This window comes from Mesobacillus maritimus (assembly GCF_044803185.1).
GTDB classification, from domain to species: domain Bacteria; phylum Bacillota; class Bacilli; order Bacillales; family Cytobacillaceae; genus Mesobacillus_B; species Mesobacillus_B maritimus_B.
Map to the genome: position 1 here is coordinate 57,672 of NZ_CP085225.1, position 57,671 is coordinate 115,342.

Here is a 57,671-nt window from a genome sequence, read left to right on the forward strand (position 1 = left end):
AACAATCGTTGTATGTGGAGACACGCCCCTAATTAAAGGAGAAACGATGGAAGCATTGTTTCGCCATCATGAAGAGACAAGTGCAAAGGCAACCATCTTAACAGCACGTGCAGCCGATCCAACAGGCTATGGGAGAATCATTCGTAATGACCAAGCTCTCGTTGAAAGGATTGTTGAACATAAGGATGCTACTGAAGAAGAACGAAATATTAATGAAATCAATACTGGAACCTATTGTTTCGATAATAAAGCTCTTTTCGAGGCACTTAATAATGTCGGCAATGATAATGTGCAAGGTGAGTATTACCTGCCGGACGTGATAGAAATATTAAAAGCGCAAGGTGAAACTGTTTCTGCCTACGTAACCAGCAGTTTTGAAGAGACTTTGGGTGTAAATGATCGAGTAGCATTAGCGGAAGCGGAAAGAATTATGAGAAAGCGAATCAATGAAGGACATATGCGCAATGGTGTCACATTGATTGACCCAGCAAATACTTATATAGGACCAGATGTAAAAATCGGTTCCGATACGATTGTTTATCCTGGCACAATCATTTCTGGTGAAACGGTTATTGGCACAGAATGTGTCATTGGACCTAATAGTGAAATCAGTTATTGTGAAATTGGCAATGAGACAGTAGTTCGTCAGTCCTCAGCCTTCAATAGCAAGATTGGTTCAGAGGTAAATATCGGTCCATATGCTCATATCAGACCACAATCAGAAATTGATGATCAAGTAAAAATCGGGAACTTTGTTGAAATTAAGAAAGCTGTCTTTGGAAAAGGAAGCAAGGCCTCCCATCTTAGTTATATTGGTGATGCGGAAGTTGGTAGTGATGTAAATATAGGCTGTGGCACCATTACGGTAAACTATGATGGTAAGAATAAGTTCCTAACTAAAATTGAAGACGGAGCTTTCATCGGCTGTAACTCGAATCTAGTAGCGCCAGTAACAGTTGGGAAAGGCGCTTATGTAGCTGCAGGATCAACCATAACAGATGATGTTCCTGGAGAGGGTCTGGCTATTGCGAGAGCTCGTCAAGTGAATAAGGAAGACTATACAGGGAAATTAAATTCAAAGAAATAACTGGGAGGTTCCATAATGACGAATCAGTATTTAGACCCAAACTTAAAAGTATTCACCCTTAATTCAAATAAAACACTCGCTCAAGAAATTGCGAAAGTAATCGGTGTAGAACTAGGAAAATGTTCAGTTGACCGATTCAGTGATGGAGAAATTCAAATTAATATTGAGGAAAGTATCCGTGGTTGTGATGTTTATGTCATTCAATCAACGAGTGCTCCAGTTAATGAACATATTATGGAGCTTTTAATCATGATTGACGCCTTAAAACGTGCATCAGCAAAAACGATTAATGTCGTCATTCCTTATTATGGCTATGCACGCCAAGACCGCAAAGCACGTGCAAGAGAACCTATTACTTCAAAATTAGTAGCGAACCTCCTAGAAACGGCCGGAGCGACTCGCGTGATTACCCTAGATTTACATGCGCCGCAAATTCAAGGTTTCTTTGATATTCCAACGGATCAGTTAATGGGTGTTCCGATTCTAGCCGATCATTTTAGCAACCGTGAATTTACTGGGGATATTGTCATTGTTTCCCCTGACCATGGTGGGGTAACAAGAGCAAGGAAAATGGCTGAGCGATTAAAAGCGCCAATTGCCATTATTGATAAACGGCGTCCAAGACCGAATGTGGCTGAAGTTATGAACATCGTCGGGAACATTGAAGGGAAAACGGCAATCCTAATTGATGATATTATTGATACAGCAGGTACCATCACGCTAGCAGCAAATGCCCTTGTAGAAAATGGCGCTGTTGAAGTACTAGCATGCTGTACGCATCCAGTCCTCTCAGGACCAGCAATTGAACGGATTCAAAACTCGCAAATCAAGGAATTGGTCGTAACAAATTCAATTGAGCTTCCAGAGGAAAAAAGAATCGATAAAATCGTCGAACTATCAGTTGCCCCGCTACTAGGAGAAGCAATCATCCGCGTTCATGAGGAGCAATCTGTTAGTACATTATTTAATTAATAGCTATTTTAATGTGAAATGGTGATTATGAACCGTTGATTGGAGAGGAAGGCACGAAGACTCCTGCGGGAGTGCAAGGCCAAGGGAGACTCCGTAGGAGCGAAGCGACGAGGAGGCTCCCGGACTGCCCGCGAACCGCTCGTGCCTGGAGCGGAAATCAACAACTGCTTTTAACAGGGCATAATTACCCTACATAAGGTTCGACATTTACAGTATTAGGGAAGGCTTGCGTAACGCCAGCCTTCTTCTATTTCTCTTATTCCAACCAATTCATACGTTTAGATTTATCGTTATTAGGGCATTTTTTTAATGATAAGTCTAAATATGTAGTTGGAAGGGGACATATGAATGAGTGCTATATTAAAAGCAAGTGGTCGTAGTAATAATAGTCAAAAATCGAGTCTAAATAGACTCCGTGCCGAAGGGAATATCCCAGCAGTGATTTACGGAAGCAAAATGGAGAGTAAGCCCGTATATGTTGATAGTATCGAGTTTATTAAAACCATTCGTGAAGTGGGCAGAAATGGAATCATTTCACTTGATGTTGAAGGAAGCAAGACCGATGTCATGTTGAGCGACTATCAACAAGACTCGATTAAAGGAGATATCTTACACGCTGACTTTTTTGCAGTGAATATGAAAGAAGAAAGAACGGCTACTGTAAGGTTAGCTCTCGTTGGCGAAGCTCCAGGAGTTAAGGATGGGGGCGTGTTGCAGCAGGCTGTTCATGAACTTTCCATCACTGCGACACCAGCCAATATTCCACAGTCTATTGAATTAGATATCTCAAATCTTCAAGTAAGTGAAAATTTAACGGTCGGAGATTTGAAGAACTCTGGTGGAAGTTATACAATTAATGATGAGGACTCCTTAGTGTTGGTTACAATCCTTCCACCGAAACAGGAAGAAGAAATCAACTCTGGTGAAGAACAAGAACCGGGACATCCTGATAATGAAGAAGGTAGAGAAACTGAACCAACTACTGAAAGCTAGTAAAATAGACGTAACCTTATGGGTTACGTCTTTGTTTTAAAGATAGTAATAAGAATGATAGCGCCAGGATAAGGTGGGGAATAACATGAAGCTTATCGTAGGATTAGGGAATCCAGGAAAGCAATATGAAAAAACGAGACATAATATTGGTTTTGAAGTTATTGATCAACTTTCAGAACGATTGAATATTCCTTTGAGTCAAGCGAAGTTTAAAGGGATTTTCGGAGCGGGAGTTGTAAAAGGCGAAAAGGTTATCTTATTGAAACCATTGACCTATATGAATTTATCTGGGGAGTCAATTGGGGCAGTTATGAGTTATTACGATATCGAACTTGATGATTTATTGGTCATTTATGACGATTTGGACTTACCAACAGGAAAAATTAGATTGCGGCAAAAAGGGAGTGCTGGTGGACATAATGGAATTCGTTCCACGATTGCGCACACAGGAACACAGGAATTCAAGCGTATTCGGGTTGGAATCAGTCGTCCGCAAAACAGAATGCCAATAACAGATTATGTTCTTGGGAAGTTTTCAAAAGAGGAACAAATAGAAATGGATAAAGCCGTTCAAAGGTCATGTGAAGCATGTGAGGCATGGATGGATATTCCTTTTCTTCAAGTGATGAATGAATATAATCAATAACATATAAACTGGTTTCTCACATAGAATATGCATATGAATAAGTTCTCCCAAATCCGTAAATAATAGGCATAACAGGATGATTAGGGAGGGACACGCATGGCTATGCATTATTACTGCCGTCATTGTGGAACAACAATTGGTACATTAGATCGATTATCGGTCCAAAGTGAAAGTCTAGGTTTCCATAAGCTGACAGATGAGGAACGCCATGATATGATAAGCTATGAAAGCAATGGTGACATTCAGATAAAGTCAATCTGTGAGGATTGTCAGGAATCGTATGAGCGAAATCCAAGCTACCATGAAAATGACTATCTAATTCACTGACACGCTTTGGACGATTGTTCCAAGGCATTTTTCTGTTTCTATGTAAAACTAGTTTATGATAAATTTTTAGCTAGAGTTGATCTAGCTCCAGTGCCATATAAGGTCTGGAGCATTTCTTAGTGAGGGAGAGGTTGGAATGCAAGGGCTGAAAGCTCTTTTTCGTCAACAGGATGATGTCCATTCTGTTGTTTCTGGAATGGAAGTAGGCTTAAAGGAACAACTTGTAGCTGGCCTGTCCGGTTCAGCAAGAACTGTTTTTTTATCCTCAATTTATGAAAATACAAATCGTTCGATACTTGTCGTAACGCATAATCTGTTACAGGCACAAAAACTCTATGATGATTTAGTTAGTTTAATCGGGGAATCAGATGTTTACTTATATCCGGCGAATGAATTAATTGCTGCCGAGTTAAGTATTTCTTCGCCTGAATTAAAGGCTCAACGTATTGAAGCCTTAAACCATTTGGCCAGCAATAAACGAGGAATTGTTATTGCTCCTATGGCTGGTTTTAAAAAGATTCTGCCACCTAAGGATTTGTGGATGCGTTTTCAAATCCCATTCTCTGTGGGAGAAGAAATTGATGTTGAAACGGTTTTAAACCAATTTGTCAACATGGGCTATGTGCGTTCTGAGCTTGTCTCTGCTCCTGGTGAGTTCAGTGTTAGAGGCGGGATTATTGATATTTATCCATTAACGGCGGTAGATCCATATCGTATAGAATTATTTGATACAGAGGTCGATTCTATCCGTTCATTTTCGTTAGAGGATCAACGCTCTAAAGACAAGTTAACTAAGGTCATCATTGGCCCTGCTACTGAGAATTTACTAGAGTCCAGCCAGCTTGAAAGATTAATTTCAGGACTGGAAGCAGGTTTAGCAAAAAGCCTTAAAAAGCTTAAAGATGAAAAGGCAAAAAATCAACTTATTCAAAATATAGGACACGAGCTGGAACAGTTAAAAAATGGACAGAAGCCAGATCAATTATTTAAATACTTGTCCATCGCCTATGGACAACCTCAAAGTTTGCTAGATTACCTGAATACAGATGGATTTATTTTTATTGATGAAATTAGTCGAGTCCAAGAAATGAATGAATCATTAAACAAAGAGGAAGCAGAATGGTATACAAGCCTTTTAGGTGAGGGGCAAATTATCCATGATCTGCAACTCTCTCTCCATCTTCCGGATTTATTGCAACAATCAGTGCGGCCGATTGTCTACTCAAGTTTGTTTTTAAGACATGTTCCGAGTACCAATCCGCAAAATATCATTAATATTTCGTGTAAGCCAATGCAAAACTTTCATGGTCAAATGAATGTATTAAAAGCAGAGATGGAGCGATGGAAGAAAGGGAATTATACCGTCATCCTTTTAGGACCAGATGAAGAAAGAACACATAAGCTAGAGCGAGTTTTAGAGGATTATGAGATAGAGGCAATTCGAGTCCCGAATACAGACCCAATCATGCCTGAAAGAGCACAGATTATTCAAGGTAGTCTTAATTCTGGGTTTGAAATGCCAATCCAAAAAATGGCAGTAATCACAGAGGAAGAACTTTTTAATAAAAAGACGAAGCGGACGAAGCGTCGCCAAAAGCTTTCCAATGCTGAACGTATCAAAAGCTACTCTGAGCTCAAGGTAGGCGACTATGTTGTCCATGTAAATCATGGGATTGGGAAATACCTTGGGATTGAGACGCTAGTCATCAACGGTGTCCATAAAGATTATCTTAATATTCGCTATCAAGGGACAGATAAGCTTTACGTCCCTGTTGAGCAAATAGACCTAATTCAAAAATACGTAGGTTCCGAGGGCAAAGAGCCGAAAATCTATAAGCTTGGCGGAAACGATTGGAAAAGGGTCAAAAATAAAGTCCAATCACAAGTACAAAACATTGCAGATGACCTAATCAAACTTTACGCCGAACGAGAAGCGAGCAGAGGATATGCATTTTCTCCAGATGGCGACATGCAAAGAGAGTTTGAAACATCCTTCCCTTATGAGGAAACAGAAGACCAAATTCGTTCCATTCATGAAATCAAAAAAGACATGGAAAATGAACGACCAATGGACCGTCTTCTTTGTGGCGATGTTGGGTATGGGAAAACTGAAGTAGCGATTAGGGCTGCTTTCAAGTCAATAGCAGATGGCAAACAAGTGGCCTTGCTCGTCCCTACGACGATCCTAGCTCAGCAACACTATGAAACAATTCGTGAAAGGTTTCAGGACTATCCAATCAATATTGGACTTTTAAGCCGTTTTCGAACTCGAAAGCAACAAAATGAAACCATTAAGGGCTTAAAAGCAGGTACAGTTGATATTGTCATAGGAACGCACCGAATTCTTTCTAAGGATATTACTTACAGAGATTTAGGGTTGCTGATCATCGATGAAGAACAGCGGTTTGGTGTAACACATAAAGAGAAAATCAAACAGTTAAAAACCAATGTCGATGTTCTGACATTAACGGCAACGCCAATCCCAAGGACACTTCATATGAGCATGTTAGGTGTTCGTGATTTATCTGTCATTGAAACACCACCTGAAAATCGTTTCCCTGTCCAAACTTATGTGATGGAGTATAATGGGGGACTTGTGCGTGAGGCAATTGAAAGAGAACTTGCAAGAAATGGGCAGGTTTATTTCCTTTACAACCGGGTAGAAGACATTGAGCGGAAAGCAGAGGAAATTTCCATGCTTGTCCCAGATGCAAGGGTGGCTCATGCCCATGGGAAGATGACAGAAAATGAATTAGAATCGGTGATGCTTGGATTCCTCGAGGGGGAGTTCGATGTTTTGGTCAGCACAACCATTATTGAAACAGGTGTTGATATCCCGAATGTAAACACGCTGATTGTTCACGATGCAGATAAAATGGGACTGTCCCAGCTTTATCAATTAAGAGGTCGGGTAGGACGCTCAAACCGTGTTGCCTATGCTTACTTTACTTATCGGAAAGATAAGGTGTTAACGGAAGTAGCAGAAAAGCGGCTTCAGGCTATTAAGGAGTTCACTGAGCTTGGGTCAGGCTTTAAGATTGCCATGCGTGACCTATCCATTCGCGGTGCAGGTAATTTGCTTGGTGCTGAACAACATGGTTTCATTGATTCAGTTGGATTTGATTTATACTCGCAAATGTTAAAAGAGGCGATTGAGGAAAGACAACCCGATCATGAGCAAAAGAAACGGCCATCGGTTGAACTCGATTTGGAAATAGATGCCTATATTCCAGACAGTTATATTCAAGATGGACATCAAAAAATTGAAATGTATAAACGTTTCCGGGGTCTGACAACGATAAATGACATTGAAGAGTTAAAGGAAGAGATGGTCGACCGATTTGGGGACTATCCTCAAGAAGTAGATAATCTATTCCAAGTATCTGAGTTAAAGATCTATGCTGAAACGGCTGCGGTGGAAACCATTAAGCAGTCGAAACAAGAGATTGCTATTTATGTATCAGAAAGTGGAACAAGTCAGATTGATGGGCAAAAGATCTTTAAGATTAGTGATAAATACCGTAGGAATGTTGGCCTCGGTATGGATGGGAATAGACTAAAGATGGTCATTCATACAAAGGGACTTAAAAAAGATGAATGGCTTCATATTACATTTGAAATGGTTAAAGGGCTTCACGACTCTGTGAGAGAAGAGGAAAACTCAGTATCTTAATCAATCAATCGTTTGTGTTTGTAACATAAATGTAAAATGGAAAATGTTTCATTATTCAAAGACGAGGGTAATTCTATAAGAAAGGATTACTGGAGTGTTTATCCTTTTTTAAGACTACTTAAAATGGCGGACTCAGATAGAAATCTTGCCACTTTAGAGAAAATATTCTTGGATATGAATAGAACTTTCCAGATGAAAGATACTAAGTTCAATCATGGTAATGGTGGATAAATAAAGGGTTCAACCATCATTGTCCAAAAACAATCATCAGATGAAAGTGAGGCAACGTTGGATGAAAGCAACTGGTATTGTTCGTCGTATCGATGATTTAGGCAGAGTCGTTATTCCGAAAGAAATTCGGAGAACACTGAGAATTCGTGAGGGTGACCCATTAGAAATTTTTGTAGATCGCGACGGGGAAGTGATTTTAAAGAAATACTCCCCAATTAGTGAATTAAGTGATTTTGCTAAGGAATATGCAGAAGCCCTGTATGATAGTTTAGGGAATCCGGTTTTAATCTGTGATCGTGATACGTACATTGCTATTGCAGGTAGTTCCAAAAAGGATTATTTAAATAAAAACATCAGTGAACAAGTTGAGAAAACGATGGAGGATCGCTCATCTGTTTTAGTAAACCAGCAAGGAACAGTTGCGCTGGTAGATGGAATCGATGATACGATTTCTTCCTATACAATTGGTCCAATCATTGCAAATGGAGATCCAATCGGATCGGTCATCATTTATTCTAAAGAAGGTACGTTAGGTGAAGTTGAACAAAAGGCAGTAGAAACAGCTGCTGGATTTTTAGCAAGACAAATGGAACAGTAAGAGAAGTAGATAGATAAATCAGAGAAAGGGGATTGATTCCAAGAGCCATTTAGCTTTTGGGATCAGTCTCTTTTCTGTATGTAAGCAGGCCCAATCATGGGGCAGATTAGCTCTAGCCTACCGTTAATGGTCGCACTTTATGATATAATACATTCGATATTCAGAATGGAAGGAGTTGGGTAATGAAGTCTGTATCTGGGTCACAAGATCTTTTCAGGGGAGCACTGATTTTGACAGCAGCTGCCTTAGTGACCAAAATATTAAGTGCGATGTACCGTGTTCCCTTCCAAAATATCGTTGGTGACATTGGTTTTTATATCTATCAACAGGTCTATCCTTTTTATGGCATTATCCTTGTATTGTCTACACATGGATTTCCGGTTGTCATCTCTAAATTATATAAAGAGCAGCTTTCTTCAGGTAATCGGCAAGAGGCGACGAGGCTCCTATCGATTTCGTTATTTTTTCTAACGATCATTGGAGTATCTCTTTTTCTTACTTTTTTTCTAGGCGCCGATTTAATTGCGACATCAATGGGGGATCGGGATTTGGGCACGCTTTTTCGGGTGATGGCCTTTCCGTTTCTGTTGTTTCCGTTTATTTCCGTTTTTAGGGGGTACTTCCAAGGGGGAGGCAATATGATCCCGACGGCGGTTTCTCAAGTTGGGGAACAACTTATTCGCGTTATCACCATTCTCTCGCTTTCATACATATTGATTCAAAAGGGTTATTCACTTTATCTAGCAGGAAGCGGTGCGGTTTTTGGATCGGTGACAGGCGGATTTGTCGGTTTATCGATTCTCGGTTACTATTTTTTGAGATCCTCGGATGGTATCCTCCAAAATCGGTACAGCTTTAAAGAATTAGGGAATACAGCCATTCCTGTAATAAAAGCCTTGTTTATCCAGGGTTTTGCCATTAGTATAAGCGGCATGGTGTTGATTCTCCATCAGTTGGCAGATGCACTAAATCTTTATCAGCTATTATCTTCAACTGAAATGACAATTGAAGAGGCGAAAATAGCTAAGGGGGTCTACGATCGTGGACAACCGCTGATTCAACTTGGCACTGTAGTTGCAACCTCTATTGCCCTTTCCTTAGTGCCAGCCATTTCAGGGGAAAAACAGCGTCAAAAAACAATTGAAAATGTGCGATTTGCCCTGCAGTTGAGTTTACTAGTAGGGGCAGCGGCTGCTATTGGTTTGTTTAGTATAATTGAGCCAACAAATATTATGCTATTTGAAAACGCTAATGGTTCTTTTGTGTTAGCGCAGTTAAGTCTCCTTATCTTGCCTGGGTCGATGATGATCACCATTATTGGAATTCTACAAGGAATGAATCACTCCCTGTTTCCAGCTTTCATTGTCCTTGGCGGATTTGGTTTGAAATATATCATAAACTTTCTCCTTATCCCTTCTTACGGGACGTCAGGAGCAGCCTTCGCTAGTATTACGGCTATGGTAATCATGTTGATGATTCTAATCGTCAAGCTTCGGAAAGTGATGCAACAACAAATTCTCTCAACCAGCTTTATTCTAAAAGTATTGCTTATTTCTACGTTGATGGGACTATTTCTGCATCTGTATATAAAGGCCGTTCAGTGGCTCGTTTGGGAGCATCTTTCTGTAAGGCCGATGTCAGCCTTACAAGCCATTAGTGCTGTAATTCTAGGGGCTGTCTTTTATTTAGTGATTGTCATTAAAACAAGATTATTAGGGGAAAAGGAACTTTTAATGCTTCCATTTGGAAGTAAGCTACTGTTTTTGTTGCCTAAAAGATAGGAGTCGATTAATAATGAAGAAGATCATCGTAATTGGTCTAGGTGCAGGTGACCTAAATCAGCTCCCTTATGGAGTTTATAAAGTTTTAACAGAGGAAAAAAATATTTTTTTACGGACGAAGGAACATCCAATTGTAGCTGAGCTTGAGGAAATTGGGCATAGCTTTACCTCCTTTGATGATATATATGAAAAAAATAGTGAGTTTTCTGCTGTTTATGAAGAAATAAGTGAGACGCTGTTAGCGAAAGCAGAGGAAAGTAAGGTAGTCTATGGGGTCCCTGGCCATCCGTTAGTCGCGGAGAGAACCGTGCAATTGTTACTAGAGAAAGGAAAAGAACGAGGAATTGAGATTGAAATTGGCGGGGGGCAAAGCTTTTTAGATGCCATTTTTCAAGCGTTAAAAATCGACCCGATTGATGGCTTTCAATTGGTGGATGGTACAGCCCTTTCAAGGGATATGATCCGTTTGAATACACATACGATTATCGGACAAGTTTATGATCAGTTTGTTGCTTCAGAAGTAAAGCTTAGTTTAATGGAAAAACTTCCTGACGAATACGAGATAGCCATTGTTACAGCAGCAGGAAGTAGTGCGGAGAAAATTCAGTGGATTCCATTATATGAATTGGATAGGGCAACCGAAGTGCACAATCTAACCTCTGTGTATGTTCCGCCTGTAAAAGATGAGGAAGTTCTCTATCGTGAGTTCTCTACTTTCCGGCAGATTATTGCGGACCTGCGAGGCCCAAATGGTTGCCCTTGGGATAAAAAGCAAACACATGAATCGTTGAAAAAGTATTTAATTGAAGAAGCATATGAGTTAATCGAAGCAATCAATAATGAAGATATCGATCATATGGTTGAGGAGCTTGGTGATGTCCTTCTTCAGGTTATGCTTCATGCACAAATTGGCGAAGATGATGGATATTTTACAATTGAAGATGTCGTACAAGGGATCTCTGAAAAAATGGTTCGTCGCCATCCTCATGTCTTTGGAAACGTAGAAGCGGAGACAGAGGAAGAGGTACTTACGAATTGGCAGGAAATTAAACAACAAGAAAAAGGAATCACTCAAAAATCCATGCTAGAGGGAATTGGCAAAGGTCTGCCGAACCTGTTAAAGGCTAAAGAGTTACAAAAGGAAGCGGCTAAGGTTGGCTTTGATTGGCCGGATATTACTCCGGTGTTGGATAAGGTGAAGGAAGAATTAGTGGAATTACAAGAAGCAAAACAAATAGGCAATCAGCAAGAAATGGAACTAGAGTTTGGTGATTTGCTGTTTGCGCTTGTAAATGTTGCAAGACACTACAAAATAGACCCCGAAGAAGCCTTATTTAAAACCAATCAGAAGTTTAGTCAGCGTTTCAGTTATATAGAGGAAAAGGTTGCAGCAAGTGGACGTTCCTTTAATGACTATACACTAGAGGAACTAGATGCGTTCTGGGTTGAAGCAAAAACAAACGAAAAAGAAGGAAAATAGGAGTGGTTGGAGCATGAGATTAGACAAATTTTTAAAAGTGTCGAGATTAATAAAGCGGCGCACGATGGCAAAGGAAGTATCTGACCAAGGGAGAATTTTAGTAAATGGCTTAGCTGCTAAAGCAAGCACGAATGTAAAAGTGGGCGATGAGCTAACGGTCCGATTTGGACAAAGGGTGATAACAGCAAAGATTGAACGCATTCAGGAAACAACGAAGAAGGAAGAAGCTGCTAATATGTATACGATTGTGAAAGAAGAGCGACTTTCTGAATCAGAATAACTAGGCTTGTTCTATTTAGCCCTCACCATTCATACATATGTACAAACCGTGTATAACGCGATTGTGGGGGATTAAATATGAGCCAGTACTTTGAACCAAATCAACAAAAAACAAACACTCCTGAACATGATGTTATCATGAGGGGAAGGCGGACACTTGAAATTTCGGGTGTCAAACAGGTAGAAAGCTTTGATAATGAAGAGTTTTTGCTTGAAACAGTCATGGGTTTCCTTGCAATTAAAGGCCAAAACCTGCAAATGAAAAACTTAGATGTAGATAAAGGGATTGTCTCAATTAAAGGGAGAGTCTTTGACTTGATTTACCTTGATGATCAGCATGGGGAGAAAGCTAAAGGATTCTTTAGCAAGCTGTTCAGATGACGCTGACAACCCAGTTTCTGACCATGCTTTCAATGATTGGCATGGGTAGTCTTTTCGGTGCCTCACTTGATACGTACAGTCGTTTTTTACAGAGGCGGAAAAGAAAAAATTGGATTGTCTTTCTTAATGACATCCTATTTTGGATTCTACAGGGACTCTCCATATTTTATGTATTATTTATCGTGAATGAAGGAGAACTGAGATTCTACATCTTTCTTGCACTGCTCTGTGGGTTTGCAGCCTATCAGAGTCTTTTGAAGCGTGGTTATCTGAAGGTACTTGAATGGATTATTTCTGTTGCAATATCAACCTATAAAATTACCGTTAACCTTTTTAAGACTCTGGTCTATCAACCTCTACGTTTCTTATTGGTTTCAACTGTTTCCCTTTTGATTTTATTAGGAAAAGGGACTATCTCGTTATTGAAGACAATATTAAAAATAACATACTGGATTCTTAAGGTCGCATGGAAACCGTTTCAGCTGATATTCTTACTTTTTTGGAAACTTTTGCCGAAAAGGATTAAAAAAATCGTCGAGAGAATATATAATAAAATGGCAGGATTTACTCGTAAATTCCAGAATTACACTGTATCAATAGTAAAAAGGCTAAAGAACTTAAAAATTTTCAAAAAATAAGGAGGACCGCGGGGGAATGAATGCCATTAGAAAACGGAATATCTCTAAGTTAGAAAATGAGTATACGCAACAAAGTGAAAAAGCAGGAATAGCAGAAAAGAGAAAACGTAAAGTGCTATTCAGACGCCTCGCAGTCTTATTTGTGATGATTTCAATTATATCTGTCGTGATGATTTCTACCTTCATCTCCCGGACATCAGCATTAGAGTCAAAGCTAGATGAAAAGGAAAGGCTTGAAATGGAATTAGCAGATTTACAAAAAGATCAAAAACATCTTGAAGAAGAAATCGTCAAACTAAATGACGAAGAGTATATTGCTAAGTTGGCTAGAAGGGATTATTTCCTTTCGCAAGAAGGCGAAATTATCTTTAATTTACCTGATAGTAACGAAAAAGAGCGCTAATTGACACTCTTTTTCCATGTTCGGTATAATATATAATATGTTTGATTTTTTATACTTTTAAGGAGGAAAATTCTTTTTATGTCAATCGAAGTAGGCAGCAAGTTGCAAGGGAAAGTAACGGGTATCACTAATTTTGGAGCATTTGTGGAGTTGCCGGAAGGGTCAACGGGGCTTGTTCATATTAGTGAGGTCGCAGACAATTACGTAAAGGATATTAATGATCATTTAAAAGTCGGCGATCAAATCGAGGTAAAGGTTATTAATGTAAAAGACGGAAAGATTGGTTTATCCATCAAAAAGGCAATTGACAGGCCGGAAAGACCTGCAAGACCTGCAAGACCGGAAAGACCAGACTCAAAGCGTCAACGAAATGGTAGACCCAATGATAACCGCAATAACCGTCCTGAAAATTTTGAAACTAAGATGGCAAAATTTTTAAAGGATAGTGAAGATCGCCTCTCTTCTTTAAAGCGCCATACCGAATCAAAACGCGGTGGCAGAGGAGCTAAAAGAGGGTAACTTGCTGCTGAATATATTTATATAGATGCCTTTAAAGACAGGTCAATATTGATCTGTCTTTTTTGCAGCGAAAAACAGGGAACTCATCAGAGTCATGTAATATTGGGGATGTCTGAATAGCTAAAATACGATACGGTGTATAGTATTTATTCCTGGTAAGGGAATATAACATCTCTAACAGGGAATAAAAGGCTCAAAACAGGGAATAAAATTGCCTTTTTCAGAAAGAACAGGGTATTATGACGTAGTTTTCCATCAAAAATGGGGTTTGGAACAATAAAAATACCCCTCAAGAAAGTTCTTAACTAGTATAGGTAATTAGGTTTTGAAACGAAAAGGCACTTTTTTGTGGTCTATAAGTAAAAATAAAGACTTAATTATGCCTATTACCATACATGGTAGGGGTTATTTTATAGTTTTTACTCCAAATATAGGTTGTACAAAAAAAACACTGGAATATCCAGTGTTTTTTGCAATGACCCCTACGGGATTCGAACCCGTGTTACCGCCGTGAAAGGGCGGTGTCTTAACCGCTTGACCAAGGGGCCGTAGTAATGTTTATTAGCTCCAGTCCATACGTCGCTGAACAGTCGCCTTCGCATTTCATTGTCTAGCTGCAGCGCCTAGGGGCTTCCGCATTTCATTGTCTAGCTACGGCTCCTAGCGACTAGTGGACTTCACGCTTCTCCCTACGATAAGTCAACATCGAATCGCTTACGCTCTTCGTGTTTCCTTTATCTCAGTCGAAGCGCTCCAGTCCATACGTCGCTGAACAGTCGCCTTCGCATTTCATTGTCTAGCTACGGCTCCTAGCGACTAGTGGACTTCACGCTTCTCCCTACGATAAGTCAACATCGAATCGCTTACGCTCTTCGTGTTTCCTTTATCTCAGTCGAAGCGCTCCAGTCCATACGTCGCTGAACAGTCGCCTTCGCATTTCATAATAGCGGCGGAGGGAGTCGAACCCACGACCTTTCGGGTATGAACCGAATGCTCTAGCCAGCTGAGCTACACCGCCATAAATTAAAGCACAAAATCTATAATACTGAGATATTACCAAACTGTCAATAAAAATATGAAAGAAATTTGTCGGTATTTTACCACATAAACAGTCGAACGAAAATACAATACTTGTCCTTGATTTTGACAAAATTTTGACAACTATACTTTTATAATGAACAACAACAATAAAATGCAGGGAGTGTATGGGATGCAAAATGTAGAAAGGACTGTGGTAAAGCCTACGAGTGACGTTCGTCTTGACAAGCCGAGATTTAATTTCTCGAAACTGTTTGTCAAACTTCAGACATCCATTGAAAGCTTTTTCCTCAGAAAAGGATATATTTTTCTTTTTATCGGTTTTCTTCTAGGTCGCGCATTAATATTAGCAAAGCTAACACCTTTTAGCCTTCCCTTTTTTGCGGCCGTTTTCTTTATTCGTAGGGATCGTGCGCCAATTGCCCTCCTTGGACTTGTTGCTGGAGCGGCTACTTTATCTCTTGGGGAAGCAGCGTTTACGTTCGGAACCATTCTGTTGTTCTTAATTCTTTTCCGGGTCACGGGAAGATGGATGAAGAATGAAATAAAAGGGTTGCCACTACTAGTGTTTTTCACTATTTTGAGTATGGAAATGTCGAAAACTGCGATTGTAGAAGGCAATTTAACGGTTTATGGGAGTGCTATGGCCGGAATTGAAGCTGGTTTGGGTTTAATTCTAGGCTTCATATTTTTACAAAGCATCCCTTTATTAACTGTGAATAAGCGAAGACACTCTTTAAAGACAGAGGAGATTGTTTGTTTAATTATTATGCTTGCTTCAGTGATGACAGGGACAATTGGGTGGAGCTTATATGATGTTTCAATCGAACATGTCTTGTCCCGTTACCTTGTGTTAGTCTTTGCTTTTGTTGCCGGAGCTACCATGGGGTCAACGGTAGGAGTAGTGACAGGTTTAATCTTTAGTCTTGCCAATCTATCAAGTTTCTTTCATATGAGCTTGCTTGCCTTTGCAGGTTTATTAGGTGGCTTGTTAAAAGAAGGGAAAAAACTTGGTGTTGCAGTAGGTTTACTCGTTGCCACACTTTTAATCGGAATGTACGGTGAAACAGGGGAACCAATTGATAAGATGTTAATTGAAACAGGCGTTGCCATTCTACTGTTTCTTTTAACGCCTAGCTCATTAACTTTAAGAATAGCAAAATATATACCTGGTACCGCAGAATACTCCGCTGAGCAGCAGCAATATATGAGAAAAATGCGAGATGTGACAGCGCGTAGAGTGGCTCAATTCTCTAATGTCTTCCAAGCACTGTCCAAAAGCTTCTCCACAATTGAAGAGCAGACAGAAGGAGAAGAGCCAGACCGTGACCTTGACTATTTTCTAAGCAATGTCACAGAGAAGACGTGTCAAACTTGTTTTAAAAAGGACCATTGTTGGGCAAGGAACTTTAATACAACCTATGAGTTTATGAGCGATATTATGCATGAATTAGATCATACAGGAACGATTTCGCCAAAGCTGTCTCGGGACTGGGATAAGCATTGTACGCGTTCTAAAAAAGTGAACGACATTATGCAGCATCAGCTTACTTTTTATCAGGCAAATCGTAAGCTGAAAAAACAAGTTCAAGAAAGTAGAAAATTGGTTGCGAATCAACTGCTCGGAGTTTCAGAGGTAATGGGGGATTTTGCGAAAGAAATTCAACGTGAGCGGGAAAATCACCATAAACAAGAGGAGCAAATCCTTAGTGCTCTTCAAGAGTTTGGCGTCGAAATTGAAAATGTGGATATATACAGCCTTGAACAAGGAAATGTAGATATTGATATGACCATTCCTTACTGTGGAGGACATGGTGAATGTGAAAAACTCATTGCTCCAATGCTTTCTGATATTTTGGGAGAAACCATTCTTGTTAATTCGGAAGAATGCGCAACCATTCCGAGCGGGGTATGTCAAGTAACCTTCAGGTCTGCCAAGGCCTTTGCAGTTATGACAGGAGTAGCACATGCGGCAAAGGATGGAGACCTCATCTCTGGAGACAGTTATTCAACCATTGAACTTGGTGGCGGGAAGTATGCAATTGCAATCAGTGATGGCATGGGAAATGGGCAACGAGCCCATACGGAAAGCCAGGAAACGCTCAAGCTTCTTCAGCAGATTCTCCAATCTGGGATTGAAGAGAAAGTGGCCATTAAGTCAGTCAATAGCATTCTTGCTTTAAGGACTACAGATGAGATTTTTTCAACGCTTGATTTGGCTATGGTTGATTTGCAAAATGCATCTGCTCGTTTTCTAAAAATTGGTTCTACGCCAAGTTTTATTAAAAGAGGAAGTAAGATTATTAAAATTCAGGCGAGCAATTTGCCAATGGGAATTTTGCAAGAATTTGAGGTTGATGTTGTCAGTGAACAGATGAAAGCAGGCGACTTGCTGATCATGATGAGTGATGGTGTGTTTGAAGGTCCGAAGCATGTAGAGAATTACGATTTGTGGATGAAGCGGAAGATTAGTGAACTTGAAACGAATGAGCCTCAGGCAGTAGCCGATTTGATTATGGAGGAAGTGATTCGCTCGCGTTCAGGGATGATTGATGATGATATGACGGTGGTCGTGGCGAAAATTGATCATAATATTCCTAAATGGGCTTCCATACCTGTTCAATCGATGCTCAAGGAAGCATAAGGTTTATTTTATGTATTAATAGTATAATTTATTCCCCATAAGTCGAAAATGGTAACAAATGTGGTTACGGAGGGAGATTTTCGATGAAAACGGGGACGTTGAAACAAGTATTGTTAATTACAGATGGCTGTTCAAACCAAGGGGAAGATCCGATTGCAATGGCTGCCCTTGCCAAGGAGCAGGGAATTTCCATTAATGTCATTGGTGTGATGGAGCAAGATGTCATTGATGATCAAGGCTTAAAGGAAATTGAAGGAATTGCCTTGGCAGGTGGTGGGGTTAGTCAGGTAGTATATTCCCAACAGCTATCACAAACCGTACAGATGGTTACGAGAAAAGCAATGACCCAAACCCTACAGGGAGTGGTGAATAAAGAGCTCCAACAGATATTGGGTGGGTCCGCAAAGACGATGGAGGATTTGCCACCTGAAAAGCGGGGAGAAATTATGGAAGTCGTGGATGAACTGGGCGAAACGGTTAAACTTGAGGTCTTAATTCTAGTAGACACAAGTGCAAGCATGACGCATAAATTACCGACTGTTAAAGAAGCTCTACTGGATTTAAGTTTAAGCTTGAATGCCCGTTCTGGCTCAAATCGCTTCTCTGTGTTTGTATTTCCAGGGAAACATAAAGAGGTTGAAAAGCTACTAGATTGGACGCCAAAGCTAGAGTCCCTTACAACCATCTTTTCAAAGCTTAAGACTGGAGGAATTACCCCAACTGGACCAGCCATTAAGGAAGCTATGAATTATTTTCAACAAAAACGGTCTTTAAGGAGTCTGCTTTCCCGTGATGATGAACAATACTTTGAAGAGTCTATCTAACCTTAGCCCTGGAACCATTATCAAAGGGAAATGGTATCGTAACCAATATACGATAATTAAAGAATTAGGCTATGGTGCAAACGGGGTTGTTTATTTAGTTCGTGACAGCAATCGTCAGGCTGCGTTGAAAATAAGTGATAATCCGTCATCGATTACTTCGGAAGTAAATGTGTTAAAATCCTTCAACAAGGTCCAGGGATCTGCCCTTGGGCCTTCTTTGTTGGATGTAGACGATTGGGAACAAGTAGGCAAACAGTATAGTTTTTATGTGATGGAGTTTATTAAAGGCCCAGACTTCCTATCCTTTACTCAACAGAAGGGTTCAGAATGGCTGGGTGTCCTATTGCTACAGCTGTTAGCTGATTTGGAGGTACTGCATCAAAATGGTTGGGTATTTGGCGATTTGAAGCCGGAAAATTTATTGGTGACTGGGCCGCCAGCAAGGATACGTTGTATCGACGTTGGGGGTACGACCATTAAGGGAAGAGCAATCAAGGAGTTTACAGAGTTCTATGATCGTGGGTACTGGGGGCTTGGAAGTAGAAAGGCCGACGAGCAGTACGACTTATTTGCGGTAGCAATGATTATAGTGAATACGGCTTATCCGAAGCGATTTAATAAAACGACTGGTGGACTATCCCAACTAATGGGAATGGTAAAGCAGAAACAAGAACTTACAAAGTATGAATTTGTAATCAACAATGCTCTGTCTGGCCATTACCAGACTGCTGGAGAGATGAGAAAGGATTTGTTAGGCGTTCTACAGCCAAGTAAGAGCAGAGGTGGAAGTGCTCATCAAGCACAAGCCAAGTCACGCACACAGATACACAAGACAAGAACAGCGAAAAACTCAGGTAAACAAAAGAAAAAAAGTCATTTTCTTGAGACGGTATTCCTCATTGCTGCGATTTCAATGATGTACTTTTTTTATCTTTATAGTCAGGTTCTTTAGGCATATTTTGAAACTTTTAAAAGAATTGTCCGTATTATAGGGATAGTTTACCTGAAAAAGGAAGAGTATATATGATTGAAAAAAAGGTTTATCGTTTTTTAGAAAGGCATAGATTTGATTTAGAAGGAAAGTCATTTGCGGTTGGGGTGTCAGGAGGACCTGATTCGCTTGCTCTGCTTCACTTCCTCTGGTGTTTAAAGGAAAAATACCAATTAAGGCTTGTCGCTGTACATGTGGATCATATGTTCAGGGGAGAGGAATCGTACCAAGAGGCATTATTTGTTCAGGAATTTTGTAAAAAACGCTCGATTGCTTTTGAATTGAAACAAGCGAATGTACCTAAGTACATAAAAGAAACGGGGAAAAGCTCTCAAGTTGCTGCCCGGGAATTAAGGTATCAATTTTTCAATGAGATAATGAAAAAGCATCAACTAAGCTTTTTGGCCTTGGGACATCATGGAGACGATCAAATCGAAACCATTTTAATGAGATTAACAAGAGGAAGCTCTGGAAGTGCGCGAGCTGGGATATCGTTTACTAGGCCGTTTGAGGATGGGGAGATTGTTCGTCCCTTTTTGTGTCTAACCAAGCAGGAACTTGAAGACTATTGTCAAAGGCATCAATTAGACCCTAGAAGAGATTCAAGCAATGAAAAGGAAACCTACAGTCGTAATCGGTTTCGGAAAAATATACTCCCTTTTCTAAAAAAGGAAAACACACATGCACATGAGCATTTTCAACGATTTAGTGAGGAAATTAAAAGTGACGATGAGTATCTTGCTGAATTAACTTCACTAAAAATGAATAAAGTAATGGAGAAAACCAATGATAAAGTCACTCTTGATATTCAGGCCTTTCTTACAATGCCAATACCTTTACAAAGGAGAGGGATTAAACTAATATTAAACTATCTTTATGGTGAACAACCTTCTTCTCTTTCCGCTATACATATTGATAGTATTTTTTCAATGATTAAAAATCCTCATCCTTCCGGTTCGCTTGACTTTCCAAATGGGTTAAAAGTGATCCGTTCGTATGGAAAGTGTTACTTTCAGCTTCACCCCTCAGAATCCAAACCATTTCAGTTTCAGGTAAATGGCCCAGGGTTGGTAGAATTACCAGAGGGCGGCTTTATAAAAGCAGAGTATTATTCTGGAGATGTAAATGAAAGCCAAGATGTGGAAACCTTTCTTGTTCATACAGGAATAACAGGCTTGCCGCTTATCATACGCTCAAGACAAGCTGGTGATCGGATGACGGTGAAGGGAATGGCGGGAACAAAGAAGATTAAAGACATTTTTATTGATGAAAAAATCCCTAAGTTTATGAGGGATATGTGGCCGGTTGTTACCGACCGCGAAGGTACTATTCTTTGGTTACCTGGCTTGAAAAAGTCGAGTCATTCAACCAAAGGTGTAGGTACTGGTGAATTAATGCAGCTTAGTATAAGCAATGATTTTTTCAGGGGGCACAAGGATCATGAAAAAGGATATTGAAAAGGTTTTAATTTCGGAAGAACAGTTACAGGAAAAAACAAAGGAACTAGCCGGTGTTTTGACCGAGGAGTATAAGGACCGCTTTCCTCTAGCGATTGGCGTTCTAAAAGGGGCAATGCCTTTCATGGCTGACCTATTAAAACGCATAGACACTTATTTAGAAATGGATTTCATGGATGTTTCAAGTTATGGGAATTCTACTGTTTCATCAGGTGAAGTGAAAATACTAAAGGATTTAGATACTTCGGTAGAAGGAAGAGACATTCTAATCATCGAAGATATTATCGACAGTGGACTTACATTAAGCTATCTAGTGGAACTTTTCCGTTATCGAAAGGCGAAGTCAATTAAAATTGTCACCCTTTTAGATAAACCAACTGGTCGTAAAGTAGACCTTAAGGCTGATTATGTCGGTTTTATCGTCCCAGATGAGTTTGTTGTAGGGTATGGCTTGGATTATGCGGAAAAATACCGAAATCTTCCTTACATTGGTGTTTTAAAGCCTGAAATTTATACTACAAGCGAGTAGTAAGCTACTAAGAATACACCGCTGGGGATTCCGCTCAATCGAGGGTAATTCCTTGTATAGCAATAATTTTATGTGATAATATTTAGTATAGTCTGTTGATTGTGGGAGGAGGTAAGGGATGAATCGGATTTTCCGGAATACCATCTTTTATTTATTGATATTTTTAGTCATTATCGGTGTTGTTAGTTTCTTTAACGGTAGCAATCAGCCTACACAGCCAATTGCTTACAATGAATTTATTCAAGACCTTGAAAATGGCGAAGTACAGTCACTTACCATACAGCCAGAGCGTGGCGTTTATGAAGTAAGAGGCGAAATGAAGGGCGCGGAAGAAAACGAATCTTTTATTACCTATGTATGGAACAGTGAGGCTCAGCTTGCTGAAATAAGAGCTGCTGCTGAAACTGCGAATGTTGAAGTGCTTCCAGCTAAAGAAACGAGCGGTTGGGTAACCTTCTTAACATCAATCATTCCATTTGTTATTATCTTCATTTTATTCTTCTTCTTGTTAAATCAAGCTCAGGGCGGCGGAAGCCGAGTAATGAACTTCGGTAAGAGCAAAGCGAAGCTCTATAACGATGAGAAGAAAAAAGTTCGCTTTAAAGATGTTGCGGGTGCAGATGAAGAAAAGCAAGAACTTGTAGAAGTTGTTGAATTCTTAAAAGACCCTCGCAAGTTCGCCGAACTAGGAGCGAGAATTCCAAAGGGTATCCTTTTAGTAGGACCTCCTGGTACTGGTAAAACATTGCTTGCCCGTGCGGTTGCAGGGGAAGCCGGTACACCGTTCTTTTCGATCAGTGGTTCTGACTTTGTTGAGATGTTTGTCGGTGTCGGTGCCTCTCGTGTACGTGATTTGTTTGAAAATGCGAAAAAGAATGCACCATGTATTATTTTCATTGATGAGATTGATGCAGTTGGACGTCAGCGTGGAGCAGGCCTTGGTGGCGGACATGATGAACGTGAGCAAACATTGAACCAATTGCTTGTTGAAATGGATGGTTTCGGTGCTAATGAAGGAATTATCATTGTGGCTGCAACGAACCGCCCAGATATCCTTGACCCAGCATTATTACGCCCAGGACGTTTTGACCGTCAAATTACCGTTGACCGACCAGATGTTAACGGTCGTGAAGCAGTTCTTAATGTACATGCGCGTAATAAGCCGTTGGCTGATTCCGTTAATATGAGGGCAATTGCACAGAGAACACCTGGATTTTCAGGTGCAGACCTAGAGAACCTTCTCAATGAGGCGGCTTTAGTTGCTGCCCGGCAGAATAAGAAACAAATTGAAATGGAAGACATTGATGAAGCTACAGACCGTGTCATTGCTGGACCGGCGAAGAAGAATCGTGTCATTTCTAAAAAAGAGCGAAACATTGTTGCTTTCCATGAAGCTGGACATACTGTAATTGGTCTCATTTTGGATGATGCGGATATTGTTCATAAAGTAACGATCGTACCGCGTGGTCAAGCTGGTGGGTATGCAGTAATGATGCCGAAAGAGGATCGTTATTTCATGACTAAGCCAGAGCTTCTTGATAAAATTATCGGCCTTCTTGGTGGACGTGTCGCCGAAGAGATTGTTTTTGGAGAGGTTAGTACTGGGGCTCATAATGACTTCCAGCGTGCTACAGGCATAGCGAGAAAAATGGTTACTGAATATGGAATGAGCGATAAGCTAGGACCACTTCAGTTTGGTCAGGCACAAGGTGGGCAAGTATTCCTTGGTCGTGATATTGGCAATGAACAAAATTATTCAGATGCGATTGCATATGAAATTGACCTAGAGATTCAACGAATCATTAAAGAGTGTTATGCAAGAGCGAAGCAAATCCTTACAGATAATCGTGATAAGCTCGATATTATTGCGAATACGTTATTGGATGTAGAAACGCTTGATGCTGAGCAAATTAGACATCTTGCCGATTACGGAACACTTCCAGATCGTAGCTCATCCAAAACTATAACGACAGGTGATGATGATGTTAAAGTCAACATCAACAAGAAGAAGGATGAATCTGAAGAACCTACATCTAATGAGGATAAAGCCCCTCAAGATAAGACAGATGAAGAAAAACCAAAAGAATAATATCTAAAGACGCTCTGATTACAGGGCGTCTTTTTTTTGAGTGTATTGTAAAGAATATCTTAATTTATCTACCGTTTATTGGAGCGGAAGGCACGAAGATTCCTGCGGGAGTGCTAGGCGCTGGAGCTGGCCGGTCTCCTGGACTGCCCGCGAACCGCTCGTGCCTGGAGCGGAAATCAACATCCCTCGTTAAAAAGTCTTTTCTTTTTTAGTGGACTTTGCTTAACGAGCGCATCAGCTTTTTTATTTAGAAGTAGAAAAATCTATGGTATGATGTTGGCAGGTTTTATATCGAAAGAAAAATTACTCAAAAGTGGTGAAATCTATGATTTTTGTCATTGACGTTGGAAATACGAATATTGTTTTGGGTGTATATGATCAAGACGAGTTGAAACATCATTGGAGAATTGAGACAAATCGTCATAAAAGTGAAGACGAATATGGAATGTCTGTTAAAGCGCTTTTTGATCATGTAAACCTCTCTTCTTCAGATATTGATGGGATCATTATTTCTTCGGTTGTTCCGCCTATTATGTTTGCCTTAGAAAGAATGTGTCAAAAATATTTTCATATCAAGCCATTTGTTGTCGGCCCGGGAATTAAAACGGGATTGAACATTAAGTATGAAAACCCAAGAGAGGTAGGGGCAGACCGAATTGTAAATGCGGTGGCAGGCATACACGAGTATGGAAGCCCGCTGATTATAGTTGACTTTGGTACAGCTACCACATATTGCTACATCAATGAACAAAAACAGTATATGGGTGGAGCGATTGCACCAGGGATTGGCATTTCGACAGAAGCGCTCTATACCAAGGCTGCTAAATTACCGCGTATAGAGATTACCCGCCCTGAAGGCGTTATTGGGAAAAATACAGTTGCAGCCATGCAGGCTGGAATTTTATATGGATATGTTGGACAAGTAGAGGGAATAGTTAAACGGATGAAAGCAATTGGAAGTGCTGACCCTACTGTGATTGCAACAGGAGGTTTAGCAAGTTTAATTGCAGATGAGTCTGATGCTATTGATATTGTGGACCCATATTTAACTTTAAAAGGTTTACGCCTTATCTATAATCGGAATCAGGTGACCAAAGCGTAAATCTAAGAAATGCATGAAGGGAGTTTCCAAATGAACGGAGATTATTTAGTAAAAGCACTTGCCTTTAACGGTCAAGTCAGAGCCTATGCGATTAAAAGCACTGATACAGTCAGCGAGGCACAACGACGCCACTATACATGGCCAATCGCTTCCGCAGCACTTGGGCGGACGATATCAGCTGGTGTGATGATGGGTGCAATGTTAAAGGGTGAAGAAAACTTAACGATTAAGGTTGAAGGTGGCGGACCGATTGGCCTTATTCTTGTCGATAGCAATGCAAAAGGTCAAGTTCGTGGCTACGTTTCCAACCCTCATGTTCATTTTGAACTAAATGAACATGGAAAGCTTGATGTCAGACGTGCGGTTGGGACAGAAGGAATGCTTTCAGTGGTCAAAGACATTGGCTTACGTGATTATTTTACTGGACAGGTACCGATTGTTTCTGGTGAACTTGGAGAGGATTTTACATATTACTTCGCAACGTCTGAACAGGTGCCATCCTCTGTTGGGGTTGGGGTACTTGTTAACCCTGATAATAGTATTAAAGCAGCTGGTGGTTTTATTATTCAATTAATGCCTGGTGCGGAAGACGAAACCATCACAAAGATTGAAGAAAGATTAAAGACTATTCCGCCTGTATCTAAGCTTATCGATAAAGGGTTGTCGCCGGAAGAGTTACTAAACGAGGTTTTAGGTGACAACAATGTGAGTTTTCTTGAAACCCTTCCCGTGGCCTTTACGTGTAAATGCTCGAAAGAACGGTTTGCTAATGCCATTATCAGCTTAGGTGAAGATGAAATCAAAGACATGATAAAAGAAGATGGACAAGCAGAAGCCCAATGCCATTTTTGCAATGAGAAGTATGTGTATACAGAAGCTGAACTTGAAAAGTTAATGGAAGAAGCGAAATAAGCTTACTCTGGGGGAAACTGTAGTGGAGATTTATCGGCTTAGGCGGGCCATATTGATATTAGTTGTTTTCAACGTCCTAACCATTGTCTTTTTTCTTTCGCGCCCAGACTGGAAATCCAGTCGAGAGACGGTTGCAACAGTGGGGAACGAAAAGATTACTAGGCAGGAATGGCTGAATGAGTTAGAGACAAAATATGGGGAAGAAACCCTTCGTGATTTAATTGATAAAAAAGTCATTACTACTTTGGCGAAGGAGCATAAAATCAAGGTCTCTGATGATGAGCTTGAACAAGAGTTAGACATGTACAAAGCGCTGTATGGCATGCAGGAGAATTTAAGTGGCGACGAATGGGGAGAACGAGTCAGGCTCAGTCTCCTCTTAGAAGAGCTTTTAACAAAAGATGCCAAGATCTCTGAGGGAGATTTACAAGCCTATTATCAGGAAAATATGGACCTATTTGACCTACCGAACTCCTATCACTTGTCTCAAATCATTGTCAAAACTCTACCTGAAGCAAAACAGACCATTGAAGAGCTAGAGGAAGGATCTAGTTTTGCGGCTCTTGCAATGGAGAGGTCGCTAGATGAATTCTCAGCAAATGAGGGCGGTAACCTCGGGTATATTAGTGAAGATGATGAAACAAAGGCAACTCTTATTGAGGAAGCGAAGGGGATGACTTCGGGTTCTTGGTCAGATCCTGTTCAAATGGATAGTGGATATGCTGTTCTCTACCTTCATGATGCAATTCAAGGAAAAAGATATACATTTGAAGAGGTAAAAGACCAAATACACCGCCAAATTGCCATTGAACAAATGGATATACCAGTTTCAGCAGTGCCATTCTGGGATGAAGCGGAAGTTAGCTGGTTTTATGGAGAAAAAGCAAAACACTAGTATGGAAGGCATTAACCTGTTTGGGTGATGCCTTTTTTACATTTAATTAGCGCTTTGTTTGGAAATAATTCTAAATAGTTGGCAAAAAGATTGACAATTTTCTTGAAGATTGGTAAATTTTAATTAAACCAATAAAAATACTCGGAATAAAGTGAGGGATTAGGATGGCACGTATTGCAAACTCTGTTACTGAATTAATTGGCCATACACCGATTGTTAAGCTAAATGGATTTACTGATGAAAATAGTGCTGAAGTATATCTTAAATTGGAATATATGAACCCAGGAAGCAGTGTTAAAGATCGAATTGCGCTTGCAATGATTGAAGCCGCTGAAGAAAGTGGTAAGCTTAAAGCTGGCGATACAATTATTGAGCCGACAAGTGGAAATACGGGAATTGGCCTTGCGATGGTGGCTGCAGCTAAAGGGTACAAAACCATTTTGGTCATGCCAGAAACAATGAGTATGGAGCGTCGTAACCTCCTTCGTGCATATGGAGCGGACCTTGTTTTGACTCCAGGACCTGAAGGAATGAAAGGTGCAATTAAAAGGGCTGAAGAGCTTTCTGAGGAAAAAGGCTATTTCATGCCACAGCAGTTCAAAAACTTTGCAAACCCAGCCGTTCATGAAAGAACAACTGGTCCTGAAATCGTTGAACAAATGGGCGACCAATTAGACGCATTTGTTTCTGGAATCGGTACAGGCGGAACTATTACAGGTGCTGGGAAAGTCCTTCGTGAAAATTACAAGGATATTAAAATTGTTGCCGTTGAACCAACAGACTCCCCAGTATTATCTGGTGGAAAACCTGGACCACATAAAATCCAAGGAATTGGTGCTGGATTCGTTCCGGATGTACTTAATACAGAGGTATATGATGAGGTCGTTCAAGTAGAAAACGAACAGGCGTTCGAATATGCACGTCGTGCAGCAAAAGAAGCTGGAGTCCTTGGAGGAATCTCTTCTGGTGCAGCGATTTATGCGGCAGTACAAGTAGCTCAAAAGCTTGGAAAAGGGAAAAAGGTACTAGCCATCATTCCTAGTAATGGAGAGCGTTATTTAAGCACACCATTATATCAGTTTGATTAATAATTTGTTAAAAAGAGGCAGGCTTATAGCTGATGCCTCTTTTTTATGGGAAAGATAAGGAAAGTAAATAAGTGTTGACTTAGAGAATTTCCAGCTCCAGCGCCCTAGCGGCTAGTGTCCTTCGCTCTCCGAGTAAAAATCGGCATTTGGATTTTTACCGCCCTGCGATAAGTCAACATCGAATCGCCTCCGGCTCTTCGTGTTTCCTTTATCTCAGTTGGAGGGCTCCAGCCATACGTCGCTGAACAGGGCGCTTCCGCTTTTCTATTTGTCCAGCTCCAGCGCCTAGGGGCTCGGGTCATAAGCCAATCCGTCAAGAAGGTTAAAGAACAACCTTCTCGCCGGCTCGTCTTATGCCTGTCGCCCCTGGGCAAGGCGCTTCCGCTTTTCTTAGTAAAATGAAATTTGAACAGACATCATGTATGATGGTAAGGGTGAAATATCAACTAGTGAGGTCCTTTTAAAGCAAGTTATTTTGAAATCGTTGGAGGATTTATATATGGAACAAAATTTAGGTGTGATAAAGGCTGGGGCCTATCAGCTTAATTATCGCAACAAAACCTTAATCATGGGGATTTTAAATGTCACCCCTGACTCTTTTTCTGATGGAGGGAAATACACTCAAATAGAAAGTGCAATCAAAAGAGCGGCGCAAATGGTTGCGGATGGTGCAGATTTAATTGACATCGGGGGAGAGTCAACTCGTCCAGGTTATATACGGATTTCGGATGAAGAAGAAATTGAGCGGGTTGTCCCAATTATTGAGGCTATTACAAGGAATGTAGATGTTCCTGTTTCCGTGGATACCTATAAATCGAAAGTTGCCAAGCAAGCGTTAGAGGCTGGTGCCCATATTATTAACGATATTTGGGGCGTAAAGGCAGACCCTGAAATGGCAAAGGTTGCTGCAAAATATGATGTTCCTATAATTCTGCAGCATAACCGCACGGAACCGAACTACGAATTTTTTATCCGCGACGTGTATAATGACCTATATAAAAGTGTTGGACTAGCTAGAATCGCTGGAGTGAAGCCGGAGAATATTATCTTGGATCCAGGGATTGGTTTTGCAAAATCGCATGAGCAAAACCTTGAAATCATGAGAAATCTAGATACAATGATATCATTGGGCTATCCGGTCCTTTTGGGGACGTCTAGAAAAGGCTTCATTGGTAATGTTCTTAATCTCCCTGTTTCAGAAAGACTAGAGGGGACAGGAGCGACGGTTTGCTACGGTATACAAAAAGGTTGTCAGCTTATTAGAGTACATGATGTCAAGGAAATGGCAAGGATGGCTAAGATGATGGACGCCTTGATGGGAAAGGGAAATGATAATGGATAAGATTCATGTTAATAGGATGGAGTTTTATGGGTATCATGGTGTGTTCCCCGAAGAAACAAAGCTTGGGCAGCGCTTTGCGGTCGACCTCACGGTTGAACTTGACCTTTCAGTTGCAGGGAAAAGTGATCGGTTAGAGGACTCCATTAGTTATGCAGACCTTTACCAAGTTTGCAAGGAAGTGGTTGAGGGGGAACCTTGTAAACTAGTTGAGGCAGTTGCAGAAAAAATCGCTACTAACATACTTGAAAATTTCAATAGCATCGCCCTTTGTCACGTTACAGTTATTAAACCAGACCCACCAATCCCGGGACATTACCAATCCGTTGCGGTTGAAATTACAAGGGGTCGATAAAGTGGAAAATACAGCATTTATTGCTATCGGTTCAAATATCGGTGATCGATGGCATTGTATGAGAGAGGGAATTAAACAAATTAACGCCCATAATAAAATAAATGTGGTAAATGTTTCATCTGTTTATGAGACAGACCCGGTTGGCTACACAGACCAAGATTTGTTTCTAAACATGGTCATTCAAGTAAATACAGCACTAGGACCCTATGAGCTTTTAGATGAGTTACTTTTGATTGAGGAAAAGCTTGGTAGGAAACGGGAAATAAAATGGGGACCGAGAACATTGGACCTTGACATTCTTCTGTATAATCAAGAAAATATAAAATCAGAGAAGTTAATCGTTCCACATCCTCGAATGCAGGAGCGAGCTTTTGTAATGGTTCCGTTATTAGAGATTGATTCACATATAAAGTTGCCGGGGATAGTCCTTGATGACTGTTTCCCAGATAAAGAAGGAGTACGAATATGGAAGCGGAAAAATGGGGAAGACGTATTCGCGCTTTTCGAAAGCTAAAAGGATATACACAAGAAACTTTTGCAAGAGAACTGGGCGTTTCAGTCTCGGTTTTAGGCGAAGTGGAGAGAGGTAACCGAATGCCTGATGACTCCTTTAAAAGCCAAGTTGCATTGATGCTCAATATTAGTGTTGAGGAACTGGCTCCTCCAAATGGTAGCAAACTACGATAATATAAACACACAGGAGGCAGAAAATGCTTAAAATTGGTGATGTTCAGATTGATAACCCTGTCGTACTGGCACCGATGGCTGGGGTGTGTAACTCAGCATTCCGCCTAACTGTGAAAGAATTTGGTGCCGGTCTAGTATGTGCAGAAATGGTTAGTGATAAGGGAATTGTTTCTAAGAATGATCGAACAATGGACATGTTATATATTGACGAGCGTGAGTACCCTCTAAGCCTACAAATTTTTGGTGGGGAAAAAGACATTCTTGTCGAGGCTGCTCGGTTTGTTGACAAAAATTCAAACGCTGCAATTATTGATATTAATATGGGATGCCCTGTTCCGAAAATCACAAAATGTGATGCCGGGGCTAAATGGCTTCTCGATCCAAATAAAATCTATGATATGGTAGCCGCGGTGGTTGATGCTGTTGAGAAACCAGTGACGGTAAAAATGCGTATGGGATGGGATGAGGACCATATCTTTGCGGTTCAAAACGCTCAAGCGGTTGAACGTGCAGGCGGCAGTGCGGTTGCCCTACACGGCCGTACACGTGTTCAAATGTACGAAGGGACGGCCAACTGGGATATTATCCGTGAAGTAAAGCAGAACATTAATATTCCGCTTATTGGAAATGGAGATGTTCAAACCCCGCAGGATGCCAAACGCATGATAGATGAAACGGGTGTTGATGGTGTTATGATTGGTCGTGCTGCATTAGGAAACCCATGGATGATTTATCAGACTGTTAAATACCTTGAAACAGGTAAATTAGTTGGAGAGCCTTCAGTTCGTGAAAAGATTGATGTTTGCTTGCTTCATTTAGACAGACTCATCGCTCTGAAAAATGAGTATATTGCGGTTCGTGAAATGCGAAAACATGCTGCATGGTACTTAAAAGGGATTCGCGGAAATGCAAAGGTGCGTAATGCTGTTAATGAATGTAACACAAGAGCGGAACTCGCGACACTATTAACAGATTTCGTTCAAGAGGCTGAAGAAAAGATGGATTTAGCTGAATCAAAAGCAGTGTAGGTTGACTTTTCAGCATTCATTTCCTATAATGCATTTGTTATTGACAAGACTGCCAGAAGCATACTGGCAGTTTTTTTTCTAGGAAAAGGATCGATATTAGGTTTTTTTGTTAACCTTATAATTAAATAAGGTACTATTTAGCTTGAAAGACATTAGTTTTTCTTATTACTTATGCATTTATCATGTCTATTATAGCTGAATTGTGTAAAATAATAGGAGTATTCATATCTAGTTACATATCAACAACAATTTAATCATTGGAGTGAGCAATAAATGAGTCAGGAAGAATTGAATGACCAGTTTCTGGTTAGAAGAGAAAAAATGAATGCCCTAAGAGAAAAGGGACTTGATCCATTTGGTAAGCGGTTCGAGCGTACGCATGATAATGGAACGATTGTAAGTGAATTTGGAGAAGTAGAAAAGGAAGAGCTAGAGAATCAAAATGTCTCTGTGAAAATTGCTGGTCGAATTATGACCAAGCGTGGAAAAGGGAAAGCAGGCTTTGCTCATATTAAGGACTTAACCGGCCAAATTCAAATATATGTTCGCCAGGACGCTGTTGGCGAGGAAGCTTATGGAATCTTTAACGATGCAGACCTTGGAGACCATGTTGGAATCGAAGGGACTTTATTTAAAACGAAGGTCGGAGAACTTTCTATTAAGGTTAGCGAATTTGTGTTTTTAACCAAAGCCCTCCGTCCGTTACCAGATAAATTTCACGGCTTAAAAGACGTGGAACAAAGATACCGTCAGCGCTATCTTGATTTAATCGTTAGTGATGAAAGCAAGGAGACGTTTATTAACCGCAGCCGCATTATTCAGTCGATGAGACGTTATCTGGATGATCATGGCTATCTAGAAGTTGAAACACCAATGATGCACTCAATTGCAGGCGGAGCTTCTGCACGCCCGTTTATCACTCATCATAATGCCTTAGATATGACCCTTTATATGAGGATAGCGATTGAATTACACTTAAAGCGCCTGATTGTCGGCGGCCTTGAGAAAGTTTACGAAATCGGTCGTGTATTCCGAAATGAAGGTGTCTCAACAAGACATAATCCTGAGTTTACGATGATTGAACTCTATGAGGCCTATGCTGATTACCGTGACATAATGTCGCTAACAGAAAATCTAATCGCCTACATTGCAGAAGATGTATTAGGGACCACAACTATTCGCTATGGAGAGCATGATATTGAGCTTCAGCCAGAATGGAAGAGACTTCATATGGTCGATGCAATCAAAGAATATACAGGTGTAGACTTCTGGAAGAAAATGACCACAGAAGAAGCGCGTGAGCTTGCAAAGGAACACGGTATCGAAATCACTGAGCATATGCAATATGGTCACATCGTGAATGAATTCTTTGAGCAAAGAGTAGAGGAAAAATTAATACAGCCTACCTTTATATATGGACACCCAGTGGAAATCTCACCGCTTGCTAAGAAAAATGATGAAGATCCGCGCTTCACTGATCGGTTCGAGTTGTTTATTGTGGCACGTGAACATGCTAATGCCTTTACAGAATTAAATGATCCAATTGATCAGCGCGAGAGATTTGAAGCTCAGTTAAAAGAGAAAGAACAAGGAAATGATGAAGCTCATGAAATGGATGATGATTTCATTGAAGCTTTAGAATATGGAATGCCTCCAACGGGAGGGCTTGGAATTGGAATTGACCGTCTTGTTATGTTGTTAACAAATTCGGCATCAATTCGAGATGTACTATTATTCCCGCTTATGCGTCATCGTTAATTTAATAAAAAGGCAAGGCGATTTTAATGTCGCCTTGCCTTTTTTCTTCGTCTAAGGAATTTAAAAGGTTAAGGGTTTTGTTAATTATACTCGTTTTTAGATCCAACTCTAGCGCCCTAGCTGAACAGGTTGCTTGGGCTTTTATTCTTAGATGATACTGGTAAATTGTGTGAAAAGTTTTACTTTAAAAAAGATGATAAAAAGTTTATAAAAACTATTGCCACCGATAAATAAGGATGGTATATTAATAAACGTTGTTGCGAGACAACAGGTTAACAAGTTAGTGAATAAAAAAACTTGTTGACATTGATTTTCAAACTTGTTATTATATAAGAGTTGCTTCAACAGCAACGAATTGTTCTTTGAAAACTAAACAAACAAGCGTCAACAAACAATATTTATTCATGACTTCTATTATAGAAGAACATGAGCCAACGTTTTATTTTATGAGCTAATCACTCTACATTTTATTGGAGAGTTTGATCCTGGCTCAGGACGAACGCTGGCGGCGTGCCTAATACATGCAAGTCGAGCGAATCTGAGGGAGCTTGCTCCTGAAGATTAGCGGCGGACGGGTGAGTAACACGTGGGCAACCTGCCTGTAAGACTGGGATAACTCCGGGAAACCGGGGCTAATACCGGATAATTCATTCCCTCTCATGAGGGAATGCTGAAAGACGGTTTCGGCTGTCACTTACAGATGGGCCCGCGGCGCATTAGCTAGTTGGTGAGGTAACGGCTCACCAAGGCCACGATGCGTAGCCGACCTGAGAGGGTGATCGGCCACACTGGGACTGAGACACGGCCCAGACTCCTACGGGAGGCAGCAGTAGGGAATCTTCCGCAATGGACGAAAGTCTGACGGAGCAACGCCGCGTGAGCGATGAAGGCCTTCGGGTCGTAAAGCTCTGTTGTTAGGGAAGAACAAGTACCGGAGTAACTGCCGGTACCTTGACGGTACCTAACCAGAAAGCCACGGCTAACTACGTGCCAGCAGCCGCGGTAATACGTAGGTGGCAAGCGTTGTCCGGAATTATTGGGCGTAAAGCGCGCGCAGGCGGTCCTTTAAGTCTGATGTGAAAGCCCACGGCTCAACCGTGGAGGGTCATTGGAAACTGGGGGACTTGAGTGCAGAAGAGGAGAGTGGAATTCCACGTGTAGCGGTGAAATGCGTAGAGATGTGGAGGAACACCAGTGGCGAAGGCGACTCTCTGGTCTGTAACTGACGCTGAGGCGCGAAAGCGTGGGGAGCGAACAGGATTAGATACCCTGGTAGTCCACGCCGTAAACGATGAGTGCTAAGTGTTAGAGGGTTTCCGCCCTTTAGTGCTGCAGCAAACGCATTAAGCACTCCGCCTGGGGAGTACGGCCGCAAGGCTGAAACTCAAAGGAATTGACGGGGGCCCGCACAAGCGGTGGAGCATGTGGTTTAATTCGAAGCAACGCGAAGAACCTTACCAGGTCTTGACATCCTCTGACAACTCTGGAGACAGAGCGTTCCCCTTCGGGGGACAGAGTGACAGGTGGTGCATGGTTGTCGTCAGCTCGTGTCGTGAGATGTTGGGTTAAGTCCCGCAACGAGCGCAACCCTTGTCCTTAGTTGCCAGCATTCAGTTGGGCACTCTAAGGAGACTGCCGGTGACAAACCGGAGGAAGGTGGGGATGACGTCAAATCATCATGCCCCTTATGACCTGGGCTACACACGTGCTACAATGGATAGAACAAAGGGCAGCGAAGCCGCGAGGTCAAGCAAATCCCATAAATCTATTCTCAGTTCGGATTGCAGGCTGCAACTCGCCTGCATGAAGCCGGAATCGCTAGTAATCGCGGATCAGCATGCCGCGGTGAATACGTTCCCGGGCCTTGTACACACCGCCCGTCACACCACGAGAGTTTGTAACACCCGAAGTCGGTGGGGTAACCTTTTAGGGGCCAGCCGCCTAAGGTGGGACAGATGATTGGGGTGAAGTCGTAACAAGGTAGCCGTATCGGAAGGTGCGGCTGGATCACCTCCTTTCTAAGGATAATGCCGTAAGGGCATTCGGAATGCGAATCTTTCGATTCGTAATGTTTGACTGCTTGTTTGTTTAGTTTTGAGAGTGCAATTCTCTCAAAGCTTTTTAATTTGTTCCTTGAAAACTAGATAATCGTAAGTAAGAAGGCAAAAGTAAAACACACATTTGTATCGCTTTTTTAATTTTTCTCTCTTTTAATAAAAAGAGAAACCAAAGACATGATTGTCTTATAGAGACGAATAAATTCGTCCATAGGTTAAGTTAGAAAGGGCGCACGGTGGATGCCTTGGCACTAGGAGCCGATGAAGGACGGGACTAACACCGATATGCTTCGGGGAGCTGTAAGTAAGCTTTGATCCGGAGATTTCCGAATGGGGAAACCCACTGTTCGTAATGGAACAGTATCTTTACCTGAATACATAGGGTATTGAAGGCAGACCCGGGGAACTGAAACATCTAAGTACCCGGAGGAAGAGAAAGCAAATGCGATTCCCTGAGTAGCGGCGAGCGAAACGGGATTAGCCCAAACCAGAAGGCTTGCCTTCTGGGGTTGTAGGACACTCAACATGGAGTTACAAAGGAACGGGGTAAATGAAGTGGTCTGGAAAGGCCCGTCAGAGAAGGTAAAAACCCTGTAGTTGAAACTTCGTTCCCTCCTGAGTGGATCCTGAGTACGGCGGGACACGTGAAATCCCGTCGGAAGCTGGGAGGACCATCTCCCAAGGCTAAATACTCCCTAGTGACCGATAGTGAACCAGTACCGTGAGGGAAAGGTGAAAAGCACCCCGGAAGGGGAGTGAAAGAGATCCTGAAACCGTGTGCCTACAAGTAGTTAGAGCCCTGTGCATATTTCCTTCGGAAAATGCCGGGTGATAGCGTGCCTTTTGTAGAATGAACCGGCGAGTTACGATTACATGCAAGGTTAAGTCGAGAAGACGGAGCCGCAGCGAAAGCGAGTCTGAATAGGGCGAATAAGTATGTGGTTGTAGACCCGAAACCAGGTGATCTACCCATGTCCAGGGTGAAGGTAGGGTAACACCTACTGGAGGCCCGAACCCACGCACGTTGAAAAGTGCGGGGATGAGGTGTGGGTAGCGGAGAAATTCCAATCGAACCTGGAGATAGCTGGTTCTCTCCGAAATAGCTTTAGGGCTAGCCTCACGAAGTGAGAGTCTTGGAGGTAGAGCACTGTTTGGACTAGGGGCCCTCATCGGGTTACCGAATTCAGACAAACTCCGAATGCCAATGACTTATCCGTGGGAGTCAGACTGCGAGTGATAAGATCCGTAGTCAAGAGGGAAACAGCCCAGACCACCAGCTAAGGTCCCAAAGTATACGTTAAGTGGAAAAGGATGTGGAGTTGCTTAGACAACCAGGATGTTGGCTTAGAAGCAGCCACCATTTAAAGAGTGCGTAATAGCTCACTGGTCGAGTGACTCTGCGCCGAAAATGTACCGGGGCTAAACGTATCACCGAAGCTGTGGGTGGACATCTTACGATGTCCGCGGTAGGAGAGCGTTCTAAGGGCGTTGAAGCTAGACCGTAAGGACTGGTGGAGCGCTTAGAAGTGAGAATGCCGGTATGAGTAGCGAAAGATGGGTGAGAATCCCATCCACCGTATGCCTAAGGTTTCCTGAGGAAGGCTCGTCCTCTCAGGGTTAGTCGGGACCTAAGCCGAGGCCGAAAGGCGTAGGCGATGGACAACAGGTTGATATTCCTGTACCACCTCTTTATCGTTTGAGCAATGGGGGGACGCAGGAGGATAGGGTAAGCGCACTGCTGGATATGTGCGTCTAAGCAGTTAGGCTGGTAACGAGGCAAATCCCGTTACCGTGAAGGCTGAGCTGTGATAGCGAGGGAAATATAGTACCGAAGTTCCTGATTCCACACTGCCAAGAAAAGCCTCTAGCGAGATAAAAGGTGCCCGTACCGCAAACCGACACAGGTAGGCGAGGAGAGAATCCTAAGGTGAGCGAGAGAACTCTCGTTAAGGAACTCGGCAAAATGACCCCGTAACTTCGGGAGAAGGGGTGCTTTTTAGGGTGTTAAAGCCTTGAAAAGCCGCAGTGAATAGGCCCAGGCGACTGTTTAGCAAAAACACAGGTCTCTGCGAAGCCGCAAGGCGAAGTATAGGGGCTGACGCCTGCCCGGTGCTGGAAGGTTAAGAGGAGAGGTTAGCTCACGCGAAGCTTTGAATCGAAGCCCCAGTAAACGGCGGCCGTAACTATAACGGTCCTAAGGTAGCGAAATTCCTTGTCGGGTAAGTTCCGACCCGCACGAAAGGCGTAACGATCTGGGCACTGTCTCAACGAGAGACTCGGTGAAATTATAGTACCTGTGAAGATGCAGGTTACCCGCGACAGGACGGAAAGACCCCGTGGAGCTTTACTGCAGCCTGATATTGAATTTTGGTACAGCTTGTACAGGATAGGTAGGAGCCTTGGAAGCCGGAGCGCCAGCTTCGGTGGAGGCGTCGGTGGGATACTACCCTGGCTGTATTGAAATTCTAACCCGCACCCCTGATCGGGGTGGGAGACAGTGTCAGGTGGGCAGTTTGACTGGGGCGGTCGCCTCCTAAAATGTAACGGAGGCGCCCAAAGGTTCCCTCAGAATGGTTGGAAATCATTCGCAGAGTGTAAAGGCACAAGGGAGCTTGACTGCGAGACCTACAAGTCGAGCAGGGACGAAAGTCGGGCTTAGTGATCCGGTGGTTCCGCATGGAAGGGCCATCGCTCAACGGATAAAAGCTACCCCGGGGATAACAGGCTTATCTCCCCCAAGAGTCCACATCGACGGGGAGGTTTGGCACCTCGATGTCGGCTCATCGCATCCTGGGGCTGTAGTCGGTCCCAAGGGTTGGGCTGTTCGCCCATTAAAGCGGTACGCGAGCTGGGTTCAGAACGTCGTGAGACAGTTCGGTCCCTATCCGTCGTGGGCGCAGGAAATTTGAGAGGAGCTGTCCTTAGTACGAGAGGACCGGGATGGACGCACCGCTGGTGTACCAGTTGTCTTGCCAAAGGCATCGCTGGGTAGCTATGTGCGGACGGGATAAGTGCTGAAAGCATCTAAGCATGAAGCCCCCCTCAAGATGAGATTTCCCATAGCGTCAAGCTAGTAAGATCCCTGAAAGATGATCAGGTTGATAGGTCAGAGGTGGAAGCGCGGTGACGTGTGGAGCTGACTGATACTAATCGATCGAGGACTTAACCAATTATTGATACAAATCGAGTTACTTTTACTTCTTACACATTATCTAGTTTTGAGGGAACAAAGATTTTGCGTCAGCAAAATATCTACCCTTTAATTAAATAGTCTGGTGGCGATAGCGAGAAGGTAACACCCGTTCCCATGCCGAACACGGAAGTTAAGCTTCTCAGCGCCGATGGTAGTTGGGGGTTTCCCCCTGTGAGAGTAGGACGTTGCCAGGCTTATAATATGGAGGATTAGCTCAGCTGGGAGAGCATCTGCCTTACAAGCAGAGGGTCGGCGGTTCGATCCCGTCATCCTCCACCATAATTTTTTCGCGATAGCGAAAATAATTTACCATTATGCCGGCCTAGCTCAATTGGTAGAGCAACTGACTTGTAATCAGTAGGTTGGGGGTTCAAGTCCTCTGGCCGGCACCACTTTTTTTAATTCTAGTAGTGCTTATATTACTAGTTTTTAGAGCCATTAGCTCAGTTGGTAGAGCATCTGACTTTTAATCAGAGGGTCGAAGGTTCGAGTCCTTCATGGCTCACCATTGTTTTTCTCGTCAGAGAAATAACTTTATTTATAAAGCGGGTGTGGCGGAATTGGCAGACGCACTAGACTTAGGATCTAGCGCCGCGAGGCGTGGGGGTTCGACTCCCTTCACCCGCACCATAGTGATTTGCACAACAATTTAATTGCGGAAGTAGTTCAGTGGTAGAATACAACCTTGCCAAGGTTGGGGTCGCGGGTTCGAATCCCGTCTTCCGCTCCATTGAAATGCCGGGGTGGCGGAACTGGCAGACGCACAGGACTTAAAATCCTGCGGTAGGTGACTACCGTACCGGTTCGATTCCGGTCCTCGGCACCATTTTTTCACGATAGTGAATAAATCAATACTCTAATTCTATTGAGAGTTATCAAATAGAATTATGCGCCCGTAGCTCAATTGGATAGAGCGTTTGACTACGGATCAAAAGGTTAGGGGTTCGACTCCTCTCGGGCGCGCCATTTTTTCCGGGAAGTAGCTCAGCTTGGTAGAGCACTTGGTTTGGGACCAAGGGGTCGCAGGTTCGAATCCTGTCTTCCCGACCATCATGAGGGGCCTTAGCTCAGCTGGGAGAGCGCCTGCTTTGCACGCAGGAGGTCAGCGGTTCGATCCCGCTAGGCTCCACCAATATTTTTATTTGACACCATCAGTAATAAATGTTATCATTTTATAGCTGACTGAGTCAGTAGAGATTGTTCTTTGAAAACTAAACAAACAAGCGTCAACAAACAATATTTATTCATGACTTCTATTATAGAAGAACATGAGCCAACGTTTTATTTTATGAGCTAATCACTCTACATTTTATTGGAGAGTTTGATCCTGGCTCAGGACGAACGCTGGCGGCGTGCCTAATACATGCAAGTCGAGCGAATCTGAGGGAGCTTGCTCCTGAAGATTAGCGGCGGACGGGTGAGTAACACGTGGGCAACCTGCCTGTAAGACTGGGATAACTCCGGGAAACCGGGGCTAATACCGGATAATTCATTCCCTCTCATGAGGGAATGCTGAAAGACGGTTTCGGCTGTCACTTACAGATGGGCCCGCGGCGCATTAGCTAGTTGGTGAGGTAACGGCTCACCAAGGCCACGATGCGTAGCCGACCTGAGAGGGTGATCGGCCACACTGGGACTGAGACACGGCCCAGACTCCTACGGGAGGCAGCAGTAGGGAATCTTCCGCAATGGACGAAAGTCTGACGGAGCAACGCCGCGTGAGCGATGAAGGCCTTCGGGTCGTAAAGCTCTGTTGTTAGGGAAGAACAAGTACCGGAGTAACTGCCGGTACCTTGACGGTACCTAACCAGAAAGCCACGGCTAACTACGTGCCAGCAGCCGCGGTAATACGTAGGTGGCAAGCGTTGTCCGGAATTATTGGGCGTAAAGCGCGCGCAGGCGGTCCTTTAAGTCTGATGTGAAAGCCCACGGCTCAACCGTGGAGGGTCATTGGAAACTGGGGGACTTGAGTGCAGAAGAGGAGAGTGGAATTCCACGTGTAGCGGTGAAATGCGTAGAGATGTGGAGGAACACCAGTGGCGAAGGCGACTCTCTGGTCTGTAACTGACGCTGAGGCGCGAAAGCGTGGGGAGCGAACAGGATTAGATACCCTGGTAGTCCACGCCGTAAACGATGAGTGCTAAGTGTTAGAGGGTTTCCGCCCTTTAGTGCTGCAGCAAACGCATTAAGCACTCCGCCTGGGGAGTACGGCCGCAAGGCTGAAACTCAAAGGAATTGACGGGGGCCCGCACAAGCGGTGGAGCATGTGGTTTAATTCGAAGCAACGCGAAGAACCTTACCAGGTCTTGACATCCTCTGACAACTCTGGAGACAGAGCGTTCCCCTTCGGGGGACAGAGTGACAGGTGGTGCATGGTTGTCGTCAGCTCGTGTCGTGAGATGTTGGGTTAAGTCCCGCAACGAGCGCAACCCTTGTCCTTAGTTGCCAGCATTCAGTTGGGCACTCTAAGGAGACTGCCGGTGACAAACCGGAGGAAGGTGGGGATGACGTCAAATCATCATGCCCCTTATGACCTGGGCTACACACGTGCTACAATGGATAGAACAAAGGGCAGCGAAGCCGCGAGGTCAAGCAAATCCCATAAATCTATTCTCAGTTCGGATTGCAGGCTGCAACTCGCCTGCATGAAGCCGGAATCGCTAGTAATCGCGGATCAGCATGCCGCGGTGAATACGTTCCCGGGCCTTGTACACACCGCCCGTCACACCACGAGAGTTTGTAACACCCGAAGTCGGTGGGGTAACCTTTTAGGGGCCAGCCGCCTAAGGTGGGACAGATGATTGGGGTGAAGTCGTAACAAGGTAGCCGTATCGGAAGGTGCGGCTGGATCACCTCCTTTCTAAGGATAATGCCGTAAGGGCATTCGGAATGCGAATCTTTCGATTCGTAATGTTTGACTGCTTGTTTGTTTAGTTTTGAGAGTGCAATTCTCTCAAAGCTTTTTAATTTGTTCCTTGAAAACTAGATAATCGTAAGTAAGAAGGCAAAAGTAAAACACACATTTGTATCGCTTTTTTAATTTTTCTCTCTTTTAATAAAAAGAGAAACCAAAGACATGATTGTCTTATAGAGACGAATAAATTCGTCCATAGGTTAAGTTAGAAAGGGCGCACGGTGGATGCCTTGGCACTAGGAGCCGATGAAGGACGGGACTAACACCGATATGCTTCGGGGAGCTGTAAGTAAGCTTTGATCCGGAGATTTCCGAATGGGGAAACCCACTGTTCGTAATGGAACAGTATCTTTACCTGAATACATAGGGTATTGAAGGCAGACCCGGGGAACTGAAACATCTAAGTACCCGGAGGAAGAGAAAGCAAATGCGATTCCCTGAGTAGCGGCGAGCGAAACGGGATTAGCCCAAACCAGAAGGCTTGCCTTCTGGGGTTGTAGGACACTCAACATGGAGTTACAAAGGAACGGGGTAAATGAAGTGGTCTGGAAAGGCCCGTCAGAGAAGGTAAAAACCCTGTAGTTGAAACTTCGTTCCCTCCTGAGTGGATCCTGAGTACGGCGGGACACGTGAAATCCCGTCGGAAGCTGGGAGGACCATCTCCCAAGGCTAAATACTCCCTAGTGACCGATAGTGAACCAGTACCGTGAGGGAAAGGTGAAAAGCACCCCGGAAGGGGAGTGAAAGAGATCCTGAAACCGTGTGCCTACAAGTAGTTAGAGCCCTGTGCATATTTCCTTCGGAAAATGCCGGGTGATAGCGTGCCTTTTGTAGAATGAACCGGCGAGTTACGATTACATGCAAGGTTAAGTCGAGAAGACGGAGCCGCAGCGAAAGCGAGTCTGAATAGGGCGAATAAGTATGTGGTTGTAGACCCGAAACCAGGTGATCTACCCATGTCCAGGGTGAAGGTAGGGTAACACCTACTGGAGGCCCGAACCCACGCACGTTGAAAAGTGCGGGGATGAGGTGTGGGTAGCGGAGAAATTCCAATCGAACCTGGAGATAGCTGGTTCTCTCCGAAATAGCTTTAGGGCTAGCCTCACGAAGTGAGAGTCTTGGAGGTAGAGCACTGTTTGGACTAGGGGCCCTCATCGGGTTACCGAATTCAGACAAACTCCGAATGCCAATGACTTATCCGTGGGAGTCAGACTGCGAGTGATAAGATCCGTAGTCAAGAGGGAAACAGCCCAGACCACCAGCTAAGGTCCCAAAGTATACGTTAAGTGGAAAAGGATGTGGAGTTGCTTAGACAACCAGGATGTTGGCTTAGAAGCAGCCACCATTTAAAGAGTGCGTAATAGCTCACTGGTCGAGTGACTCTGCGCCGAAAATGTACCGGGGCTAAACGTATCACCGAAGCTGTGGGTGGACATCTTACGATGTCCGCGGTAGGAGAGCGTTCTAAGGGCGTTGAAGCTAGACCGTAAGGACTGGTGGAGCGCTTAGAAGTGAGAATGCCGGTATGAGTAGCGAAAGATGGGTGAGAATCCCATCCACCGTATGCCTAAGGTTTCCTGAGGAAGGCTCGTCCTCTCAGGGTTAGTCGGGACCTAAGCCGAGGCCGAAAGGCGTAGGCGATGGACAACAGGTTGATATTCCTGTACCACCTCTTTATCGTTTGAGCAATGGGGGGACGCAGGAGGATAGGGTAAGCGCACTGCTGGATATGTGCGTCTAAGCAGTTAGGCTGGTAACGAGGCAAATCCCGTTACCGTGAAGGCTGAGCTGTGATAGCGAGGGAAATATAGTACCGAAGTTCCTGATTCCACACTGCCAAGAAAAGCCTCTAGCGAGATAAAAGGTGCCCGTACCGCAAACCGACACAGGTAGGCGAGGAGAGAATCCTAAGGTGAGCGAGAGAACTCTCGTTAAGGAACTCGGCAAAATGACCCCGTAACTTCGGGAGAAGGGGTGCTTTTTAGGGTGTTAAAGCCTTGAAAAGCCGCAGTGAATAGGCCCAGGCGACTGTTTAGCAAAAACACAGGTCTCTGCGAAGCCGCAAGGCGAAGTATAGGGGCTGACGCCTGCCCGGTGCTGGAAGGTTAAGAGGAGAGGTTAGCTCACGCGAAGCTTTGAATCGAAGCCCCAGTAAACGGCGGCCGTAACTATAACGGTCCTAAGGTAGCGAAATTCCTTGTCGGGTAAGTTCCGACCCGCACGAAAGGCGTAACGATCTGGGCACTGTCTCAACGAGAGACTCGGTGAAATTATAGTACCTGTGAAGATGCAGGTTACCCGCGACAGGACGGAAAGACCCCGTGGAGCTTTACTGCAGCCTGATATTGAATTTTGGTACAGCTTGTACAGGATAGGTAGGAGCCTTGGAAGCCGGAGCGCCAGCTTCGGTGGAGGCGTCGGTGGGATACTACCCTGGCTGTATTGAAATTCTAACCCGCACCCCTGATCGGGGTGGGAGACAGTGTCAGGTGGGCAGTTTGACTGGGGCGGTCGCCTCCTAAAATGTAACGGAGGCGCCCAAAGGTTCCCTCAGAATGGTTGGAAATCATTCGCAGAGTGTAAAGGCACAAGGGAGCTTGACTGCGAGACCTACAAGTCGAGCAGGGACGAAAGTCGGGCTTAGTGATCCGGTGGTTCCGCATGGAAGGGCCATCGCTCAACGGATAAAAGCTACCCCGGGGATAACAGGCTTATCTCCCCCAAGAGTCCACATCGACGGGGAGGTTTGGCACCTCGATGTCGGCTCATCGCATCCTGGGGCTGTAGTCGGTCCCAAGGGTTGGGCTGTTCGCCCATTAAAGCGGTACGCGAGCTGGGTTCAGAACGTCGTGAGACAGTTCGGTCCCTATCCGTCGTGGGCGCAGGAAATTTGAGAGGAGCTGTCCTTAGTACGAGAGGACCGGGATGGACGCACCGCTGGTGTACCAGTTGTCTTGCCAAAGGCATCGCTGGGTAGCTATGTGCGGACGGGATAAGTGCTGAAAGCATCTAAGCATGAAGCCCCCCTCAAGATGAGATTTCCCATAGCGTCAAGCTAGTAAGATCCCTGAAAGATGATCAGGTTGATAGGTCAGAGGTGGAAGCGCGGTGACGTGTGGAGCTGACTGATACTAATCGATCGAGGACTTAACCAATTATTGATACAAATCGAGTTACTTTTACTTCTTACACATTATCTAGTTTTGAGGGAACAAAGATTTTGCGTCAGCAAAATATCTACCCTTTAGTTAAATAGTCTGGTGGCGATAGCGAGAAGGTCACACCCGTTCCCATGCCGAACACGGAAGTTAAGCTTCTCAGCGCCGATGGTAGTTGGGGGTTTCCCCCTGTGAGAGTAGGACGTTGCCAGGCAAAATGAAAACAACCAATATTGGTTGTTTTTTTGTTATATGTCCGCAAGGACTTTGTATCAGTCGAACTATTGATTGAGCAGAAACCCGAGGGTTGTCGGTACCAAGGAGGTCGAGGAAGTGAAGGATTGAAGCCCGGAGCGTACGATGTACGTGAGGACCGGAAAGCCTGAAGCTGACGAAGAGACTGTCTAGCTTGAGCGCCTAGCCCTCGAGTCATAAGCCAATCGCTTCGGAAGGCAAAAAATGCCTTCTGCCAGCGCTTGGCTTATGCTTGTCGAGGCTGAACAAGGCGCTTCCGCTTTTCTTTTCCGTCGGTCATGGCAGCCCGAGGCCGAACACGGAAGTTAAGCTTCGACGCCGATGGTAGTTGGGGGTTTCCGCCTGTGAGAGTAGGACGTTACCAAGCAAAATGAAAGAACAGCTAACGGGTTCTGTTTTGAAGTCAAAATATGAATGAACATTGCTTTTCGTATAGTAATTCGCACCAAAATTAAAAAGCCATTTGGCAAGTAAATCCGAAAAGAAAAATGCTTGGAGACATATTTATGCTCCAGGCACTTTTTATCCCAACCAAAGATCAGCACCCAGTTAGCGGTTTCCAAATATTCAAGAATTGCCAGCAAATAAGCAACTAAAATTAGGGGAGAAATTCCTCTTATTTGGGAAATAGCACGAAAAATAGAGTAAATAGAGGGAAAAATTCCCCCTATTTACTCGAAAAACATGAAAATGGACCATTTTGCTTTGCCTTAACGGTAAAAACTCCCCTTATATCGCCCGAACCAAGCCATATTCTGCAGGATAAGGGGAAAAACTCCCCTTATTTAAACAATCAAAGTTGACTCAATTAAGGATAGAAAGAATATCTGCTTCATTATCATTTATCTGCCTCTCAGACATCAACACTCCCCCCTTTTAGTTAAATATCATGTGTAGCACACCATTTGGTCTAACTATTAACATGTAATTTTTCATGATGACAAAAACTTATAACACCAAAAGCAAAAGGGGGCAAAATTCAAGCTGGATTTACCGTTTATTTAATTAACCCCCTATATATCAACAAAAAAGAAGCAGTCTAATTCAGTTGCGAATAGGACTGCCATTTCGGGTGCTAATTTAGTTTTTGTATTCGAAATCCGAACCCGTTACTGATTAGAGGTTGTTCTTTTTTTGTGCTTTTTCTGAAAAAGGATTGTTTTAAGTGTAATTAGAATGCCTTTCCCTCTATATAGTAGGATTTAAAAAGGCGTAGTGAAAGCATGGTTTCATTCTAGTAAGAGCATTACATTATCCGGTTTTTAATAAAAACCCTTAACATCAACTCACTTTTATTCCCCCAATAGAGAATAATCCCAGCTGAATCCACGACCTTGATACTCACAAACCCAATTGTAATTTATTGTCGAACAAAAAAAGTTTATTTATTAGGGACAAGGGTAGTGGTAAATATTATCATATTAGATTGGTTTTACCATGCATAAAAATGGGCAAAATAGAACTGTCGCAATAATTGCATAGGTCCGCTATTTTATGTATAATTAATGTCAAAGATAGTCAAAGTCAGATTGGGGGAGGTTTTGTGAGGAATATATCGGATATCATTGAAAATTACCTCAAAGCGGTATTAGAGATGAGCGACCAAGATCTCGTTGAAATTAAACGTAGTGAAATCGCCGATAAATTTGAGTGCGTACCATCCCAAATCAATTACGTCATTAATACTAGGTTCACGATAGAACGTGGTTATATTGTGGAAAGCAAACGTGGTGGTGGAGGCTATATTCGGATAATGAAGGTGCAGACACATGATGCAGCCCAGTTGATTGATCAACTGTTAGCGTTGTTTAATCATCGAATTTCTCAAGTAAATGCAGAAAATATTATTATCCGCCTCGTGGAGGAACAAGTCATTACACTTAGGGAAGCTAAAATCATGCAAAGTGTTCTAGATCGTTCCGTCCTCCATCTCGAGTTGCCACAAAGAGATGAACTACGTTCGAGAATGCTAAAGGCGATGCTAATGGCAATTAAATATAAGTAATATTTGCGAGTTAAGAGGTGAGAGCATGATATGCCAAGAATGTAACGAAAGGCCTGCCACTCTGCATTTTACTAATTTTAGTAATGGAGAAAAGACAGAATTACATTTATGCGAACGTTGTGCACAGGAAAAAGGTGAAATGTTTTTAATGAGTCAAGGTCCAGGGTTTTCTATTAATAACTTTTTACAAGGACTGCTTAATATAGACTCACCTTTTCAGCAAAAAACAAAAGAACCTTTTCAACAAGAAACAGTTCTTCAATGCGATCAGTGTTCAATGACTTTTCCACAATTCCTTAAGGTTGGCCGTTTCGGATGTGGGAAATGTTATGATACCTTCCGTGAACATTTGATTCCGGTTACCCGCCGACTACACAGTGGGAACTCCAGTCACAATGGAAAAATACCCAAACGAGTAGGTGGAACCCTGCAATTACAACGAAATATTTCAAGTTTAAAACAAACATTAAGTGATCATATTGCTAAAGAAGAATTTGAAAAGGCAGTAGAAATTCGGGATCAAATTCGCTCCTTAGAAAAGAAATTGGCAGATGAACGTAAGGAGGGGAAATAGGGATGTCTTTGGAACGATTTATCAATCAGGCTGTAAGTTCCTGGATGAGTGAAGACGGACCAGATTCGGATATTGTCCTAAGTTCCCGTATCCGTTTGGCAAGGAATCTTCGAGAAGTGGAATTTCCAACAATTGCAACGAAGGAATCTGCTGAAACTGTTATAAAGGCTGTAGAAGAAAGGATTAATACGGGTGAGGCTACTAGGTTTGGTCCATTAGAGATCCTTAAAATCGACAATATACAACCATTACAAAAAAGAGTATTAGTTGAAAAGCATTTAATCAGTCCTCATCTAGCTGAACACTCTTTAAACGGTGCCTTTCTTTTATCAGATAATGAAGAAGTAAGTATCATGGTTAATGAAGAGGATCATATCCGGATTCAATGTTTATTTCCTGGACTTCAGCTTACCGAAGCATTAAAAGCAGCAAATGAAGTCGATGATTGGTTAGAAGAAAAGATTAGCTATGCATTTGATGAACAATATGGTTATTTAACAAGCTGTCCTACTAATGTAGGAACCGGTTTAAGGGCTTCGGTCATGATGCACTTACCTGGACTTGTCTTAACTAGACAAATGAATAAGATTTTACCAGCCATAAATCAACTTGGTTTGGTTGTGAGAGGGATTTATGGGGAAGGTAGTGAAGCCCTCGGGAACATCTTTCAAATTTCAAACCAAACAACACTTGGAAAATCAGAAGAAGATATTGTAGACGATTTAAAAGGGGTTGTCTCCCAACTGATTTCCCAGGAAAGGTCAGCAAGGGACGCATTAGCCAAGACCTCAAACATACAATTAGAAGATAGAGTCTTTCGCTCCTTTGGAGTTTTAGAAAATAGCAGAATTATTGAATCCAAGGAAGCAGCAAGTTGCCTCTCAGATGTAAGACTTGGAATAGATATGGGCTATATAAAGGACCTTTCAAGAAGTATCTTGAATGAATTGATGATCTTAACACAACCTGGCTTTCTTCAACAATATGCAGGGGGTCCTCTCCGCCCGGATGAAAGAGATATCCGTAGAGCGGCTTTAATAAGAGAAAGAATTAAAATGGAAACGAACCAATAACAAGGAGGATGAGCTTTATGATGTTTGGACGGTTTACTGAAAGAGCGCAAAAAGTGCTAGCTCTAGCACAGGAAGAAGCAATACGCCTTGGTCACAACAATATTGGGACGGAGCATATCCTATTAGGACTTGTCCGTGAAGGAGAAGGAATAGCTGCCAAAGCTCTTTATGGATTAGGATTAGGGTCAGAAAAAATCCAGAAAGAAGTTGAAAACCTAATTGGGAAAGGTCAAGAAGGGACTCAAACCATTCATTATACGCCAAGAGCGAAGAAGGTTATTGAGCTTTCCATGGATGAAGCTAGAAAACTTGGCCACTCTTATGTAGGAACAGAGCATATTCTGCTTGGACTTATTCGTGAAGGCGAAGGAGTCGCAGCGAGAGTATTGAATAATCTAGGAGTTAGTCTGAATAAGGCACGTCAACAAGTTTTACAACTACTGGGCAGTAATGAGACTTCTAGTCATCAAGGCGGAGGAGCGGTCAATGCCAATACTCCTACATTAGATAGCCTTGCTCGTGATTTGACTGCAATAGCCCGAGAAGGTAGCCTTGATCCTGTTATTGGGAGAAGCAAGGAAATTCAAAGGGTTATTGAGGTCCTAAGCCGCCGAACTAAGAACAATCCTGTCCTTATTGGGGAGCCTGGGGTCGGTAAAACGGCGATTGCTGAAGGGCTTGCACAGCAGATTGTCAATAACGAAGTCCCTGAAATTCTCCGTGACAAGCGAGTGATGACGCTTGATATGGGAACGGTTGTTGCGGGTACAAAGTATCGTGGGGAATTTGAAGACCGCTTAAAGAAAGTAATGGATGAAATCCGCCAAGCGGGAAATATCATTCTCTTTATTGATGAGTTGCATACCTTGATTGGCGCCGGCGGGGCAGAAGGTGCAATTGATGCCTCTAATATCCTAAAGCCTTCACTTGCACGTGGAGAACTCCAATGTATTGGTGCAACTACTCTTGATGAATATCGAAAATATATCGAGAAAGATGCAGCATTAGAAAGACGATTCCAACCAATTACGGTTGATGAGCCAACACCGGAAGAATCTATTCAAATTTTAAAAGGGTTGCGAGATCGTTATGAGGCCCATCACCGTGTATCAATTATTGATGAAGCCATTGAGGCTGCTGTAAAGCTCTCAGATCGTTATATCTCAGACCGTTTCTTACCAGATAAAGCAATTGACTTAATCGATGAGGCTGGTTCAAAAGTTCGCCTTCGTTCATATACAACACCACCGAACTTAAAGGAGCTTGAGCAAAAGCTTGAGGAAGTTCGCAAGGAGAAGGATGCATCTGTTCAAAGTCAAGAATTTGAAAAGGCTGCTTCCCTAAGGGATACAGAGCAACGCTTACGCGAACAGTTGGAGAACACGAAAAAGACTTGGAAAGAAAAACAAGGTCAAGAAAATAGCGAAGTAACGGTTGAAGATATTGCTAGCGTCGTATCTAGCTGGACGGGAATCCCAGTTTCTAAAATTGCCGAGACTGAAACACAAAAGCTATTAAAGCTGGAAGAAATTCTCCACGCACGACTTATTGGCCAGGATGAAGCCGTTAAAGCTGTTTCAAAGGCAGTACGACGTGCTCGAGCAGGTCTTAAGGACCCGAAACGTCCAATTGGGTCATTCGTCTTCCTTGGGCCAACAGGCGTCGGTAAAACAGAATTAGCACGTGCGCTTGCTGAAGCAATGTTTGGAGATGAAGATGCGATGATTCGTGTCGATATGTCCGAGTATATGGAGAAGCACTCGACTTCCCGTCTTGTTGGTTCACCTCCGGGGTATGTCGGTTATGATGAAGGTGGTCAGCTAACGGAAAAGGTTCGTAGAAAACCATACTCTGTCATTCTCTTAGATGAGATTGAGAAAGCTCACCCGGATGTTTTTAACATCTTACTTCAGGTACTAGAAGATGGGCGTTTAACAGACTCTAAGGGGCGTACGGTAGACTTCCGTAATACAGTTCTGATTATGACATCGAATGTCGGAGCTGAAGCACTTAAACGTAATAAATTTGTTGGGTTCAATATCCAAGATGGCGAACAAGATTATAAAGATATGAAAGGGAAAGTAATGGAAGAATTAAAGAGAGCTTTCCGTCCAGAATTCCTTAACCGTATCGATGAAATCATTGTTTTCCATTCTCTAGAAAAAGAGCATTTAAAACAAATTGTTACGCTTATGTCTGAACAATTAACGAAACGCCTAGGCGAACAGGATATCGATTTAGAATTGACCGATGCTGCTAAGGAAAAAATATCAGAAGAAGGATATGATCCAGAATATGGAGCTCGACCATTGCGTAGGGCGATTCAAAAGCATATCGAAGATCAGTTATCTGAAGAACTGTTAAAAGGCACGGTGTTAAGAGGACAAAAGGTTGTTATTGATGTTGAAAATAACGAGTTTACAGTAAAAACGCCAACACAAATTGTTAATAAATAATCCTAAGCTTTATAATAGGCTGTTTTCGTAAAGATTGTTGTTAAAATTGTAAAAATCTTAAAGCCAATTTTTACTACCTAAAGCCGATTTTAACGCAAGATAATCTATTTGGTACGTGATAAAGAAGTTTGCGCGCTCTTTTCACATTATTAAAAGGGTACTTTGTATGAAACAAAGCTTAATCTAATCGAATTTGTATCCAAGAGCAACAAAGTTTGTGAAAAGAGCCTTATAATAAGAGGTATACGTATGCTAGGTACGTATACCTTTTTTATTAACGTGATTTTTATATAATTCGAAGCTTACAGAAGTAGAAATAGGGTATTAGATATTGAAGGGAAGAACGTAATGGCTAAGAAAAAAACAAAGTTCATGTGTCAGGAATGTGGCTATGAATCGGCTAAATGGATGGGCAAATGCCCTGGGTGTGGGCAGTGGAATAAGATGGTTGAGGAAACAGAAAGTTCAGGAACAGGCCGCAGGGGCGCATTTAACCATACTAGCAGTACAGGGGTTGCAGCGAAAGCAACACCAATTACAAGCATAGAAACGGTTAGTGAGCCACGAATTAAAACCGAGTTAAATGAATTGAACCGGGTACTTGGCGGAGGGGTGGTTAAGGGTTCGCTAGTCCTTATTGGTGGAGACCCTGGGATTGGAAAGTCGACGCTATTGCTGCAGGTTTCCCACCAACTCGCTAAAATCAATCATTCTGTTTTATATATTTCTGGTGAAGAGTCGCTTAGACAGACAAAGCTGAGAGCTGACCGGCTCGGTATCTCTTCTGATAACCTCCTTGTTTATTCGGAAACGAACTTGGAAGAAATTAGTTTGACGATTGAGAAGAACTCCCCTGATTTTGTCATCGTCGACTCCATCCAAACGGTTTACCATCCAGAAGTGACTTCCGCTCCGGGTAGTGTCTCACAAGTAAGGGAATGTACTGCCGAGCTGATGCGGATAGCCAAGACAAAAGGAATTGCTATTTTTATAGTTGGTCATGTAACCAAGGAAGGCTCAATTGCTGGACCACGTTTGCTTGAACATATGGTCGATACGGTTCTTTACTTTGAAGGAGAACGTCATCATACATATCGAATCTTACGTGCTGTAAAAAATCGCTTTGGCTCAACAAATGAAATGGGAATCTTTGAGATGAAGGAAAGCGGCCTTGAAGAAGTAGCCAATCCTTCGGAAATCTTCCTCGAGGAACGATCACAAGGTGCGTCGGGTTCCACTGTAGTTGCCTCAATGGAAGGGACTAGACCGGTACTAGTTGAAATTCAAGCTCTCATTTCTCCAACAAGCTTTGGAAATCCACGAAGAATGGCAACTGGGACAGATCATAATCGGGTGAGCCTTTTGATGGCTGTACTAGAAAAGCGGGTCGGTTTATTGCTACAGAATCAGGACGCCTATTTGAAAGTAGCTGGAGGAGTGAAGTTAGATGAGCCAGCCATTGACTTAGCCATTGCGGTTAGCATTGCATCTAGCTTCAGAGATAAACCCACACGTGCAACAGACTGTATCATTGGTGAGGTCGGACTTACAGGGGAAGTACGGCGGGTCTCACGTGTCGAACAACGGGTACAAGAAGCAGCGAAGCTCGGTTTTGAAAGAGTCATCCTACCTGAAAATAACCTCGGCGGCTGGACTGCGCCTAAGGGGATAACCTTAATCGGTGTATCTTCAGTCAGCCAGACATTAAAGGTCACACTGGAGGGATAAGAGATTGGATATTAGTAAGGCTGAGGATCGAACATTGAGCGATATTCTTCAATTTATCGCTCCTGGTACTCCTTTGAGAGAAGGGATTGATAATGTCCTGAGAGCTCATACAGGAGGGCTTATCGTTGTGGGCTATAACGATAAGGTTCAGGAACTGGTGGATGGAGGATTTGGGATTGATTGTATGTTTAGTCCTAGTTCGTTATACGAATTAGCAAAAATGGATGGTGCAATCATCCTAAATGAACAGGGCAATAAAATACTGTTAGCGAATGCTCAACTTGCTCCTAATTCAGGTATCCCATCTTCTGAAACAGGGATGCGTCATCGTACTGCAGAAAGGGTGGCGAAGCAAACAAAGGCACTCGTCATTGCCATTTCTCAGCGAAGGACAGTTATTACATTGTATCAAGGGAATCTTCGCTATTCGTTAAGAGATATTTCGGTGATTTTAACAAAAGCCAATTTGGCTATTCAAACTTTGGAGAAGTATAAAATAGTTCTAGAACAAAGCATTACAAATTTCGGTTTACTAGAGTTTGAGGAGTTGGTAACCTACCATGACCTCATGCAAGTCATGCACCGCTTCGGTATGGTTTTTCGTATAAAAAATGAGTTATTATCCTACCTAAGTGAACTAGGAACAGAGGGAAGACTAATTCGTCTGCAGATGCAAGAGTTATTGACCGATTTGGAAATTGAAGCAAGGCTGATGATTAAGGATTATATTTCCGATGAGAAGATGGATTCAGACGATGTTGTAGCGCGTTTTCAAGAGCTATCAAGAGCAGGAGTGATTGAGGACACCGTATTGCTGAAAATGCTTGGCTACCAAGGCTATGTTCACCTTGAAGAGACGATAAGCCCAAGAGGCTACCGGGTGTTGAATAAAATTCCTCGGCTTCCCCCAATCATTATTGACAACTTAGTTCAACGTTTTAAGCATTTCCGTAATATCTTGTCTGCAACGGTCGCTGAACTAGATGATGTTGAAGGGATTGGTGAGGTCAGGGCAAAGAAAATAAAAGAGGGCTTTAAACGGATTTTAGAGCAATTGATCTCTGACCGCCATATCTAGAAGCAAATCCTCTATTATTTGACACTACCTTAAGCGGGTGCTAATTTTAAACAAAGGGTAAACACTGTTGAAAGCTTGGTAATCTTTAGTGTTACACTCATATTTTAAAAATGTCATTTTATTACTATTCGGTAAAATTCTCTTTAAGTAAAGGTTTCAATTTATCAAAATTGTTTATAATGATAATAAGGAGGTGATGTGATGTTAAGACGTATCATTCAAGCTTGTTTCTTAATTATTGGGGGAACACTTGGAATATTCTTAATCCCAGATTTAATCATGCTCGTTCAGATTGAGAATATTTCATTTCTAGCTAATCCGTATGTTTCTGCTATACTTGGTGCACTTATTTTTTATTTCCTTACTTTTTGGGCAGTTGATTATGTGACCAATTTTGTTAAATGGCTCGAGGAATCTTTAATAAAAGCTCCGTTAGCCGACTTACTGACCGGTGGTGTTGGTTTGTTTTTTGGCCTATTGGTGGCGTTTTTAATCGGCTTTGCCTTTAATGCAATCCAAGTTCCGGTTTTTAATACGGTTGCGCCAATTTTACTTACGCTTGTGTTTGGTTATCTGGGTTTCCAAGTTGGTTTTAAAAAACGTGATGAACTCTTAAATCTCTTTTCAGGCCGTAAGAAAAAAGGCGGGGAGGAGGAAACAGAAGGCAACTCGATGAACACATGGAAAATTCTCGATACTAGTGTGATTATTGACGGGAGAATTGCTGATATTTGTCAAACAGGCTTTCTTGAAGGTACGATTATCATCCCACAATTTGTTCTCGAGGAATTACAGCATATTGCCGATTCTTCTGACGTCCTAAAGCGAAACCGTGGTCGTCGCGGTCTTGACATTCTTAATCGGATTCAAAAGGAGCTTGCCATTAAGGTAGATATTTATGAGGGAGACTTTGAGGAAATCCAGGAGGTAGACTCAAAGCTGGTCAAACTTGCAAAGCTAACAAATGGCGTTGTTGTGACGAATGATTTTAACCTAAATAAAGTTTGTGAACTTCAAGGTGTTTCGGTATTGAACATCAATGATCTTGCCAATGCTGTAAAACCAGTTGTTCTACCTGGGGAAGAATTAAGTATTCAGGTCATTAAGGACGGAAAAGAGCATAATCAAGGGATTGCTTATCTTGATGACGGAACGATGATTGTGGTTGAAGAGGGACGAGATTATATCGGAAAACGAATCGATGTCCTTGTAACAAGTGTCTTGCAGACTTCTGCAGGGCGAATGATTTTTGCCAAACCCAAATTACTAGAAAAAGCGTTATAGACGATAGGAGAAACTACTATGGTTTACCAGGTCATTATTCCAGCTGCGGGTCAGGGGAAACGTATGGGAGCAGGGAGAAATAAGCTTCTTTTAACGCTTGAAAACATTCCAGTTCTCATTCATACACTAAGAGTCTTTGAACAAGATGTGGAATGCTCAGGCATTATTCTTTCTATTCATCCGCATGATCAGGAATCATTCAATGAACTATTAACAGAATATCGTATAAACAAGGTGACAAACCTAGTTATAGGTGGCAAGGAACGGCAGGATAGTGTCTACAATGGGCTAAAGGTGATTCATTCCGATGGTATTGTCCTTGTCCACGATGCGGCAAGACCATTTATTAGGGTAGACACCATTCATGAGCTTGTGAAAGCGGCAGAGTGTTCTGGAGCAGCCATTGCAGCCGTACCTGTTAAGGATACGATTAAAAAAGTAGAAAGTCTCCTAGTGTCAGAAACAATTGAGCGTTCAAGCTTGTGGGCAGTGCAAACCCCACAAGCTTTTCGTGTTTCTATCCTACGAAAAGCCCATGAACGCGCAGTTGAGACCCAATTTACCGGCACGGATGATGCTAGCCTTGTTGAGCGGCTTCCGCATAAAGTCGTTATAATTGAAGGAGATTATGATAATATAAAGCTGACAACGCCTGAAGATCTATACTTTGCAGAGGCGATTATGAAAAAACGGAAAGATTTGGGCTAAAGTTGTCAGATTTGCAATCTATTTATGATTAAAAGGAGCAAACTGAAGATGTTTCGAATTGGACAGGGATTTGATGTACACCAGCTTGCCGATGGCCGTCCGTTGATCATCGGGGGTATTACCATACCATATGAAAAGGGATTATTAGGTCACTCAGACGCAGATGTATTGTTACATACGATAGCTGATGCTTGTTTAGGGGCAATCGGTGAAGGAGACATTGGCAAACACTTTCCTGATACAGATCCTAATTTCAAGGACGCTGACTCTGCTAAACTGCTTGAGCATGTTTGGGGAATGGTGAAAGAGAGAGGGTATAGTCTTGTTAATGTGGATTGTACCATTATTGCTCAAAGGCCTAAGATGGCTCCACATATTGATTCTATTAAGGAGCGGGTTGCTGCCCTTCTTGAGGGGACAATTGAACAGGTTAATGTGAAGGCCACCACGACTGAAAAGCTTGGTTTTACAGGACGAGGAGAAGGAATTGCAGCACAAGCGGTCATCTTAATCCAGAAATCACAGAAATAAAATTTATGTAATCACCTGATAAGGTTAGGACTAGGAGGATTTTTTTATGTCAGATATTCGTGTGCGTTATGCCCCGAGCCCAACGGGACATTTACATATTGGAAATGCCCGTACGGCACTTTTTAACTATTTATTTGCTCGTAATCAAGGTGGGAAATTCATTATCCGCATTGAGGATACCGACCAAAAGCGTAATATCGAAGGCGGGGAGCAAAGCCAGTTGCATTATTTGAAGTGGCTTGGTATCGAATGGGATGAAAGCATTGATGTTGGAGGCGAGTACGGTCCATACCGCCAATCCGAGCGTACAGCAATCTATGATGAATATACGAAGCAGCTATTTGAAAAAGGACAAGCGTATAAATGCTACTGCACAGAAGAGGAGCTTGAGGCCGACCGTGCGGCGCAAATGGAGCGCAATGAAACACCAAAGTATTCAGGGCGATGCCGTCATTTAAGTGAGGAAGACACAAAGCAGTTTGAGAAGGAAGGCCGAAAGCCGAGCATTCGTTTCAAAGTCCCAACTGATAAAGTGCTTCGTTTTGATGATATGGTTAAGGATGAGGTTTCATTTGACTCAGAAGGCTTTGGAGATTTCGTTATTGTGAAAAAGGATGGAATTCCTACTTACAATTACGCGGTGGTCATCGATGATCATTTAATGAAAATCTCTCATGTACTTCGTGGTGATGACCATATATCCAACACGCCCAAACAACTGCTAATCTACGATGCATTTGGTTGGGAACCACCTGTGTTTGGTCATATGACCCTTATTGTAAATGAGAGCAGAAAAAAGTTGAGCAAACGCGATGAATCGATTATCCAATTTATCGAACAGTATGAGGAGCTTGGCTATCTTCCAGAAGCATTGTTTAACTTTATTGCTTTGCTAGGATGGTCACCTGCAGGAGAAGAAGAAATCTTTTCGAAAGAAGAGTTTATTGAGAAATTTGACGCAGAACGTCTTTCGAAGTCTCCGGCGTTATTTGACCGACAAAAGCTTACTTGGATGAATAATCAGTATATGAAAAAGGCAGACCTTGAGAGAGTAATTGAATTAGCTTTGCCACATCTAATTAAAGCTGGTAAGGTAAAAGAAGACCGCACAGCAGAAGAAGATGCTTGGGTAAAAAGTCTAATTTCTCTTTTCCAAGAGAAAATGAGCTTTGGTGCAGAAATCGTTGAGATGTCAGAGCTTTTCTTCCAAGATGAATTGGTCTTTGAGGAAGAAGCAAAAGAAGTTTTAGCTGGAGAACAGGTACCAGAAGTAATGAGGGCTTTCCTACAAGAAGTGGAGTCTCTAACAGAATTTACAGCACCACAATTTAAAGCAGCTGTTAAAGCGGTCCAAAAAGGAACAGGTCATAAAGGCCAGAAGTTATTCATGCCGATTAGAGCGGCTGTGACAGGTCAAACACATGGTCCTGACCTGATGCTTGCTATGGAACTCCTTGGTAACGAAAAGGTGAAAAAAAGAGTAGCCAATTTACTGGACTAGAAATATTTTTAGCAATATAGTTAACATTGATAGTTAAATATAATATAGTAAGAGTAATTAAAATCGCTTAAAAGTGTTGAAGAGGAAAAGTAAAGAAATGATGCTTTTTAGAGAGAACCATCATCGGCTGAAAGTGGTTTAAGCCCCTCATTTTTTGAAATGCACCTCGGAGCCCCTGTATGAACAGAAACAATCTTAGTAGTTCAGGGCGGGTCCTCCCGTTAACAGGCTAAAGTTGAGGCTCCTTTGGGGGCTTAAACAGAGTGGAACCGCGCACCAAGCGTCTCTGTCAGTGATGACAGGGGCGTTTTTTTGTTTTTTTGGCTGTATTTGCACAGTGTTGATTTTACAAACGTTAAGTGGAGAGGAAATCAACAGCCACGTTAAGCGGATGTAGATTAGTTGTTTTCGA

Annotated in this window: 40 protein-coding genes, 11 tRNA genes, 6 rRNA genes and 1 other annotated feature (1 of these 58 only partly in view); of the genes, 55 read left to right on the forward strand and 2 right to left on the reverse strand. The window is 42.6% G+C overall.

All coding sequences use genetic code 11. The features are described 5' to 3' along the window. The 14 genes from glmU to LG336_RS00355 form a co-directional block, all read left to right on the forward strand. Positions 1-1,087, forward strand: partial view of a bifunctional UDP-N-acetylglucosamine diphosphorylase/glucosamine-1-phosphate N-acetyltransferase GlmU gene (gene glmU, locus LG336_RS00290; RefSeq protein ID WP_404330650.1) — the 3' portion only. Its footprint begins 287 nt before the window's first position; the window shows 1,087 of its 1,374 coding nt (coding positions 288-1,374); its start codon lies beyond the left edge, outside the window; the stop codon is at positions 1,085-1,087. 15 nt (positions 1,088-1,102) lie between these two features. Beyond that, positions 1,103-2,059, forward strand: a complete 957-nt coding sequence (locus LG336_RS00295) for a ribose-phosphate diphosphokinase (protein ID WP_221870489.1) — start codon at positions 1,103-1,105, stop codon at positions 2,057-2,059. 348 nt (positions 2,060-2,407) lie between these two features. Then, positions 2,408-3,052: a 50S ribosomal protein L25/general stress protein Ctc gene (locus tag LG336_RS00300; protein WP_404330651.1), complete on the forward strand. Its 645-nt coding sequence runs from the start codon at positions 2,408-2,410 to the stop codon at positions 3,050-3,052. Positions 3,053-3,137: 85 nt separating this feature from the next. Beyond that, entirely contained in the window at positions 3,138-3,698 is a 561-nt protein-coding gene (gene pth / locus LG336_RS00305) for an aminoacyl-tRNA hydrolase (protein WP_404330652.1), read from the forward strand. A gap of 96 nt (positions 3,699-3,794) precedes the next feature. Further along, positions 3,795-4,025 (forward strand): anti-sigma-F factor Fin family protein, encoded by a 231-nt coding sequence (locus LG336_RS00310; RefSeq protein ID WP_404330653.1) that lies wholly within the window; start codon positions 3,795-3,797, stop codon positions 4,023-4,025. Between the two features lie 136 nt (positions 4,026-4,161). Then, complete coding sequence (gene mfd, locus LG336_RS00315) at positions 4,162-7,698, forward strand: transcription-repair coupling factor (protein WP_404330654.1); 3,537 nt, start codon at positions 4,162-4,164, stop codon at positions 7,696-7,698. 292 nt (positions 7,699-7,990) lie between these two features. Then, positions 7,991-8,527 (forward strand): stage V sporulation protein T, encoded by a 537-nt coding sequence (spoVT, locus tag LG336_RS00320; protein ID WP_404330655.1) that lies wholly within the window; start codon positions 7,991-7,993, stop codon positions 8,525-8,527. A gap of 182 nt (positions 8,528-8,709) precedes the next feature. Then, the gene (locus LG336_RS00325) at positions 8,710-10,308 is read left to right on the forward strand and encodes an oligosaccharide flippase family protein (protein ID WP_404330656.1); all 1,599 of its coding nucleotides are present in this window, start codon (positions 8,710-8,712) and stop codon (positions 10,306-10,308) included. A 13-nt stretch (positions 10,309-10,321) separates the two neighbouring features. Beyond that, complete coding sequence (gene mazG / locus LG336_RS00330; protein WP_404330657.1) at positions 10,322-11,788, forward strand: nucleoside triphosphate pyrophosphohydrolase; 1,467 nt, start codon at positions 10,322-10,324, stop codon at positions 11,786-11,788. A 13-nt stretch (positions 11,789-11,801) separates the two neighbouring features. Next, the gene (locus LG336_RS00335) at positions 11,802-12,068 is read left to right on the forward strand and encodes an RNA-binding S4 domain-containing protein (protein ID WP_404330658.1); all 267 of its coding nucleotides are present in this window, start codon (positions 11,802-11,804) and stop codon (positions 12,066-12,068) included. Positions 12,069-12,145: 77 nt separating this feature from the next. Next, on the forward strand, positions 12,146-12,448 hold the full coding sequence (gene yabP, locus LG336_RS00340; protein WP_221870470.1) for a sporulation protein YabP: 303 nt from the start codon (positions 12,146-12,148) through the stop codon (positions 12,446-12,448). Continuing rightward, on the forward strand, positions 12,445-13,086 hold the full coding sequence (gene yabQ / locus LG336_RS00345; RefSeq protein WP_404330659.1) for a spore cortex biosynthesis protein YabQ: 642 nt from the start codon (positions 12,445-12,447) through the stop codon (positions 13,084-13,086). The genes yabP and yabQ overlap by 4 nt, the downstream gene beginning before the upstream one ends. A gap of 16 nt (positions 13,087-13,102) precedes the next feature. Next, the gene (locus tag LG336_RS00350; protein WP_404330660.1) at positions 13,103-13,489 is read left to right on the forward strand and encodes a septum formation initiator family protein; all 387 of its coding nucleotides are present in this window, start codon (positions 13,103-13,105) and stop codon (positions 13,487-13,489) included. Between the two features lie 78 nt (positions 13,490-13,567). After that, on the forward strand, positions 13,568-14,008 hold the full coding sequence (locus LG336_RS00355; RefSeq protein ID WP_404330661.1) for a S1 domain-containing RNA-binding protein: 441 nt from the start codon (positions 13,568-13,570) through the stop codon (positions 14,006-14,008). 476 nt (positions 14,009-14,484) lie between these two features. On the opposite strand, the gene LG336_RS00360 is transcribed toward LG336_RS00355, so the two are convergent. Then, a tRNA-Glu gene (locus LG336_RS00360) sits at positions 14,485-14,556 on the reverse strand. A gap of 396 nt (positions 14,557-14,952) precedes the next feature. Beyond that, positions 14,953-15,026, reverse strand: a tRNA-Met gene (locus tag LG336_RS00365). Positions 15,027-15,218: 192 nt separating this feature from the next. Between LG336_RS00365 and spoIIE the strand changes: the two genes are divergently transcribed. The 41 genes from spoIIE to gltX all read left to right on the forward strand — a co-directional run bounded on the left by spoIIE (position 15,219) and on the right by gltX (position 57,259). Continuing rightward, positions 15,219-17,690, forward strand: a complete 2,472-nt coding sequence (spoIIE, locus tag LG336_RS00370; RefSeq protein ID WP_404330662.1) for a stage II sporulation protein E — start codon at positions 15,219-15,221, stop codon at positions 17,688-17,690. An 83-nt stretch (positions 17,691-17,773) separates the two neighbouring features. After that, positions 17,774-18,514, forward strand: coding sequence for a VWA domain-containing protein (locus LG336_RS00375; RefSeq protein WP_404330663.1), 741 nt, complete (start codon positions 17,774-17,776; stop codon positions 18,512-18,514). Then, the gene (locus tag LG336_RS00380) at positions 18,483-19,466 is read left to right on the forward strand and encodes a protein kinase family protein (RefSeq protein WP_404333060.1); all 984 of its coding nucleotides are present in this window, start codon (positions 18,483-18,485) and stop codon (positions 19,464-19,466) included. The genes LG336_RS00375 and LG336_RS00380 overlap by 32 nt, the downstream gene beginning before the upstream one ends. Before the next feature lie 71 nt (positions 19,467-19,537). Next, positions 19,538-20,962 carry a tRNA lysidine(34) synthetase TilS gene (tilS, locus tag LG336_RS00385; protein ID WP_404330664.1) on the forward strand — a complete coding sequence of 475 codons (1,425 nt, stop codon included), beginning with the start codon at positions 19,538-19,540 and terminating at the stop codon, positions 20,960-20,962. Beyond that, on the forward strand, positions 20,946-21,491 hold the full coding sequence (gene hpt, locus LG336_RS00390) for a hypoxanthine phosphoribosyltransferase (RefSeq protein ID WP_404330665.1): 546 nt from the start codon (positions 20,946-20,948) through the stop codon (positions 21,489-21,491). The genes tilS and hpt overlap by 17 nt, the downstream gene beginning before the upstream one ends. Positions 21,492-21,609: 118 nt before the next feature. After that, positions 21,610-23,580, forward strand: coding sequence for an ATP-dependent zinc metalloprotease FtsH (gene ftsH, locus LG336_RS00395; RefSeq protein WP_404330666.1), 1,971 nt, complete (start codon positions 21,610-21,612; stop codon positions 23,578-23,580). A gap of 325 nt (positions 23,581-23,905) precedes the next feature. Further along, entirely contained in the window at positions 23,906-24,682 is a 777-nt protein-coding gene (locus LG336_RS00400) for a type III pantothenate kinase (RefSeq protein WP_404330667.1), read from the forward strand. 30 nt (positions 24,683-24,712) lie between these two features. Next, positions 24,713-25,594, forward strand: a complete 882-nt coding sequence (gene hslO / locus LG336_RS00405; RefSeq protein ID WP_404330668.1) for an Hsp33 family molecular chaperone HslO — start codon at positions 24,713-24,715, stop codon at positions 25,592-25,594. A 52-nt stretch (positions 25,595-25,646) separates the two neighbouring features. Continuing rightward, on the forward strand, positions 25,647-26,489 hold the full coding sequence (locus LG336_RS00410) for a peptidyl-prolyl cis-trans isomerase (protein WP_404330669.1): 843 nt from the start codon (positions 25,647-25,649) through the stop codon (positions 26,487-26,489). 164 nt (positions 26,490-26,653) lie between these two features. After that, positions 26,654-27,577 (forward strand): cysteine synthase A, encoded by a 924-nt coding sequence (cysK, locus tag LG336_RS00415; RefSeq protein WP_404330670.1) that lies wholly within the window; start codon positions 26,654-26,656, stop codon positions 27,575-27,577. A gap of 499 nt (positions 27,578-28,076) precedes the next feature. Further along, positions 28,077-28,919, forward strand: a complete 843-nt coding sequence (folP, locus tag LG336_RS00420) for a dihydropteroate synthase (protein ID WP_404330671.1) — start codon at positions 28,077-28,079, stop codon at positions 28,917-28,919. After that, positions 28,912-29,271 carry a dihydroneopterin aldolase gene (gene folB, locus LG336_RS00425; protein ID WP_404330672.1) on the forward strand — a complete coding sequence of 120 codons (360 nt, stop codon included), beginning with the start codon at positions 28,912-28,914 and terminating at the stop codon, positions 29,269-29,271. The genes folP and folB overlap by 8 nt, the downstream gene beginning before the upstream one ends. A 1-nt stretch (position 29,272) precedes the next feature. After that, entirely contained in the window at positions 29,273-29,785 is a 513-nt protein-coding gene (gene folK, locus LG336_RS00430) for a 2-amino-4-hydroxy-6-hydroxymethyldihydropteridine diphosphokinase (protein ID WP_404330673.1), read from the forward strand. Beyond that, positions 29,737-29,958, forward strand: a complete 222-nt coding sequence (locus tag LG336_RS00435; protein ID WP_404330674.1) for a multiprotein-bridging factor 1 family protein — start codon at positions 29,737-29,739, stop codon at positions 29,956-29,958. The genes folK and LG336_RS00435 overlap by 49 nt, the downstream gene beginning before the upstream one ends. Positions 29,959-29,981: 23 nt before the next feature. After that, positions 29,982-30,986, forward strand: coding sequence for a tRNA dihydrouridine synthase DusB (gene dusB / locus LG336_RS00440; RefSeq protein WP_404330675.1), 1,005 nt, complete (start codon positions 29,982-29,984; stop codon positions 30,984-30,986). A 273-nt stretch (positions 30,987-31,259) separates the two neighbouring features. Further along, positions 31,260-32,744 (forward strand): lysine--tRNA ligase, encoded by a 1,485-nt coding sequence (gene lysS, locus LG336_RS00445; RefSeq protein ID WP_404330676.1) that lies wholly within the window; start codon positions 31,260-31,262, stop codon positions 32,742-32,744. Positions 32,745-33,211: 467 nt separating this feature from the next. Continuing rightward, positions 33,212-34,762, forward strand: a 16S ribosomal RNA gene (locus LG336_RS00450). Between the two features lie 252 nt (positions 34,763-35,014). Further along, positions 35,015-37,971, forward strand: a 23S ribosomal RNA gene (locus LG336_RS00455). 101 nt (positions 37,972-38,072) lie between these two features. Then, a 5S ribosomal RNA gene (gene rrf, locus LG336_RS00460) occupies positions 38,073-38,188 on the forward strand. A 9-nt stretch (positions 38,189-38,197) separates the two neighbouring features. Further along, positions 38,198-38,273: transfer RNA gene (locus LG336_RS00465), tRNA-Val, on the forward strand. Between the two features lie 37 nt (positions 38,274-38,310). After that, a tRNA-Thr gene (locus tag LG336_RS00470) sits at positions 38,311-38,386 on the forward strand. A 40-nt stretch (positions 38,387-38,426) separates the two neighbouring features. Further along, a tRNA-Lys gene (locus LG336_RS00475) sits at positions 38,427-38,502 on the forward strand. A 37-nt stretch (positions 38,503-38,539) separates the two neighbouring features. After that, positions 38,540-38,624 (forward strand) — tRNA-Leu (locus LG336_RS00480). A gap of 25 nt (positions 38,625-38,649) precedes the next feature. Next, positions 38,650-38,724 (forward strand) — tRNA-Gly (locus LG336_RS00485). 7 nt (positions 38,725-38,731) lie between these two features. Further along, positions 38,732-38,820, forward strand: a tRNA-Leu gene (locus tag LG336_RS00490). A gap of 63 nt (positions 38,821-38,883) precedes the next feature. Next, positions 38,884-38,960 (forward strand) — tRNA-Arg (locus LG336_RS00495). A 7-nt stretch (positions 38,961-38,967) separates the two neighbouring features. Further along, positions 38,968-39,044: transfer RNA gene (locus LG336_RS00500), tRNA-Pro, on the forward strand. A 6-nt stretch (positions 39,045-39,050) separates the two neighbouring features. Further along, positions 39,051-39,126: transfer RNA gene (locus LG336_RS00505), tRNA-Ala, on the forward strand. A gap of 177 nt (positions 39,127-39,303) precedes the next feature. After that, a 16S ribosomal RNA gene (locus LG336_RS00510) occupies positions 39,304-40,854 on the forward strand. A gap of 252 nt (positions 40,855-41,106) precedes the next feature. Then, positions 41,107-44,063: ribosomal RNA gene (locus LG336_RS00515) — 23S ribosomal RNA — on the forward strand. 101 nt (positions 44,064-44,164) lie between these two features. After that, positions 44,165-44,280: ribosomal RNA gene (rrf, locus tag LG336_RS00520) — 5S ribosomal RNA — on the forward strand. The 16S, 23S and 5S rRNA genes sit together here with 9 tRNA genes alongside, the layout of an rRNA operon. A 1,584-nt stretch (positions 44,281-45,864) precedes the next feature. Continuing rightward, positions 45,865-46,326 carry a CtsR family transcriptional regulator gene (locus tag LG336_RS00525; RefSeq protein WP_404330677.1) on the forward strand — a complete coding sequence of 154 codons (462 nt, stop codon included), beginning with the start codon at positions 45,865-45,867 and terminating at the stop codon, positions 46,324-46,326. Between the two features lie 25 nt (positions 46,327-46,351). Continuing rightward, on the forward strand, positions 46,352-46,900 hold the full coding sequence (locus LG336_RS00530; protein ID WP_404330678.1) for a UvrB/UvrC motif-containing protein: 549 nt from the start codon (positions 46,352-46,354) through the stop codon (positions 46,898-46,900). A 2-nt stretch (positions 46,901-46,902) separates the two neighbouring features. Beyond that, on the forward strand, positions 46,903-47,973 hold the full coding sequence (locus tag LG336_RS00535) for a protein arginine kinase (RefSeq protein WP_404330679.1): 1,071 nt from the start codon (positions 46,903-46,905) through the stop codon (positions 47,971-47,973). Positions 47,974-47,990: 17 nt separating this feature from the next. Further along, the gene (gene clpC, locus LG336_RS00540) at positions 47,991-50,429 is read left to right on the forward strand and encodes an ATP-dependent protease ATP-binding subunit ClpC (RefSeq protein WP_404330680.1); all 2,439 of its coding nucleotides are present in this window, start codon (positions 47,991-47,993) and stop codon (positions 50,427-50,429) included. A 348-nt stretch (positions 50,430-50,777) separates the two neighbouring features. Next, positions 50,778-52,157, forward strand: coding sequence for a DNA repair protein RadA (radA, locus tag LG336_RS00545; RefSeq protein ID WP_404330681.1), 1,380 nt, complete (start codon positions 50,778-50,780; stop codon positions 52,155-52,157). A gap of 4 nt (positions 52,158-52,161) precedes the next feature. Further along, positions 52,162-53,235 carry a DNA integrity scanning diadenylate cyclase DisA gene (gene disA / locus LG336_RS00550; RefSeq protein WP_404330682.1) on the forward strand — a complete coding sequence of 358 codons (1,074 nt, stop codon included), beginning with the start codon at positions 52,162-52,164 and terminating at the stop codon, positions 53,233-53,235. Positions 53,236-53,436: 201 nt separating this feature from the next. Further along, positions 53,437-54,519, forward strand: a complete 1,083-nt coding sequence (locus LG336_RS00555; RefSeq protein ID WP_404330683.1) for a PIN/TRAM domain-containing protein — start codon at positions 53,437-53,439, stop codon at positions 54,517-54,519. Positions 54,520-54,537: 18 nt separating this feature from the next. Further along, positions 54,538-55,227 (forward strand): 2-C-methyl-D-erythritol 4-phosphate cytidylyltransferase, encoded by a 690-nt coding sequence (ispD, locus tag LG336_RS00560; RefSeq protein WP_404330684.1) that lies wholly within the window; start codon positions 54,538-54,540, stop codon positions 55,225-55,227. Positions 55,228-55,275: 48 nt separating this feature from the next. Further along, a complete protein-coding gene (ispF, locus tag LG336_RS00565) occupies positions 55,276-55,758 on the forward strand; it encodes a 2-C-methyl-D-erythritol 2,4-cyclodiphosphate synthase (protein ID WP_404330685.1) in 483 nt (160 codons plus the stop codon). 46 nt (positions 55,759-55,804) lie between these two features. Continuing rightward, positions 55,805-57,259 (forward strand): glutamate--tRNA ligase, encoded by a 1,455-nt coding sequence (gltX, locus tag LG336_RS00570; RefSeq protein WP_404330686.1) that lies wholly within the window; start codon positions 55,805-55,807, stop codon positions 57,257-57,259. A 67-nt stretch (positions 57,260-57,326) separates the two neighbouring features. Continuing rightward, positions 57,327-57,550 (forward strand) — a binding site (T-box leader). Positions 57,551-57,671 lie beyond the last annotated feature (121 nt).

Bases quoted from the DNA above. Each gene is read 5' to 3' on its own strand.
- ftsH (WP_404330666.1), top strand. From the start codon at position 21,610: ATGAATCGGATTTTCCGGAATACCATCTTTTATTTATTGATATTTTTA.
- gltX (WP_404330686.1), top strand. From the start codon at position 55,805: ATGTCAGATATTCGTGTGCGTTATGCCCCGAGCCCAACGGGACATTTA.
- LG336_RS00325 (WP_404330656.1), top strand. From the start codon at position 8,710: ATGAAGTCTGTATCTGGGTCACAAGATCTTTTCAGGGGAGCACTGATT.
- folP (WP_404330671.1), top strand. From the start codon at position 28,077: ATGGAACAAAATTTAGGTGTGATAAAGGCTGGGGCCTATCAGCTTAAT.
- yabQ (WP_404330659.1), top strand. From the start codon at position 12,445: ATGACGCTGACAACCCAGTTTCTGACCATGCTTTCAATGATTGGCATG.
- radA (WP_404330681.1), top strand. From the start codon at position 50,778: ATGGCTAAGAAAAAAACAAAGTTCATGTGTCAGGAATGTGGCTATGAA.
- clpC (WP_404330680.1), top strand. From the start codon at position 47,991: ATGATGTTTGGACGGTTTACTGAAAGAGCGCAAAAAGTGCTAGCTCTA.
- hslO (WP_404330668.1), top strand. From the start codon at position 24,713: ATGAACGGAGATTATTTAGTAAAAGCACTTGCCTTTAACGGTCAAGTC.
- LG336_RS00530 (WP_404330678.1), top strand. From the start codon at position 46,352: ATGATATGCCAAGAATGTAACGAAAGGCCTGCCACTCTGCATTTTACT.
- ispD (WP_404330684.1), top strand. From the start codon at position 54,538: ATGGTTTACCAGGTCATTATTCCAGCTGCGGGTCAGGGGAAACGTATG.
- hpt (WP_404330665.1), top strand. From the start codon at position 20,946: ATGAAAAAGGATATTGAAAAGGTTTTAATTTCGGAAGAACAGTTACAG.
- LG336_RS00355 (WP_404330661.1), top strand. From the start codon at position 13,568: ATGTCAATCGAAGTAGGCAGCAAGTTGCAAGGGAAAGTAACGGGTATC.
- LG336_RS00535 (WP_404330679.1), top strand. From the start codon at position 46,903: ATGTCTTTGGAACGATTTATCAATCAGGCTGTAAGTTCCTGGATGAGT.
- LG336_RS00380 (WP_404333060.1), top strand. From the start codon at position 18,483: ATGATGAACAATACTTTGAAGAGTCTATCTAACCTTAGCCCTGGAACC.
- LG336_RS00555 (WP_404330683.1), top strand. From the start codon at position 53,437: ATGTTAAGACGTATCATTCAAGCTTGTTTCTTAATTATTGGGGGAACA.
- spoIIE (WP_404330662.1), top strand. From the start codon at position 15,219: ATGCAAAATGTAGAAAGGACTGTGGTAAAGCCTACGAGTGACGTTCGT.
- ispF (WP_404330685.1), top strand. From the start codon at position 55,276: ATGTTTCGAATTGGACAGGGATTTGATGTACACCAGCTTGCCGATGGC.
- cysK (WP_404330670.1), top strand. From the start codon at position 26,654: ATGGCACGTATTGCAAACTCTGTTACTGAATTAATTGGCCATACACCG.
- LG336_RS00295 (WP_221870489.1), top strand. From the start codon at position 1,103: ATGACGAATCAGTATTTAGACCCAAACTTAAAAGTATTCACCCTTAAT.
- spoVT (WP_404330655.1), top strand. From the start codon at position 7,991: ATGAAAGCAACTGGTATTGTTCGTCGTATCGATGATTTAGGCAGAGTC.
- mfd (WP_404330654.1), top strand. From the start codon at position 4,162: ATGCAAGGGCTGAAAGCTCTTTTTCGTCAACAGGATGATGTCCATTCT.
- LG336_RS00435 (WP_404330674.1), top strand. From the start codon at position 29,737: ATGGAAGCGGAAAAATGGGGAAGACGTATTCGCGCTTTTCGAAAGCTA.
- LG336_RS00300 (WP_404330651.1), top strand. From the start codon at position 2,408: ATGAGTGCTATATTAAAAGCAAGTGGTCGTAGTAATAATAGTCAAAAA.
- LG336_RS00350 (WP_404330660.1), top strand. From the start codon at position 13,103: ATGAATGCCATTAGAAAACGGAATATCTCTAAGTTAGAAAATGAGTAT.
- tilS (WP_404330664.1), top strand. From the start codon at position 19,538: ATGATTGAAAAAAAGGTTTATCGTTTTTTAGAAAGGCATAGATTTGAT.
- mazG (WP_404330657.1), top strand. From the start codon at position 10,322: ATGAAGAAGATCATCGTAATTGGTCTAGGTGCAGGTGACCTAAATCAG.
- pth (WP_404330652.1), top strand. From the start codon at position 3,138: ATGAAGCTTATCGTAGGATTAGGGAATCCAGGAAAGCAATATGAAAAA.
- LG336_RS00335 (WP_404330658.1), top strand. From the start codon at position 11,802: ATGAGATTAGACAAATTTTTAAAAGTGTCGAGATTAATAAAGCGGCGC.
- lysS (WP_404330676.1), top strand. From the start codon at position 31,260: ATGAGTCAGGAAGAATTGAATGACCAGTTTCTGGTTAGAAGAGAAAAA.
- LG336_RS00375 (WP_404330663.1), top strand. From the start codon at position 17,774: ATGAAAACGGGGACGTTGAAACAAGTATTGTTAATTACAGATGGCTGT.
- LG336_RS00310 (WP_404330653.1), top strand. From the start codon at position 3,795: ATGGCTATGCATTATTACTGCCGTCATTGTGGAACAACAATTGGTACA.
- yabP (WP_221870470.1), top strand. From the start codon at position 12,146: ATGAGCCAGTACTTTGAACCAAATCAACAAAAAACAAACACTCCTGAA.
- dusB (WP_404330675.1), top strand. From the start codon at position 29,982: ATGCTTAAAATTGGTGATGTTCAGATTGATAACCCTGTCGTACTGGCA.
- folB (WP_404330672.1), top strand. From the start codon at position 28,912: ATGGATAAGATTCATGTTAATAGGATGGAGTTTTATGGGTATCATGGT.
- LG336_RS00400 (WP_404330667.1), top strand. From the start codon at position 23,906: ATGATTTTTGTCATTGACGTTGGAAATACGAATATTGTTTTGGGTGTA.